This is a genomic window from Glycomyces halotolerans, assembly GCF_054779575.1.
Genome location: NZ_BAAGXZ010000029.1, coordinates 1 through 44,712, shown reverse-complemented (window position 1 = coordinate 44,712; position 44,712 = coordinate 1). Strand labels below are relative to the sequence as shown.

At 67.1% G+C, this 44,712-nt stretch carries 44 protein-coding genes and 2 pseudogenes; 22 read left to right on the top strand and 24 right to left on the bottom strand.

Going from position 1 to position 44,712, the window contains the following annotated elements:
- Positions 1-335: 335 nt before the first annotated feature.
- The 3 genes from ACYVL2_RS18485 (at position 336) to ACYVL2_RS18475 (ending at position 3,349) form a co-directional block, all read left to right on the top strand.
- A complete protein-coding gene (locus ACYVL2_RS18485) occupies positions 336-1,499 on the top strand; it encodes an alkaline phosphatase family protein (RefSeq protein WP_460546080.1) in 1,164 nt (387 codons plus the stop codon).
- Positions 1,500-1,595: 96 nt separating this feature from the next.
- Complete coding sequence (dinB, locus tag ACYVL2_RS18480) at positions 1,596-2,744, top strand: DNA polymerase IV (RefSeq protein ID WP_460546086.1); 1,149 nt, start codon at positions 1,596-1,598, stop codon at positions 2,742-2,744.
- A gap of 194 nt (positions 2,745-2,938) precedes the next feature.
- Complete coding sequence (locus ACYVL2_RS18475; RefSeq protein WP_460546078.1) at positions 2,939-3,349, top strand: DUF3040 domain-containing protein; 411 nt, start codon at positions 2,939-2,941, stop codon at positions 3,347-3,349.
- Between the two features lie 76 nt (positions 3,350-3,425).
- Here ACYVL2_RS18475 and ACYVL2_RS18470 read toward each other — a convergent pair whose 3' ends face one another.
- Positions 3,426-4,121 carry a DUF4191 family protein gene (locus tag ACYVL2_RS18470; protein ID WP_460546076.1) on the bottom strand — a complete coding sequence of 232 codons (696 nt, stop codon included), beginning with the start codon at positions 4,119-4,121 and terminating at the stop codon, positions 3,426-3,428.
- Between the two features lie 43 nt (positions 4,122-4,164).
- Positions 4,165-5,094, bottom strand: a complete 930-nt coding sequence (gene lipA, locus ACYVL2_RS18465; protein WP_460546084.1) for a lipoyl synthase — start codon at positions 5,092-5,094, stop codon at positions 4,165-4,167.
- A gap of 157 nt (positions 5,095-5,251) precedes the next feature.
- On the opposite strand from lipA, the gene ACYVL2_RS18460 reads away from it, so the two are divergent.
- On the top strand, positions 5,252-6,085 hold the full coding sequence (locus ACYVL2_RS18460; RefSeq protein ID WP_460546074.1) for a phosphoribosylaminoimidazolesuccinocarboxamide synthase: 834 nt from the start codon (positions 5,252-5,254) through the stop codon (positions 6,083-6,085).
- Here ACYVL2_RS18460 and ACYVL2_RS18455 read toward each other — a convergent pair.
- Together ACYVL2_RS18455 and ACYVL2_RS18450 are read right to left on the bottom strand one after the other, a co-directional pair.
- Entirely contained in the window at positions 6,066-7,232 is a 1,167-nt protein-coding gene (locus tag ACYVL2_RS18455) for a sensor histidine kinase (RefSeq protein WP_460546072.1), read from the bottom strand. The two genes, ACYVL2_RS18460 and ACYVL2_RS18455, sit on opposite strands and share 20 nt — an antisense overlap.
- A complete protein-coding gene (locus ACYVL2_RS18450; RefSeq protein WP_460546071.1) occupies positions 7,229-7,885 on the bottom strand; it encodes a transcriptional regulator in 657 nt (218 codons plus the stop codon). The genes ACYVL2_RS18455 and ACYVL2_RS18450 overlap by 4 nt, the downstream gene beginning before the upstream one ends.
- A gap of 296 nt (positions 7,886-8,181) precedes the next feature.
- Between ACYVL2_RS18450 and asnB the strand changes: the two genes are divergently transcribed.
- Positions 8,182-10,038 (top strand): asparagine synthetase B family protein, encoded by a 1,857-nt coding sequence (gene asnB, locus ACYVL2_RS18445; RefSeq protein ID WP_460546069.1) that lies wholly within the window; start codon positions 8,182-8,184, stop codon positions 10,036-10,038.
- Here asnB and ACYVL2_RS18440 read toward each other — a convergent pair whose 3' ends face one another.
- The 9 genes and pseudogenes from ACYVL2_RS18440 to ACYVL2_RS18400 form a co-directional block, all read right to left on the bottom strand.
- On the bottom strand, positions 10,039-11,235 hold the full coding sequence (locus ACYVL2_RS18440; RefSeq protein WP_460546067.1) for a DUF418 domain-containing protein: 1,197 nt from the start codon (positions 11,233-11,235) through the stop codon (positions 10,039-10,041).
- 120 nt (positions 11,236-11,355) lie between these two features.
- Positions 11,356-11,889, bottom strand: coding sequence for a hypothetical protein (locus ACYVL2_RS18435; RefSeq protein ID WP_460546065.1), 534 nt, complete (start codon positions 11,887-11,889; stop codon positions 11,356-11,358).
- 8 nt (positions 11,890-11,897) lie between these two features.
- Positions 11,898-13,463, bottom strand: a complete 1,566-nt coding sequence (locus tag ACYVL2_RS18430) for an alpha/beta hydrolase family protein (RefSeq protein WP_460546063.1) — start codon at positions 13,461-13,463, stop codon at positions 11,898-11,900.
- Positions 13,447-13,761 (bottom strand): hypothetical protein, encoded by a 315-nt coding sequence (locus ACYVL2_RS18425; protein WP_460546060.1) that lies wholly within the window; start codon positions 13,759-13,761, stop codon positions 13,447-13,449. Before ACYVL2_RS18425 ends, ACYVL2_RS18430 begins: the two co-directional genes overlap by 17 nt.
- Positions 13,762-13,962: 201 nt before the next feature.
- Positions 13,963-15,180 (bottom strand): beta-ketoacyl-[acyl-carrier-protein] synthase family protein, encoded by a 1,218-nt coding sequence (gene fabF / locus ACYVL2_RS18420; RefSeq protein WP_460546058.1) that lies wholly within the window; start codon positions 15,178-15,180, stop codon positions 13,963-13,965.
- 1 nt (position 15,181) lies between these two features.
- Positions 15,182-15,418 carry an acyl carrier protein gene (locus ACYVL2_RS18415; protein WP_026929647.1) on the bottom strand — a complete coding sequence of 79 codons (237 nt, stop codon included), beginning with the start codon at positions 15,416-15,418 and terminating at the stop codon, positions 15,182-15,184.
- Positions 15,419-15,437: 19 nt separating this feature from the next.
- Positions 15,438-16,391 carry a beta-ketoacyl-ACP synthase III gene (locus tag ACYVL2_RS18410; RefSeq protein WP_460546056.1) on the bottom strand — a complete coding sequence of 318 codons (954 nt, stop codon included), beginning with the start codon at positions 16,389-16,391 and terminating at the stop codon, positions 15,438-15,440.
- Between the two features lie 14 nt (positions 16,392-16,405).
- Positions 16,406-17,305: pseudogene (locus ACYVL2_RS18405) on the bottom strand (ACP S-malonyltransferase); the annotation flags it as partial.
- A 93-nt stretch (positions 17,306-17,398) separates the two neighbouring features.
- Positions 17,399-18,568: a PucR family transcriptional regulator gene (locus ACYVL2_RS18400; RefSeq protein WP_460546054.1), complete on the bottom strand. Its 1,170-nt coding sequence runs from the start codon at positions 18,566-18,568 to the stop codon at positions 17,399-17,401.
- Positions 18,569-18,686: 118 nt separating this feature from the next.
- Here ACYVL2_RS18400 and trxA point away from each other — a divergent pair, with 118 nt between their 5' ends.
- Positions 18,687-19,070, top strand: a complete 384-nt coding sequence (gene trxA / locus ACYVL2_RS18395; RefSeq protein ID WP_460546052.1) for a thioredoxin family protein — start codon at positions 18,687-18,689, stop codon at positions 19,068-19,070.
- 153 nt (positions 19,071-19,223) lie between these two features.
- On the opposite strand, the gene aceE is transcribed toward trxA, so the two are convergent.
- Positions 19,224-21,956, bottom strand: coding sequence for a pyruvate dehydrogenase (acetyl-transferring), homodimeric type (gene aceE, locus ACYVL2_RS18390; RefSeq protein ID WP_460546050.1), 2,733 nt, complete (start codon positions 21,954-21,956; stop codon positions 19,224-19,226).
- Positions 21,957-22,361: 405 nt separating this feature from the next.
- Here aceE and ACYVL2_RS18385 point away from each other — a divergent pair, with 405 nt between their 5' ends.
- The 4 genes from ACYVL2_RS18385 to ACYVL2_RS18370 all read left to right on the top strand — a co-directional run bounded on the left by ACYVL2_RS18385 (position 22,362) and on the right by ACYVL2_RS18370 (position 25,289).
- Positions 22,362-22,778 (top strand): DUF3052 family protein, encoded by a 417-nt coding sequence (locus ACYVL2_RS18385; protein ID WP_460546048.1) that lies wholly within the window; start codon positions 22,362-22,364, stop codon positions 22,776-22,778.
- A 65-nt stretch (positions 22,779-22,843) separates the two neighbouring features.
- Positions 22,844-23,308, top strand: coding sequence for a peroxiredoxin (locus tag ACYVL2_RS18380; protein WP_460546046.1), 465 nt, complete (start codon positions 22,844-22,846; stop codon positions 23,306-23,308).
- 152 nt (positions 23,309-23,460) lie between these two features.
- On the top strand, positions 23,461-24,771 hold the full coding sequence (locus tag ACYVL2_RS18375) for a pectate lyase family protein (protein ID WP_460546044.1): 1,311 nt from the start codon (positions 23,461-23,463) through the stop codon (positions 24,769-24,771).
- A gap of 95 nt (positions 24,772-24,866) precedes the next feature.
- A complete protein-coding gene (locus tag ACYVL2_RS18370; protein ID WP_460546042.1) occupies positions 24,867-25,289 on the top strand; it encodes a VOC family protein in 423 nt (140 codons plus the stop codon).
- Between the two features lie 4 nt (positions 25,290-25,293).
- Here ACYVL2_RS18370 and ACYVL2_RS18365 read toward each other — a convergent pair whose 3' ends face one another.
- Positions 25,294-25,650 (bottom strand): ArsR/SmtB family transcription factor, encoded by a 357-nt coding sequence (locus ACYVL2_RS18365; RefSeq protein WP_460546040.1) that lies wholly within the window; start codon positions 25,648-25,650, stop codon positions 25,294-25,296.
- Positions 25,651-25,754: 104 nt separating this feature from the next.
- Between ACYVL2_RS18365 and ACYVL2_RS18360 the strand changes: the two genes are divergently transcribed.
- Together ACYVL2_RS18360 and ACYVL2_RS18355 are read left to right on the top strand one after the other, a co-directional pair.
- Complete coding sequence (locus ACYVL2_RS18360) at positions 25,755-27,125, top strand: NAD(P)/FAD-dependent oxidoreductase (protein ID WP_460546037.1); 1,371 nt, start codon at positions 25,755-25,757, stop codon at positions 27,123-27,125.
- 122 nt (positions 27,126-27,247) lie between these two features.
- Complete coding sequence (locus ACYVL2_RS18355) at positions 27,248-27,775, top strand: GIY-YIG nuclease family protein (RefSeq protein WP_460546035.1); 528 nt, start codon at positions 27,248-27,250, stop codon at positions 27,773-27,775.
- A gap of 40 nt (positions 27,776-27,815) precedes the next feature.
- Here ACYVL2_RS18355 and ACYVL2_RS18350 read toward each other — a convergent pair whose 3' ends face one another.
- From ACYVL2_RS18350 to ACYVL2_RS18340, 3 genes and pseudogenes are all read right to left on the bottom strand, one after another.
- Entirely contained in the window at positions 27,816-29,132 is a 1,317-nt protein-coding gene (locus ACYVL2_RS18350; RefSeq protein WP_460546033.1) for a BNR-4 repeat-containing protein, read from the bottom strand.
- A gap of 234 nt (positions 29,133-29,366) precedes the next feature.
- Positions 29,367-29,531 (bottom strand): hypothetical protein, encoded by a 165-nt coding sequence (locus ACYVL2_RS18345; RefSeq protein WP_460546031.1) that lies wholly within the window; start codon positions 29,529-29,531, stop codon positions 29,367-29,369.
- 187 nt (positions 29,532-29,718) lie between these two features.
- Positions 29,719-29,820, bottom strand: a pseudogene (locus ACYVL2_RS18340) (ABC transporter permease); the annotation flags it as partial.
- Positions 29,821-29,983: 163 nt separating this feature from the next.
- Between ACYVL2_RS18340 and ACYVL2_RS18335 the strand changes: the two are divergent.
- From ACYVL2_RS18335 to ACYVL2_RS18315, 5 genes are all read left to right on the top strand, one after another.
- Complete coding sequence (locus ACYVL2_RS18335) at positions 29,984-30,286, top strand: PadR family transcriptional regulator (protein ID WP_460546029.1); 303 nt, start codon at positions 29,984-29,986, stop codon at positions 30,284-30,286.
- Positions 30,287-30,288: 2 nt separating this feature from the next.
- Positions 30,289-30,645 (top strand): DUF1048 domain-containing protein, encoded by a 357-nt coding sequence (locus ACYVL2_RS18330; RefSeq protein ID WP_460546082.1) that lies wholly within the window; start codon positions 30,289-30,291, stop codon positions 30,643-30,645.
- A gap of 1 nt (position 30,646) precedes the next feature.
- On the top strand, positions 30,647-30,958 hold the full coding sequence (locus ACYVL2_RS18325; RefSeq protein WP_460546027.1) for a DUF1048 domain-containing protein: 312 nt from the start codon (positions 30,647-30,649) through the stop codon (positions 30,956-30,958).
- 136 nt (positions 30,959-31,094) lie between these two features.
- Entirely contained in the window at positions 31,095-31,394 is a 300-nt protein-coding gene (locus tag ACYVL2_RS18320) for a helix-turn-helix domain-containing protein (protein WP_460546025.1), read from the top strand.
- A gap of 154 nt (positions 31,395-31,548) precedes the next feature.
- A complete protein-coding gene (locus tag ACYVL2_RS18315; RefSeq protein ID WP_460546023.1) occupies positions 31,549-33,222 on the top strand; it encodes a recombinase family protein in 1,674 nt (557 codons plus the stop codon).
- A 102-nt stretch (positions 33,223-33,324) separates the two neighbouring features.
- Here the strand turns inward: ACYVL2_RS18315 and ACYVL2_RS18310 are convergent, their stop codons facing one another.
- Entirely contained in the window at positions 33,325-34,368 is a 1,044-nt protein-coding gene (locus ACYVL2_RS18310) for a helix-turn-helix transcriptional regulator (RefSeq protein WP_460546021.1), read from the bottom strand.
- A 44-nt stretch (positions 34,369-34,412) separates the two neighbouring features.
- On the bottom strand, positions 34,413-34,724 hold the full coding sequence (locus tag ACYVL2_RS18305; RefSeq protein WP_460546088.1) for a hypothetical protein: 312 nt from the start codon (positions 34,722-34,724) through the stop codon (positions 34,413-34,415).
- Between ACYVL2_RS18305 and ACYVL2_RS18300 the strand changes: the two genes are divergently transcribed.
- Entirely contained in the window at positions 34,635-35,672 is a 1,038-nt protein-coding gene (locus ACYVL2_RS18300) for an IS1096 element passenger TnpR family protein (RefSeq protein WP_460546019.1), read from the top strand. The genes ACYVL2_RS18305 and ACYVL2_RS18300 overlap by 90 nt on opposite strands.
- 23 nt (positions 35,673-35,695) lie before the next feature.
- Here ACYVL2_RS18300 and ACYVL2_RS18295 read toward each other — a convergent pair whose 3' ends face one another.
- Positions 35,696-36,004, bottom strand: a complete 309-nt coding sequence (locus ACYVL2_RS18295) for a hypothetical protein (RefSeq protein WP_460546017.1) — start codon at positions 36,002-36,004, stop codon at positions 35,696-35,698.
- A 141-nt stretch (positions 36,005-36,145) separates the two neighbouring features.
- Between ACYVL2_RS18295 and ACYVL2_RS18290 the strand changes: the two genes are divergently transcribed.
- The 3 genes from ACYVL2_RS18290 to ACYVL2_RS18280 all read left to right on the top strand — a co-directional run bounded on the left by ACYVL2_RS18290 (position 36,146) and on the right by ACYVL2_RS18280 (position 38,033).
- A complete protein-coding gene (locus tag ACYVL2_RS18290; protein WP_460546015.1) occupies positions 36,146-36,445 on the top strand; it encodes a hypothetical protein in 300 nt (99 codons plus the stop codon).
- 11 nt (positions 36,446-36,456) lie between these two features.
- Entirely contained in the window at positions 36,457-36,696 is a 240-nt protein-coding gene (locus ACYVL2_RS18285) for a hypothetical protein (protein ID WP_460546014.1), read from the top strand.
- Positions 36,697-36,764: 68 nt separating this feature from the next.
- Positions 36,765-38,033: a hypothetical protein gene (locus tag ACYVL2_RS18280; RefSeq protein WP_460546012.1), complete on the top strand. Its 1,269-nt coding sequence runs from the start codon at positions 36,765-36,767 to the stop codon at positions 38,031-38,033.
- 272 nt (positions 38,034-38,305) lie between these two features.
- Here the strand turns inward: ACYVL2_RS18280 and ACYVL2_RS18275 are convergent, their stop codons facing one another.
- Together ACYVL2_RS18275 and ACYVL2_RS18270 are read right to left on the bottom strand one after the other, a co-directional pair.
- Entirely contained in the window at positions 38,306-39,400 is a 1,095-nt protein-coding gene (locus ACYVL2_RS18275) for an AlbA family DNA-binding domain-containing protein (RefSeq protein ID WP_460546010.1), read from the bottom strand.
- A gap of 16 nt (positions 39,401-39,416) precedes the next feature.
- The gene (locus ACYVL2_RS18270; protein WP_460546007.1) at positions 39,417-39,824 is read right to left on the bottom strand and encodes a hypothetical protein; all 408 of its coding nucleotides are present in this window, start codon (positions 39,822-39,824) and stop codon (positions 39,417-39,419) included.
- Between the two features lie 570 nt (positions 39,825-40,394).
- Here ACYVL2_RS18270 and ACYVL2_RS18265 point away from each other — a divergent pair.
- Positions 40,395-43,697: a tetratricopeptide repeat protein gene (locus ACYVL2_RS18265; protein WP_460546005.1), complete on the top strand. Its 3,303-nt coding sequence runs from the start codon at positions 40,395-40,397 to the stop codon at positions 43,695-43,697.
- Between the two features lie 281 nt (positions 43,698-43,978).
- On the opposite strand, the gene ACYVL2_RS18260 is transcribed toward ACYVL2_RS18265, so the two are convergent.
- A partial coding sequence (locus tag ACYVL2_RS18260) for a transposase (protein ID WP_460546003.1) occupies positions 43,979-44,712 on the bottom strand: 734 nt, incomplete at its 5' end.

Genomic DNA, 44,712 nt, shown 5'->3' with positions numbered 1-44,712 from the left:
TCACTCTTAGGGTGCGAATGCTTTCACGTTCCGGACCCGAACCGCCTGCGGCCCAAACGGAAAGCCGAGCGACACTCCAAACAGGCCCCGCCCATGCTCCAGCCCCGGCCACGACGACACGACCCCAACGACCCCGCTACCTCTTTGTCGCCGCCAAACCACCCGGGCCATCCACCATCCGACAGCCGAAGAACCGACCGCGCCTCTCCACCTACCTCGTCATCGCAGCCGGACACCCCAACCGGCCACACTCAGAAAGCGCCCAGAATCGGCCTCCACCAGGGGCGATCCGATGCGGGCTTCCAACGCCGGCGGCGAGCGGTTAGCCTCGGGCCATGCGCTTCAGCCCGCACTTGGAACCACTCCAGCCTGCTTACGGGACCGGGACACTCGCCGACGTCATGCCCACCGCCCTCGCAGCACTGGGGGTTCGGGGCGACGGCCGTCCGCTGCCGCTGCGCGGCGCCGAACTCGACGGCGCGCGGCGCATCGCGGTCCTCCTGCTCGACGGTTTCGGCTACCACCTGCTCAGGCAGGCCGCCCAGGCGAGCGCGACCGTCGAAGCGGTCCACAACGGGGAACTGGGCACCCTGATCCCCATCACCGCCACCGTGCCCTCCTCCACACCGATCAGCCTCGCCTCGCTGGCCACCGGGAGCCCGCCCGGCCACCACGGGATCATCGGCTTCACCGTCCGAGTCCCCGACACCGGTGACCTGGTCACGCACATCCGCTGGGAGGACAATCCCGACCCCGAGACCTGGCAGCCCTCGCCGTCCTGCTTCGAACTGGCCTCGGCCGACGGCGTCGCCTGCACCATCGTCTCCAACGGCGTCTTCCGCGACACCGGCCTGACCAGGGCCATCTACCGCGGCGCGGACTGGGCGCCCGCCGCCACGCCGCCCGAGGTCGCCGCCGAGACGATCAACGCGCTCGCGCGCGGCGACCGGAGCCTCGTCTACGCCTACCTGCCGAACGTCGACACCGCCGGGCACCTGTACGGGATCGGCTCGTCCGAGTGGCTCGACGCCGTCGCCGCCGTCGCCAAGACCATCGACGACCTGCTGACCTACCTGCCACGCGACGCGGCCCTGCTGGTGACCGCCGACCACGGCATGGTCAATCTGACCGAGCGCCTCCACGTCGACGAGCACCCCGAACTGCTCGGCGGCGTCGAAGCGATCGCCGGGGACGGCCGGATGCGGTACCTGCACACCGAGGACGGCGCCGCCGCCGACGTCGCCGCGGCCTGGCGCGAGGCGGTCGACGGTCGCGCCGAGATCGTCTCCCGCGACGATGCCATCGATCGCGGCTGGTTCGGCCCCGAGGTCACCGCGACGAGCCGCGACCGGATCGGCGACCTCGTCGTGGCCTGCGGCGACACCTTCGCCGTCGTCGGCGTCGCAGGCGAGCCGCCGCACGTGGCCCACCTCATCGGCCAGCACGGCGGCCTCACCGCCGCCGAGATGGCCGTCCCCCTGTGGTCCTACCGAACGTGAGCGCGCGCTGTCGGACCCGCCGGTTACGCTTCGGGCGTGGCCAGTGTTCAGTCGGAGTACATCGGTCCCGATCTGTCCGATGACGGGGTCGAGATCATGCACGTCGACATGGACGCGTTCTTCGCGTCCGTGGAGATCGCGCGCGATCCGAGCCTGCGCGGCAAACCCGTGATCGTCGCCGGCCTCGGTCCCCGCGGCGTGGTCTCGGCGGCCTCCTACGAGGCCCGCGAGTACGGCGTCCACTCGGCGCTGCCGACCGCGGTCGCCCGCCGCCGCTGCCCGAACGGCGTGTTCATGAAGCCGACGGTCTCCTACGGCGAGGTCTCCCGCGCGGTCATGGCGATCTTCCGCGAGTACACCCCGCACGTCCAGCCCGTCTCGGTCGACGAGGCCTTCCTCGACGTCGGCGGCGCGCGCCGCCTCATCGGCCCGCCGGCCCCCATCGCCCGCGAGATCCGCCGCCGCGTCCGCGACGAACACGGCATCACCTGCACCGTCGGCATCGCCTCCACCAAATTCCTCGCCAAGCTCGCCAGCGAGTACTCCAAGCCCGACGGCCTCGGCGTCGTCCCCCGCGAGACCGAGCTGCGCTTCCTGCATCCGCTGCCCATCAGAGCGGTCTGGGGCATCGGGGAGAAGACCGCGCAGAAACTGGGCCGGCTCGGCATGCGCACCGTCGGCGACATCGCGCAGCTGAGTGTCGACCGCCTCGCCGCCTCCGTCGGCACCGCGAACGCCGAGCACCTGTACGCCCTGTCGCGGAACCTCGACCCCCGCCCGGTCCGCCCCGAGCGGGTCGAGAAGTCGATCAGCAACGAGACCACGTTCGGCCGCGACGCCCCCGACGCCCACGCCTGGGGGCCCACCCTGCTGGAACTGTCCCGCAAGGTCGCCTCCCGTGCCAGGGCCGCCGGGTGGATGGGCCGCGGCGTCACCGTCAAGATCCGCTTCGGCGACTTCCGCACCATCACCCGCTCCCGCATGCTCGCCGCCCCGACCGACGTCGGCCACGAGATCCACGCCGCCGCCCGCGACCTGGCGGACGCGGCCGCCACCGCACCGGTCCGGCTCATCGGCGTACGTCTCGATCACCTGGTCGAGGCCGCTTCGGTCGGCCGCCAGGTGGCCCTCGACGAGCCCGACCACGGCTGGCGCGACATCGAGACCGCCATCGACCACGCCACGGCCAAGTACGGCAAGGGCGCCATCCGCTCGGCCGGTCGGCTTCGGAAGGCCGAATCATGAAGAGGCGGCGGGGAAGCGGCCCGAAGGCGCATAGGACCGAGGTGCCGCGGGTATCCCCGCTCAGTAGGGTGGGAACGGACAGATTCAAGGACGAACTGCCTTCCGCCTCGGGCGAAAGGCTCGTAGACTTGAAGCACAAGCACCAAGGCCCGTCGATGCGGCGGACCTGCCGAGACTAGCGCAGGAGGAGTGTCGTGCCGCTCTCCGACCACGAACAACGCCTGTTCGAGGAAATCGAGCAGTCCTTGTCCGAAGATCCGCAGTTCGCCTCTGCTGTGCGCGCCAGTGACCCGGCGCATGTGACTCGCCGCAGGCTCATCCTCGCCGGCATCGTCACCGTCCTTGGCATCGGCGTCGTCGTCGGCACTGTGATCGCCGGTGCCGCGAATTGGGGTGCGCCCATCGGCGCGGTGCTCATGTTCGGCGGTCTCATCATCGGGCTCTGGGCCCAGCGTCGCGGCACCACCGGCAAGTTGCAGGCCGTCGACGGCAAGGCGAGCCGGCCCACCGGGGGCGGTTCGAAGCCCCCGCCCAAGGCCGGCGGCTTCACCTCCCGCATGGAAGAGCGCTGGCGGCGTCGCCGCGACGGCGGAGACTTGTTCTAAGGACCATTCCGAGACACACAGCGAAGGCGGGCCGAGCTTGACGCTCGGCCCGCCTTGCTCTGTCCGTATATCGCCTTTACCGGCCGCGGAGCATCGCGCGGCGCGCGGCGCGCCCCTGGTTGGCGCTGGTCGGGACCGGGCCCTTCGGGATCGACAGACCCATGCCGAGTGCGTCGAGGCGCTTGGACACGTGGTTGGCCTCCTTGGCGCCGATGTTGCGAGGCAGCCGCGTCAGGCGCTTGCGCACCTCCGTGACCGAGAAGTCGTCGTTCGGCGTCTCGCCGACCATGAACGTGTAGACCGGCGTCGAGCCGACCACCCGGGAGATCCGCTTCTTCTCCTGCCCGAGGAGCTTGCGGACTTTGCCGCCGCCCTCGCCCAGGAGCACCACGCCCGCCTTGCCGACCGCGCGGTGCACCATCTGGCTCTCCGAGAGAGCCGCCACACCGGGCGTCACATGCCAGCCGCGCATCCCGTCGATGAGGGCGTAAGCGGCGCCGGGCCGCCCCACGGCCTCCTTGTTCACCACCTTGCTGGTGCGCATGTTCAGCACGATCATGCCCGCCAGCAGCGCGACGAACACCGCGCTGACGAACCAGAACAGCGAGATCCGAGCGAAGAGCACCAGGGCGGTGACGACGATGAACGGCAGCAGGATCGCGACGGCCTCGAGCGGCAGGAACCATTTGTCCCGCTGCGTCGTGAACTTGACCGCCTGGCCGATGACCTTCAGCCGCGACCCGAATGACTCTTTCTCCTGCTGCTTTGCCATGGCTCCAAGTCTACGGTGCGATCGGGGCCTCTACGGGAGGGGCTTATTCACTGCCGGCGAGCTCAGCCGAGGGGGTCTCGGCGCGCGCGTCGACCGCCTGCCGGTACAGCCGGCCGGCCCGATACGAGGACCGCACCAGCGGACCGCTCATGACGCCGGCGAAACCGATCTGTTCGGCCTCGGACGCCAGCTCCACGAACTCCTCGGGCTTGACCCACCGGTCGACCGGGTGGTGGCGCTTGGTCGGGCGCAAGTACTGGGTGATGGTGATCAGCTCGCAGCCGGCCGCGTGGAGGTCCCTGAGCGCCTGCGAGACCTCTTCGCGGGTCTCACCCATGCCGAGGATCAGGTTCGACTTGGTGACCAGGCCCTCCTTGCGGGCGGCGGTCAAGACCTCGAGCGACCGGTCGTACTCGAAGGCCGGCCGGATGCGCTTGAAGATCCGCGGGACGGTCTCCACGTTGTGCGCCAGGACCTCCGGGCGCGACGAGAAGACCTCGGCGAGCTGGTCGGGCTCGGCGTTGAAGTCGGGGATGAGCAGCTCGACCCCGCAGCCGGGCACGGCCGCGTGGATCTGCCGGACGGTCTCGGCGTAGAGCCACGCGCCGCCGTCGTCGAGGTCGTCGCGGGCGACGCCGGTGACCGTGGCGTACCGCAGCCCCATCTTCTCGACCGACTCGGCGACGCGCCGCGGCTCGTCGCGGTCCAGCGGCGAGGGCCTGCCGGTGTCGATCTGGCAGAAGTCGCACCGCCTGGTGCACTGCGAACCGCCGATGAGGAACGTCGCCTCCCGGTCCTCCCAGCACTCGTAGATGTTGGGACAGCCCGCCTCCTGGCAGACCGTGTGCAGACCTTCGTCCTTGACCAGCCGGTGGAGTTCGGTGTACTCCGGCCCGGTCTTCGCCTTCACCTTGATCCAGGAGGGTTTCTTCTCGATCGGGGTCTGGGCGTTGCGCACTTCGAGACGCAGCATCCGGCGTCCCTTGGGCTGTTCGGAAGTCACGGTCCCCACCCTACGCCGGGACCGCGGCGCGCGGCAGGTGTCGCTCGGCACAGCCGCGATGCGAAGCACGGCCCGCATCGCGGCCGCTGCTCTAATAAGGCGGAGCCGACTCGACAGGGGAGCATCTGTGGAACTCATTCACCAGGGCAAGGTCCGCGACCTCTACGCCGACGGCGAGGACCTCATCCTCGTCGCCTCCGACCGCATCAGCGTCTACGACGTCGTCCTGCCCACCGCGATCCCCGACAAGGGACGGCTGCTGACCTCGTTGAGCCTGTGGTGGTTCGAGGCGCTGGCCGATCTGGTGCCGGGCCAGATCGTCTCCGTGGAGGACATCCCCGCCGAGTTCGCCGGCCGGGCGCTGCGGGTGCGCCGCCTCGACATGGTGCCGGTCGAGGCCATCGCCCGCGGCTACCTCACCGGCTCGGGACTGGCCGACTACAACGCCACCGGGGCGGTCTGCGGCATCGCCCTGCCGCCCGGCCTGGTCGACGGGTCGGCGCTGCCCGAGCCGATCTTCACCCCGACCACCAAGGCCGCCGTCGGCGACCACGACGAGCCGATCTCCTTCGAGCAGATGGCCGCCGACATCGGCGCCGAACCGGCCGAGCAGATCCGCGACCTGACCATGTCCGTCTACCGGCGCGGCGCCGAGATCGCCCTCGAACGAGGCATCATCATCGCCGACACCAAGCTCGAGTTCGGCTACGACCGCGACGGCACGCTCCGGCTGGCCGACGAGGTCCTCACCTCCGACTCATCGCGGTTCTGGGACGCCGAGGCGTGGAGCCCCGGACGGGCGCAGCCGTCGTTCGACAAGCAGTACGTCCGCGACTGGGCGCGGTCGACGGGCTGGAAGCCCGACGCCGGACCGGCCCCCGAGATCCCCGAAGACGTAGTCGAGGCCACCCGCCTGCGCTACATCGAGGCCTACGAGCGGCTCACCGGGCGGCGCTGGTGACCCGCAGCGGCACGCGCAGCGTCAGCCGCCAGCCGCCGTCGCCGGCCGCCCCGTAGTCGAGGCTCCCGCCCAGCAGCTCGGCGCGTTGCCGCAACCCCATCAGCCCGTGCTGCGAACTGGGAAGCTCGACCACCGGACGCGTGGGAGCGGCGTTGACCACCTCGACCTCGACGCCCTCGGCCCGGCTGCGGATGCGCACCCGCGCGGTCGCGCCCGGGGCGTGCTTGCGAACGTTCGTGAGCGCCTCCTGCACGGTCCGGTACACCGCCCGCTGCACCGGGGGATCGAGCTCGGGCAGCGCGTCGATCTCCAGACTCGCGTCGATGCCGCTGCCGCCGACCAGCTCCTCGATCTGTGCGATCGTCGGCTGCGGCGTCAGCTCGGTCGCACGGATGCCCGACGCCCGAAGCACCCGCACCATGTGCCGCAGCTCTTCGAGCGTCCGGACGCTCAAGCGCCGGATCGTCGAGGCCGCCTCCCTGGTCTCGCCGTCCTTCGCCTGCATTTGCAGCGCCCCCGCCTGCACCGCGATGAGGCTCACCTGATGGGACACCACGTCGTGCATCTCCCGGGCCAGCTGGGCCCGGTCGGCCGCCAGCGCCTGCTGCGTCAGCAGCCGCTGCTCGTGCTCTCGGGCCTCGGAGATCTCGTCGAGCCGCTCGTAGAGCATGCTGCGGGTCCGCATCAGATACCCGAGCGTCGCCGGGACGGTCGAGATGGCCCCGTAGTAGAGGATCTGCCGCAGGCCGCGGACCTCGTCGCGGGTCATCCACAGGAAGTACTCCGGCTCCCCGGTCGCCTCGCGGGACTCGAACAGGTACCACCACAGGTTCGGATCGGAGTAGCAGAACGCGGCGCTGAGCACGGCGATCGCGGCGATCGGCAGCCACCGGCCGCGGGCCAGCTCGGCGAGCGTGTAGATGGCGAACAGCGAGGCGACCTTCTCGGTGACCATCGCGGCGGCCGGGATCGTCGCGAGGAACACCGCCAGCGGGTACCGACGGCGCAGTACCAGGGCCGCCACCCCGGCGATCGCGAACGACGCCGCCGGCTGGTTGTCCATCCGGACCACCACCAGGAGGTGGGCCGCGGCCGCCGCCAGGACGAACGCGTCGAAGGCCCACTGCGGCGGCCGCCGGGCTTTCACGACCCGGGCCCGTCGACCAGCAGTCCGGACCGCTCGGCGATCAGCGCCGCCTGCACGCGGTTGGAGACCTCGAGTTTGGCGAGGATCGAACTCACGTGGTCCTTGACGGTGCCCACGCCCAGGAACACCTCCGCGGAGATCTCGGCGTTCGACCTGCCCTGCGCCAGCAGCACCAGGATGTCGCGCTCCCGGTCGGTCAGCCGCTCCACGAGCGGATCGGCGTCCGGGGAGGACGCCCCCGAGAGGTAGCCGGCGATGATCGTCTTGGTGACCTTCGCCGACAGCGCCGAACCCTCCGTCATCAGCGAGCGCACCTGGTACACCAGATGCTCGGGGTCGGTGTCCTTGAGCAGGAACCCGGCGGCGCCGAGCCGGAGCGCGGCGTCGACGTACTCGTCGGTGTCGAAGGTGGTGAGCACCGCGGTGACCGGCGGGCGCGAGAGGTCCCGCAGCCGCTTGAGGATGGTGAGGCCGTCGACGTCGGGCATGCGGATGTCGAGCAGCACCACGTCCGGGCGGAGGGCGATGATCTTGTCGATCGCCTCGCCGCCGGTGACGGCGTCGACGACCTCGACGTCCTCGGCGGTGTTGAGGATGTGGGTGAAGCCCGAGCGGATGAGGGCTTCGTCGTCGACGATGAGGACGCGGATCACGGCTGGGGTGCTCCTCTCAGGCTGGGGTGCTCCGCTTCGATTGGGAGTGCAAGAAGCATAGTCATGATCCGCCGCCCGTTCCATCCGTAGCCTGTCGGTCACCGCATCCGAACGGCTCCGGCGATTCCAGCCGATCGGATGGGGCGTCCAGCCGACCGGCGGGGGACGGTCCACCACGACCGATGCCACCCCTGGAGGCGGACGGTAGGTCGACTCTGGACTTTCGAGGGGCGCGATCGGCACGGGCGCGGACGAACATGGGGACTCCACCCGAACCGAGTTCATAGGAGCCCTCCATGTGCGGATTCGTCGTACGAGCGGGTACCGACGCCGGCCTCGCCGGGCCGGACCTCGCCGACCTGCTCGAACTGCTCCACCACCGCGGTCCCGACGAGACGTCGGTCGACCCGGCCGGCCGGCGGGTCCGGATGGGCTTCAAGCGGCTGTCCATCATCGACGTGGCCGGCTCGCACCAGCCGATGCGCCGCGACGACGGCCGCCTCGGCATCGTCTTCAACGGCGAGATCTACAACTACCGCGAGCTGCGCGCCGAACTCGTCCGCGAGTTCGGCGCCGTCTTCGAGACCCGCGGCGACACCGAGGTCATCCTGGCCGGCTACCGTCACTGGGGACCCGACGTCGTCCACCGCCTGCGCGGGATGTTCGCGTTCGTGCTCTACGACCACGACGCCGACCTGGTCTTCGCCGCCCGCGACCCCTTCGGTGTCAAACCGCTGTACTGGACTCGGCACGGCGGGGCGGTGTGGCTGGCCAGCGAGAAGAAGGCCCTCCCCGGCATCGGCGCCCCCGACCTGGTCGACACCGACGTCCTGGGGCACTACGCGACCTTCCAGTACCCGCCCGAACCCGACACCCTCCACCGAGGAGTGATGCGGTTCGAGGCCGGGCACTTCGCGCTGTTCCGCCCCGGCGCCGAACCCAGGCCCCAACGCTACTTCCAGCCGATGTTCCACCCCAGGAAGGTCGACGACCCCGAGCGCCTCTACCACGAGATCGCCGAGGCCCTGCGCGAGTCCGTGCGGCTTCACCTGCGCTCCGACGTACCGGTCGGCGCACTGCTGTCCAGCGGCATCGACTCCACCGCCGTCGTCGCCCTCGCCCGCGAGGTCAACCCCGACATCCTCACCTTCACCGCCCAGTTCACCGACCCCGGCCTGTACGACGAACTCGAAGTCGCCGCCGGATCCGCCGCCGAACTCGGCGTCGCCAACATCCCGGCCCCGGTATCCGTCCACGACGTCGTCGCCGAACTGCCCAAGATCGTCTGGCACCTCGACGACCCGGTCGCCGACCCCGCCCTCGTCCCGCTGTACTTCGTCGCCAAGAAGGCCGCCGAGCACGTCACCGTCGCCCTCGGCGGCGAAGGCGCCGACGAACTGTTCGGCGGCTACACCATCTACCGCGAACCCCGCTCGCTGCGCCCGGTCACCGCACTGCCCGACTCGGCCAAGCACCTCCTGCGCCGCGCCTCGCGCGCCCTGCCCGAAGGGGTCAAAGGCAAGAGCTTCCTCGAACGCGGCACCGCCGAGATCGAAGAGCGCTTCGTCGGCAACGCCAAGATCTTCACCGACGAGGCCAAGGCCGCCCTCCTGCGGCACCCCGCCCCCGACCACCGCCAGGTCACCGCGCGGTACTGGGAGGAGACCGCCCACCTCGACCCCGCCACCCGCATGCAGTACCTCGACCTGCACACCTGGATGCGCGGCGACATCCTCGTCAAGGCCGACCGCATGTCCATGGCCCACAGCCTGGAGGTCCGGGTCCCCTTCCTCGACCGCGGCGTCTGGGAGGTCGCCTCCCGCATCCCGACCGACCACCGGCTCGTCGGAGCCCAGACCAAGGTCGCGCTCCGGCGTGCCGTCGAGAAGATCGTGCCGCCCGCGATCGTCGAACGCCCCAAACTCGGCTTTCCCACGCCGCACCGACAGTGGCTCGCCGGACCCATGTTCGAGTGGACCGACCAGATACTCGCGCAGAGCGGCGCCGGCCACCTCATCGACCTCGACTACGCCAGGCGACTCCTGCGCGAACACCGCGACGGCCACGACAACGCGCGCAAGATCTGGGCGGTCATGGTCTTCTGCGTCTGGTACTCCCAGATCGGCGCGGCGACACCGACCGCACCGGTCTGATCACCGGCGGCCGTACGTCAGCCGGCGCAGCAGCACCTCGAACGGCCCCCGCGCGCCCGCTCGCGCCATGAGCACCGCCAGCAGCACCGTGACCGCCCACGTGGCGACGGCGACGCCGTACGCCGCCAGATAGCCCATGCCGTCGCCGAGACCGAGACCCCAGACCGACAGCAACGGGGCCATGATGACCGACTGGCACAGGTACGACGTCAGCGAACGCTCGCCGACCGCCGCCAACGCCCCCGGCACGCCCCGCCGCCCGCGCGACCGCCACCGGTGCGCCAGCAGCGCGAAACCGCAGATGTACCCGAGCCCGGCGTACATGCCGCCCAGCAGCGTCGCACCCAGCGCGGCCACGTGAACCCCGCTCGAGGGCTCCCACGCGCCCAAGGCGATCAGCGAGATGGGGAGCGCGCTGGCGACGCCCACGCCCATGCCGGAGGAGAAGACCCGGCGCAGTTGCGGCAGGTGCTCGTGCGGGCGGTCGATCCAACCGGCGCGCTGCAGCATGAGTCCCGCGATCACCAGGGGGACGAACATCGCGAGCACCCAGGCGGCGACCACGACGGTCACCGAGGCGATGACGCCGGTGAGCAGCTGCTCGGCGTAGGGCGGCAGGCCCGCCCCCGGCGGTTCGGTGCTCTCGCTGCCGAGCAGGGCGAGCACCGGGACGGTCACGACCGCCACGTAGACCGAGCTGCCCCACATCCAGCGCCGCAGCGCCCGGTCGGAGAGGTGGACGAAGAACAGCGCGATCAGGCCGGTGGCGCCGTAGGGGGCGAGGATGTCGCCGTAGAACAGCAGCGAGGCGTGCGCGAGCCCGAGGACGATGAGCCACCAGTTGCGGCGGCGCAGCACTCCGCGGACGCCCTTGACGTCGATGCCGCGGGCGGACATGCGGGAGGCCATGACGGCCATGCCGAACCCGTAGAGGATCGCGAACATCGGCCGCGACCGCTCGGCGATGAACAGCTGCTCGGCGAACAGCGCGCCGCGGTCGACCGCCGATGAGTCGGCGATGTGGTTGTACGCGTCGAGCGGGTTCCCGTGCAGGTAGACGGCGACGTTGGCGACGGCGATGAACAGCAGCATCGCGCCTCTGGCGATGTCGGGCGCGAGCGAGCGCTCCGCGCGGGGCAGCGGCGTGATCGGCGGCGGTCCGGGTGGAACGAGCGCCTGATGGGGCGGGGCGGCCATGGACGGCTCCAAAGTGGTGTGCTCTGCGGTCTCCTCGGCTCTCAGTCTATGGACTCCGGCGCCCCGACGCGGTCAGGCGCACACCCCTCTCGCCGCTCCGGTCGTCCTTACCTCCGCGCCTCAGAGCTCGTACGGGTCGATCCTCGCGATCGGGTCGGGATCGGGCTCGTCGTCGGTGTAGCCGCGTTTGGCGTAGTCGAGTGCGGCGTCGCGGTCGCGGACGACCCCGCCGAGCGGTCTGGGGCAGTACGGTTCGAAGCCGTCGACGCGGCGCACGCAGCCCGACTGGGCTTTGATGCTGACCAGGCCGAGGATGCGGTACCAGACGTTGATCCCGTCGGCGACGCGGAGCGCCTCGAGTCCTCGCGGCTGCCCGTCCTCGCCGTAGCGCTCGTCGTGGACGTCGTAGCCGATGGTCGGGAAGTGCTGTTTGAGGATGGTGACGTAGTCCCGGCGGACCGCGCCGGACTCCGAGTCGGCCAGGGAGAATCCGTACGACAGCTCGTACTTGACGTGCGTCGGGTCCTCGCAGCCGAGCTCGTGGAGCGCGCGGGTCTCGAAGCCGGGGAAGTCCGGCAGCGCCGCGATGGTCTCGTGGACGGCCGCTTCCAGCCGCGGCCATGCCTCGCTCTGATCGAGCACGGGTTCGGTCATGGCTCCCCCTATCGGACTCGCCCGGTCTGACCGGTGAGGATGAACGCCATGTTGTCGCGCGCCGCGTTGCCCTCGTCCCAGTAGTTGCCGTGGATGTCGAGCGGATTCCAGCTCATCGGGTCACTCCCGAAAGTATGACCCCCGAAATCGGGGTCCGCAGGGCTGGGGCCCAATCCGAGGTGATCGCCGTTCGGCAGCGGCACGTCGACGGCCGCCGGGAGGCGGATGACGTCGCCGGGCGCGGTGGAGGCCCAGACATGGTCGGGGTCGATGCCCAGCTCGGCGGCGTCGGCGACGTTCATGCCCGGGCTGGCGACGGCGATGATCTGGTCGGTGGCCAGGCCGTGCTCCTTGGCCGACTGCCCGATCACCGTGGTGCCGTACGAGTGCCCGACGACGGTGGTGGTCGCGTGCGCGGGGTCGCGGTTCGCCGCGTCGAGTCCGGCCATGAACGCCGAGAGGTCCCCGGAGGCGTTCTTGGCGTACGAGAGCGACGGCGAGTCCAGGACCGGGTGGTCGGGCGCGTCGTAGCCGAGCCACATCACCACGGACGTGTCCTCCCTGGGGGCCGCCTCGTGGGCGTCGTGCGCCATGGTCGCGGCCCGGCCCAGGTCGCCGGCCTTGCCGAGCCCGGCCCCGGTCCCCGGCACCAGCACGGCGGTGTTGTCGGCCGTGTCCGGGTTGCCGAGGGCGACGATCAGCTCGCCGTCCTCGGCGGCGTCGTAGCCGAGCAGGTAGTGGTCCTGTCCGGTGATGCGGTCGGACCGGTCGATGCGATCCTCGAGGGTCGCCAGGTCCTCGCGGGTCTCGCGCAGCCGCCGCAGCCGCTCGAGCAGCGATGCGGCGGCCTCGTCCCGCCCGTACCGCTCCGCGGATGAGACTTGCTCACCTATTCGTGATATCTCGGCATCGAGGTTTCGCAACTGGGCGCTCAGCCGCCGCCGATTCGCCTCGTCCCTGGCCTCCGACGGAATGCCGTCGGTGCACCCGATCAAGTCCGGGCGCCCTTCGATGAGGAGGTCCTGCTCGGTGCCGCTCAGCGACTCCCACCACGCGTTGACGGCCCTGGGAGAGGCCCCTGAGGCGAGCATCTCCGTGAGATCCCCGGCCGGATCCGCCTCGGCCGGCATCAGGCGGGCCTCGATCGCGGTCTCGGCCACCAGCGCGATCCTGCCCGCCAGCTCGTCGTCGATCTCGGCGGCCCGCTCCAGGATCGGCGCGAGGCGCACCTCGACCGCTTCGGAGGGCTCCTCGAGATCGAGCCCTTCGTCGACCAGTTCGGCCAGCTCCGCCTGGCATCGCTTGAAGGCGGTCGCGGCGTCGGCGATGGCCGCCGCGGCCCGCTCCGCGGGGTCGACTCGCGCCTCCAGTTCGGCGATGGCCGCCTTGATCCTCGCTCGCGCGTCCTCGGGGGCGCCCCCGTCCCAATGCTCGTCGCTCAGGCGGCGGTGCAGCGTGGCTTCGAGGGTCTCGACCTGGTCGGTCAGGTGCGCGGCGAGCCGGGACCAACGGTCGGCGACCGAGGCGAGCGCGTCGAAGTCGGCGTCCCGCAGGGACCTAAAGCCGATGCTCATCGAAGGTCCCGGCGGTGCTCTCGTCGGCCTCGACCATGCCGTCGGTGTGCTCGGCGAGGAACCCGGCGATCTCGTCGACGGTCTCGCGGTGGCCCGGCAGCCTGAGGCCGGTCCATTCGCTCGTCAGCCCGGCCACCGCGCCGATCCCGACGAACTCCGCGGTGTCCACCGCGCCCTCGAGGCGGCTCGCCTCGCCCGCCACGGTGTCGATCTGAGCCGAGAGCGCCTCGGCGACCTCGGCCATCTCACCGGCGGCCGTGCGGACTTCGTCGGGGTCGATCTGGAATTCGGGGGGCACGTCGCGTTCCTTACTCGGGGGGAGGAGGCGATGACCTGCTCAGCGTAGTCAATCTCCGCAACTCGGGCAATATGAAGGGCCCCACCGCTCAGCGGTGGGGCCCTACATGCGGCTCTCGCCTACTCGCCCTTACGGCTTCGTGCTGCACCTCACGGTCACTCAGCCTTACGGCTTCGTGCTCCACCTCATGGTCACTCAGCCTTACGGCTTCGTGAACAGGATCGCGGCATTGTGGCCGCCGAAGCCGAAGCCGGTGTTCATCGCGGCCACGAGGTCGATCTTGCGCGCCTCGTTCGCGGCCACGTCCAGGTCGAGCGCGGGATCGGGGTTCTCCAGGTTGATCGTCGGCGGGACGACGCCGTCGTGGATCGCCATGATCGTCGCGATCGACTCGACCGCGCCCGCGCCGCCGAGCAGGTGCCCGGTCATCGACTTCGTCCCGGTGAGCACCACGTGCTCGCCGATCTCGCGCTTGACGCCCTTGACCTCCGCCATGTCGCCCACGGGCGTGGAGGTCGCGTGGGCGTTGACGTGCCCGACGTCCTTGGGGTCGATCCCCGCCTGCCGGATCGCCGCCCGCATCGCACGCCCGCCGCCGTTGCATTCGGGGTCGGGCTGCACGATGTCGAAGCCGTCCGAGGTCAAACCCGAGCCGGCGACGACCGCGTAGATCCGCGCGCCGCGCGCTTCGGCGTGTTCGCGGCGCTCCAGCACCAGCGCCCCGGCGCCCTCGCCCATGACGAAGCCGTCGCGGTCGCGGTCCCAGGGCCGCGAGGCGCGCTCGGGCTCCTCGTTGCGGGTCGACATGGCCTTCATCGAAGCGAAGCCCGCCATCGGCAGGCCGCCGATGACCGCCTCCGCGCCGCCCGCGATGGCCACGTCGGCGCGGCCCGCTCGGATCATGTCGGCCGCCCAGGAGATCGCCTCCGCCGAGGTGGCGCAGGCGCTGGTCGGCGCGTGGACCCCGGCCTTGGCGCCGAACTCCAGGCCGACCACGGCCGCCGGGCCGTTGGGCATGAGCATGGGCACGGTGTACGGCGACACCCGGCGAGGACCCTTCTCCTCGAGGATGTCGTCCTGTTCGAGCAGCGTCAGGGCACCGCCGATGCCCGAGCCGAACACCACGCCGAACCGTTCGCTGTCGAGGTCGTCGCTCAGCCCCGCGTCGTCCCACGCCTGCTGGGACGCGATGAGCGCGATCTGCTCGGAGCGGTCGAGGCGGCGCAGCCGGACCCGGGGCAGCACCTCGGACGGTTCGACGACGAGCTGCGCGGCGATGCGCACCGGCAGCTCCTGCGCCCACTCCTCCGTGAGCGAGCCGACGCCCGATCTCCCGGCCACGAGTGCTTCCCAGGTCGAGGCGACGTCCCCGCCGAGCGGGGTGGTCGCGCCGAGCCCGGTGACGACTACCTCAGTCACATTAGCCCTTCTCGATGTAGGAGACGGCGTCGCCGACGGTCTTCAGGTTGGCGACCTCGTCGTCGGGGATCTTCACGCCGAACTTCTCCTCGGCGGCCACCACGACCTCGACCATGGCCAGCGAGTCGACGTCCAGGTCGTCGGTGAAGGACTTCTCATCGGCGACGTCGTCGGGGTTGACACCCGCGACCTCTTCGAGAATGTCGGACAGCCCTTCGCGGATCTCGTCACGAGACATGATTCATTCCTCTCGATAATTACGGGCAGCGGATGACTTGCCCGGCATAGGTGAGCCCGCCGCCGAACCCGAACAGGAGAATCGGGGCACCGGAGGCGACCTTGCCACTTTGTACCAACTTTGACAACGCCAGCGGCACCGATGCCGCCGAGGTGTTGCCGGAGTAGACGATGTCATCGGCGACGACGCAGTCGTCGCCGAAGTCGAGGCGTTTGGCGATGCCCTGGATGATGCGCAGGTTCGCCTGGTGCGGCACGAAGGCCGCGAGGTCGGACAGCTTCACGTCGGCCCGTTCGGCCACCCGCTCCACCAGCGGCGCGAGCTGGGTCGTGGCCCAGCGGAAGACGGTCTGGCCGGCCTGCTTGATGTACGGGACGTCCTCTTCGATGCGGATGACGTCGCTCATCGACGGCTCGGATCCCCACACGACGGGGCTGACGGCCAGCTCGAGGTCGTCAGTGCCTTCGATCACGACCGCGCCGGCGCCGTCGCCGAACAGCACGCAGGAGGTGCGGTCCTCCCAGTCGGTGACCGCGGAGAGCTTCTCGGCGCCGATGACCAGCGCGCGCGTCGCCGAGCCGGCCTTGACCGCCATGTCGGCCTGCGCGAGGGCGTACTCGAAGCCCGAGCAGGCGGTGTTGACGTCGATCGCGGCGGGGTTCGCGATGCCGAGCTCGTCGGCGACGCGGCAGGCGGTGTTGGGGCAGATGTCCTTGGCCGAGACGGTGGCGACGACGACCATGTCGATGTCGGTCGGAGCGAGGCCGGCGTTGTCGAGCGCCTGCCTGGCGGCGTGCACGGACATGTCGGCGACGGTCTCGCCGTCGGCGGCGATGCGGCGTTCCTTGATGCCGACCCGGCTGACGATCCAGTCGTCGCTGGTGTCGACCATCTTCGCGAGGTCGTCGTTGGTGAGGACCTTCTCCGGCTGGTAGTGGCCGACGCTGATCACACGGGAACCGTTGGCGCTCACTGGACTCCTTCACTGGCGGCGAGTTCGGCGGCGGCCGGGAGGTCGTCGGGGGTGTTGACGTTGAGTCGCTCCACGCCCTTGAGCGCCCGTTTGGCCAGCCCGGTGAGCGTCCCTGCCGGCGGCAGTTCGATGACCGCTGTGACGCCCAGTTCTCCAAGCGTACTCATACAGGCGTCCCAACGGACCGGTGAGGTGACCTGCTCCACCAGTTGCCGCAAGGCGCGAGCGCCGGTGTCGACCGCCGCGCCGTCGCGGTTGGACAGGAACGTCCGCCGCGGGTCGGCGGTCTCGATGTCGCCGGCGACCGCTTCGAGGGCGGCCCGGGCCGGAGCCATGTGCGGGGTGTGGAACGCGCCGGCGACTTTGAGCGGGATGATGCGGGCGCGCTCGGGGGCGTTCTCGGTCAGCTTCTCGATCGCGGCCACGGGGCCGGCGGCGACGATCTGCCCGGCGCCGTTGCGGTTGGCCGGCCAGGCGCCGGACGATTCGATGGCGGCGAGCACGTCGTCCTCGGCCCCGCCGAGGACGGCGGCCATGGTCGTCGGCTCGATGTCGCATGCCGCGGCCATCTCACGGCCCCGGACGGCCGCGAGCGATACGGCGGCCTCCGGCGTGAGGATGCCCGCCAGCGCGGCGGCGGTGAGTTCGCCGACCGAGTGGCCGGCCACGACGCTCGCGGCGCCGACCGGGAGCTTCTCGGCGGCGAGGAGCCCGGCGGCGACCAGGAGCGGCTGGGTGTTGGCGGTGTCGGTGATCTCGGCCTGGTCGGCCTCGGTGCCGAGGCGCACGAGGTCGAGACCGGTCAGTTCGGACCATTCGCGCAGCTTGGCGGCCGCTGCGGGGTCGGCGTCGATCCATGGCGTGAGGAACCCGGGCTTCTGCGAACCTTGCCCGGGAGCGAGAATGGCAAGCACATCTAGACTTTCGCTCAGTGAACACCCGAAAGGGGAGCAGGTCGCGGACTGAAACCCCGTTCGGTTCTTGTGGGAACTCTACAACGGTAGTTGTTAACTGCGGGAACGCCGTGCCGTCGGGGTGCTCTCCAGGCGCCCTATGGTCAACCCCACACGCAGTACGAAGGCCTCATGGGGATCGGTGGGGGAGAAACCGGTCACCTCTTGGATGCGCCGGAGGCGGTAGCGCACGGTGTTGGGGTGGACGTACAGCTCCCTGGCGGTGCCTTCGAGGACGCCGCCGGAGGCGATGAACGCGTCCATGGTCTCCAGCAGTTCGCCGCCGGCCCGGCGGAGGGTCACGTAGACCCCTTCGCGCAGTTGGCGGCGCGCGGCCTCGTCGCCGGCTATGGCCCGCTCGGGCAGCAGCTGCGTGGCGGTGACGGGCCGTGGGGCGTCGGTCCAGGCGGGGGCGGCGCGGTGGCCGGCCACGGCCGCGATCGCGGAGCTGGAGGCCTCGGCGAGGCCGGTGACGGTGGGGCCGACGACGATGGGGCCCTCCCCGAACTGGCCGGTGAGCTTCTCGACGATCTCCATCGGGTCGTTGATGCCGCCCAGGAGGATCACCAGGCGCGCGCCGTGGACGCCGGCGAGGACGTCGAGGCCCAGGCGCCGGGCGGCGCGCTGGACGCTGTGGAGCACCAGGGTGGCCTCGCCGCCGGGGGTGTTGCCGCATACGACGGTGATGGACTGGGTCTCGGACCAGCCGAGGGCGGCGGCGCGGCCGACGAGCTCGTCGGAGGATTCGCCGCGCAGCAGCGAGTCGACCAGCATGGCCTGGAGGCGGGCGTCCCAGGCGCCGCGGGTCTCGGCGGCGCGGGCGTAGACCCGGGCGGCGGCGAAGGCGATCTCGCGGGAGAACCTGAGGACCGATTCGCGCAGGGCCTCTTCTTCGCCTTCGGCGGCGAGCGCGGGCACCTGCTCTTCGACGACGTCGATGACGACCTGGATCAGGGCCACGGTGTGCTGGAGGCTGATGGCGCGGGCCAGTTCGACCGGGGCGGCCTCGAAGACCATGTCGGAGGAGCCGAGGTCGTCGCCGGAGGAGCGGAGCCACTCGAGGAACTGCCGGACCCCGGCCTGGGCCACCAGCGTCACCATCGAGCGCTGCTCTGCCGGCAGGTCGCGGAACCAGGGGAGCCGTTCGTCCATGCGGGTGAGCGACTGGGTCGTCAGCGCCGACGACGAGCGTTCGATGTTCTGAATGGTGGTGGCCAGATCCATGCCCTATAGCGTGCCAGACGTGGCACGCGCCTCGCGCCGACGTCTGCGGGAATAGCTGAGAGGCCACTATCGTTGCCCCTGAAGCACCTGAACAGCCACGACAGAGAGGCGGCCATTCATGGCCACGGTTGCACTTACCAAGGACACCTTCGAGGAGACCGTCACCGGCAACGACATCGTGCTGGTCGACTGGTGGGCGGAGTGGTGCGGTCCCTGCAAGCAGTTCGCCCCGACTTACGAGGCGTCGAGCGAGCAGCACGACGACGTCGTGTTCGGGAAGATCGACACCGAGGACCAGCAGGAGCTGTCGGCGGCCGCGGGGATCCAGTCGATTCCGACGCTCATGGCCTTCCGCGACGGGATCCTGCTGTTCAACCAGCCGGGCGCGCTGCCGGGCGAGGCTCTCGAAGAGGTCATCCGCCAGGTCAAGGAGCTCGACATGGAAGAGGTCCGCTCGCAGATCGCGAAGGAAGAGGGCGCTGACGCTTCCACCGAGGGCTAGCGTCTCCGCGTGAAGGCCCTGTGGCGGCACCGGGGGACAACCGCATAAAGCGTTATCGGGCGGGCGCGTGTTCCACGCGCCCGCCCGGTTGTTTCGTCCTGTTGTGACGTGAACGGGCCCCGCGGCGACGCTGCGGGGCCCGTTCACGTGTCGCTAGGAGTCGCCGCCCGCTTCTCCGGCTTCGGCGGCGGTGGGGTCGGTGATCTGGTACTTGGCCGCGGCCTGGGCGGCCAGTTCCGGCTTGACCTCGCCGCGGGCGGCGAGCTGCTGGAGGGCGGCGACCGCGACCGACTCGCCGTCCACGTTGAAGTGGCGGCGCAGGGCCCCGCGGGTGTCGGAGTGGCCGAAGCCGTCGGTGCCCAGCGAGGTGTAGTCGCCCGGCACCCAGCGGCTGATGAGGTCGGGCACCGACCGCATGTAGTCGCTGACGGCCACGAACGGGCCCTCGGATCCGGAGAGCTTCTCGGTCACGTACGGGACGCGCTTCTCGGCCTCGGGATGGCGCAGGTTGTGCTTCTCGGCCTCGACCGCGTCGCGGTTGAGCTCGGACCACGAGGTGACCGACCACAGGTCGGCGGCCACGCCCCAGTCGGAGGCGAGCAGCTCGGCGGCCTTCTGCGCCCACGGCATCCCCGAACCGGAGGCCAGCAGCTGGACGCGCGGGCCGCCGCCTTCCCCGGAGGCGACCTTGTGGAGGCCCTTGAGGATGCCTTCGACGTCGACGCCTTCGGGTTCGGCCGGCTGGATGATCGGCTCGTTGTAGACCGTCAGGTAGTAGAAGACGTGCTCGCCGTCGCCGTACATGCGGCGCAGGCCGTCCTTGACGATGTGGCCGATCTCGTAGCCGAACGCCGGGTCGTAGGACAGCACCGCGGGGTTGGTGTGGGCCATGAGGATCGAGTGGCCGTCCTCGTGCTGGAGCCCCTCGCCGTTGAGCGTGGTGCGTCCGGCGGTGGCGCCGATGAGGAAGCCGTTGCTGAGCTGGTCGGCGGCCGCCCAGATCGCGTCGGCGGTCCGCTGGAACCCGAACATCGAGTAGAAGATGTAGAACGGGATCATCGGCTCGCCGAGCGTGTCGTACGAGGTGCCGGCGGCGGTGAACGCGGCCATCGAACCGGCCTCGTTGATGCCCAGGTGCAGCAGCTGCCCCTGCTCGGACTCCTTGTACGACAGGAACAGGTCGCGGTCGACCGACAGGTACTGCTGCCCCTGCGGGGAGTAGATCTTGGCGGTCGGGAACATCGCGTCCATGCCGAAGGTGCGGGCCTCGTCGGGGATGATCGGCACCCAGCGCTTGCCGATCTCCTTGTCCTTCATGAGGTCCTTGAGCAGCCGCACCAGCGCCATGGTGGTGGCGACCTTCTGCTTGCCCGAGCCGCGCTTGACCGACTTGTAGGCGTCCTCGGCCGGCAGGTTCATCGGGACGACCTTGTTGTTGCGCGAGGGGATCGATCCGCCGAGCGCCGAGAGGCGCTCGCGGAGGTACTCGGCCTCGTCGCTGCCCTCCTCGGGCGTGAGGTACGGCGGCAGGTACGGGTCCTGTTCGAGCTGCGAGTCGGGGATGGGCAGTTCGAGGGAGTCGCGGAAGCCCTTGAGGTCGTCGAGCGTCAGCTTCTTCATCTGGTGGGTCGCATTGCGGCCCTCGAACGCCGAACCGAGCCGGTAGCCCTTGATGGTGTGCGCGAGGATGACCGTCGGCTGGCCCTCGTGCTCCATGGCGGCCTTATAGGCGGCGAAGATCTTGCGGTCGTCGTGGCCGCCGCGGCGCAGGTCCCAGATCTGGTCGTCCGAGAGGTTCTGGACCATCGCCTTGGTGCGCGTGTCGCGGCCGAAGAAGTGCTCGCGCACGAACGCGCCGTTCTCGGCCTTGAAGGTCTGGAAGTCGCCGTCGGGCGTGGTGTTCATGAGGTTCACCAGCGCGCCGTCGGAGTCGGCCGCCAGGAGCGGGTCCCATTCGCGACCCCAGATGACCTTGACGACGTTCCAGCCGGCGCCGCGGAAGTAGGCCTCCAGCTCCTGGACGATCTTGCCGTTGCCGCGGACCGGGCCGTCGAGGCGCTGCAGGTTGCAGTTGATGACGAAGGTCAGGTTGTCGAGCTCGGCGCCGGCGGCGAACTGGAGCGCGCCTCGCGATTCGACCTCGTCCATCTCGCCGTCGCCGAGGAACGCCCACACGTGCTGCTGCGAGGTGTCCTTGATGCCGCGGTCGAGCATGTAGCGGTTGAACATCGCCTGGTAGATCGCGTTGATCGGGCCCAGGCCCATCGACACGGTCGGGAACTGCCAGTAGTCCGGCATCAGCCGCGGGTGCGGGTAGGACGGCAGGCCGCCCTGCGGCCGCGAGACCTCCTGGCGGAAGCCGTCGAGCTGGTCGGCGGTGAGGCGTCCCTCGATGAAGGATCGCGCGTACATGCCGGGGGAGGCATGGCCCTGGAAGAACACCTGGTCGCCGCCGCCGGGGTGGTTCCGTCCCCGGAAGAAGTGGTTGTAGCCGACCTCGTAGAGGTTCGCCGCCGAGGCGTAGGTGGAGATGTGGCCGCCGACGCCGATCCCCGGACGCTGGGCCCGGTGCACCGTCATCGCCGCGTTCCAGCGCACGAACGCGCGGATGCGGTGCTCGATCTCCTCGTCGCCGGGATAGTGCGGCTCGTCCTCGACCGGAATGGTGTTGACGTAGTCGGTGCTCGTGGACGCCGGCACGGCGATCTGCCGTTTGCGCGCGTGCTCGAGCAGCCGCTGCACGACGAAACGGGCACGGGTCCGTCCGCCGCTGTCAAGGAGGCCGTCGAGAGACTCGAGCCATTCGCTGGTCTCATCGGGGTCAGTGTCCGGTACTTGGGTCGGCAATCCGTCACTGATGGGCGGCCGGTTCTGTTCCGTGGTCACGGGCGATCCCTCGTTCTTAGACTGCTCGTCGCCGGCGTCGCCAGGTCTGGCTGGCCGACTTCGCCATGTGGGCAGAGTGTTATCGATTTCTACCATCCTCCCCCGAATCTACCGCGCCCCTCAACCGGACACCCGCCCTGAAGCGACCGCGCACACACTCCGTGCCACCTCGCACGCCGTTCACCAGCGCCATCGCTCGGCGGGCCCGGGCAGTCCAGATCACAACCCTGTGAACGTATGCTCACCTCGCCGCAAGGCGGCGTTGCGCTCGGGGCCATCCGGGCCCGGCACTATTCCGAGCCGCCCTCATAGGCGCGCAAGCGACCCATATGCTGCACCTCATATGCTCTACTTCATATGCTGTGCACAAGCTCAGATAGGAGGCACACAGATGGAGGCGACGACGTGAACGCTCCGGGCAGCCCGGTGGACGCCGGCAGCGTGGCTCAACGACTCGGACTCGACGGTGTCGACGCCGTCATGGAGATCGGCTTCGACACCGATGTCGACGCGACCTTTCGCGCCGCGGTGGTGGAGGCGAAAGGCGAACTGCTCGGCGAGGACTCCGACGAGATCGTCGACGCCGTCCTGCTGTGGTGCCGCGAGGAGGACGGCGACCTGGTCGATCTTCTGCTGGACGCGCGCGACCCGCTCGCCGACGGCGGAACGGTGTGGCTGCTGACCCCCAAGGCGGGCCGTGACGGGCACATCGATCCGGTCACCATCCAGGAGTCGGCGGCGCTGGCGGGACTGCAGTCCACCAAGACGCTCAACATCTCCCCCGACTGGGTCGCCTCGCGGATGGTCGTCGCACGGCGCTAACGTCGTGCCGGCAGCGATCACCCAGGGCACCCGCCCCCCGGGGCCCGTGTCAGCAAGGAGCGCCGATGCCGATCCAGCCGGGAACCGCGGCTCCCGATTTCACGCTGAAGGACCAGAACATGCAGGAGGTCTCCCTGGCGGACTTCCGCGGCGAGAAGCACGTCCTGCTCGTGTTCTACCCGTTCGCGTTCTCCGGCGTGTGCGAGGGCGAGCTGTGCGGGATCCGCGACAACCTCGAGTCCTACCAGACCGAGGACGTCCAGGTCCTCGGCGTCTCGATCGACTCGCCCTTCGCCCAGAAGGTCTGGGCCCGGCGCGAGGGCTTCGAGTTCCCCCTGCTGAGCGACTTCTGGCCGCACGGCGCCGTGGCGCAGGCCTACGGCGTGTTCAACGATGAGAAGGGCATGGCCGACCGCGGCACCTTCGTCATCGACTCCGGCGGCGTGGTGCGCTTCAGCGAGATGAACCCGCCCGGCGAGGCCCGCGACCAGTCCGCCTGGCGGAAGGCGCTGGCCGATCTGACCGGATAAGCCGGACATACCACCTGTGAAAAGCCGCCGGGAGACTCCCGGCGGCTTTTTCATGCGCTGAGACATTGACATCTCCAGATGGATCGGCGAAGCTGATGCAATCGGTTGCACAACCGTTTGCCAAGTCAACCCCCGAAAGGACGCATTCGACGATGAACGCTCCTGCACGACGACTCCTCGCGGCCGGCGCGGCGGTCACCGCCGCGGCGGTGACCGCGACCGCCTTGGCGGTCACGGCCGAGGCCAAGACCCCGCATCACGACGACGGTGACGACCTCGGGCGGCAGACGCTTGCCGCGAACGACGGCTGGGCCGCCGCGGAGGGCGGCACCACCGGCGGCGCCGCGGCCACCGACGAGAACGTCTTCACGGTCGACACCTGGGCCGAGCTCCAGGAGGCCGTCAAGGGCGACCAGCCCAAGATCGTCCAGGTGGAAGGCCACCTCGACGCCCGCACCGACGCCGACGGCAACGAGCTCACCTGCGAGGACTTCAACGACCCCGAGTACAGCTGGGAGCTGTACCTCGAGACGTACGACCCGGCCGTCTGGGGCTGGAACGAGGCCTCCGGCCCGGTCGAGGACGCGCGCAAACGCTCCTACGACGCCTACAAGAACCACATCCGGATCGCGCCCGGCGACAACACCACGATCGTCGGCCTCGGCGACGCCTCGACCACCCACGGGTACTTCTACCTCAACGGTGTTGACAACGTCATCGTCCGCAACCTCGGAGTCCACGACGCCTACGACTGCTTCCCCAGCTGGGAAGGCGACTCCTGGGACGCCCAGTTCGACAACTTCGAGGTCACCGGCTCCACGCACGTGTGGCTCGACCACCTCACCATCACCGACGGCCGGACCCGGGACTACGAGCAGCCGGTGATCTGGGGCGCCCGAGTGGAGGTCCACGACGGCGCCCTCGACGTGGTGCGCGGCTCGGACCTGGTCACCCTGTCCTGGAACCACATCCAGAACCACGACAAGACGATGCTCATCGGCAACACCAACTCGGACCGCTACGACGAGTGGGACAAGCTGCGGGTCACCATCCACCACAACTGGTTCGAGAACGTCGGCCAGCGCGCCCCGCGGACCCGGTACGGGCAGAACCACGTCTACAACAACTACTACACCTACGACGAGGCCTCGTCGTACCCGTACTACTACTCGATCGGCTCGGGCGTCCACTCGGACGTCTACGCCGAGAACAACGCCTTCGACATGCCGTCGGTGGCCCCCGAGGACGCGCTGCGCAACTGGGGCGGCGACGCCGTCCACATCGAGGGCACCATGTTCAACGGCCAGTGGGTCGACCTGCTGGAGGCCTTCAACGAGGCCTACCCCGAGGACGCCATGACCGACGAGCTCGACGAGTTCCCCGAGCTGCACGGCAAGATCCACCCGACCCAGGCGGTGCCCGGCCTGGTGAAGGCCAGGGCCGGGGCCGGCAACCTCGACTAGATTCCACTCCCTGCGTGGCCGGGCGAGGCACTCGCCCGGCCACGTCTCCGCCGCAAGCGGCCCGCCGACGCCGCACCGGCGATATCCTCATGAGAATGAACGGGCCGCGCCTGCGAACGACCTCGGTGACCCTCACCGCGCCCGACCCGCGCGGTCTGGCCGCGTTCTATTCGCATCTTTTGGACCGGCCGGTGACGGTCGAGGAGAAGGCCGGCCCGGGCGAGCCGGGCAACGCCGGCTGGGCTCAGATCCGCGCCCCCGAAGGCAGCGGCGAGCCGACCCTCAACTTCGAGTACGAGCGGGAATGGCGCCCGCCGGTCTGGCCGGCCGAGGCCGGTTCGCAGAACGCCACGCAGCACCTCGACATCGAGGTCGAGGACATGGAGACCGCGCTCGAGCACGCCATCAAAGGCGGGGCGGCCCTGGCGTGCGTGCAGCCTCAGGAGTCGGTGCGGGTCCTGTTCGACCCGGCCGGGCACCCCTTCTGCCTGTTCACCGCGGCTCCGGCCGATCAGTGAGCGTTCAGCACTCGCAGCCGTCGTCGACGGGGTTGGAGAGCCCGGCGAGGGTGCGCATCGGTTCGGAGAAGGCCTCGCAGCACAGCGAATAGACGTTGCTGCGGCCTTTGGGCGTGACGGTGACCAGACCGAGCTCGCGCAGCGGCGCCAAGTGGTGGCTCACCAGCGTCTGGGCCAGGCCGGTGGCGTCGGTCAGCTCCCGGACGGTGCGCGGGCGCTCGGAGAGCAGCAGCACGATCGCGAGGCGGTTCTCGTCGGCGAGGGCTTTGAACTGGGGCGCGAGGCCGCGGGCACGGGTGACGACCGACGCGTCGGATTCGTCGGCGACATCGGAGGGCGCGGCCTCGATCAAGCGGTTCATGCATCAAGTAAACCACGGCACTTGCTATCAACAGCATTCGCTGGTAATAATTGGCTCCGTTGATGCGATCGCGTTCGCAGCGATCCCGAGACCAGGAGCAGACCATGACCGAATCCGCACAGCGCAACGCCGAGACCGTCGCCGTCATCGGAGCCGGACCGGTAGGCCTCGCCGCCGCCGCCCACCTCCTCGAACGCGGCCTCACCCCGATCGTCCTCGAAGCCGGACCCGCGCCCGGCGCCGCGATCGCCGAATGGGGCCACGTCCAGCTGTTCTCCCCATGGCGATACGACATCGACCCCGCCGCGAGGCGCCTGCTCGAGACGACCGAGTGGACCGAACCCGACCCCGACTCGCTGCCGACCGGCCGCGAACTGGTGGACGACTACCTCGCGCCGCTCGCCGACGCCCCGCCGCTGAAACCGCACCTGCGCTTCGACACCCGCGTGGTCGCCGTGACCCGCGCCGGAGCCGACAAGACCCGCACCATCGACCGCGACGACCGGCCCTACCTGCTGCGGACCCGCACCGCCGGCGGCGAATACGCCGACGTGACCGCCGACGCGGTCATCGACGCCTCGGGCACCTGGGGCCACCCGAACCCCCTGGGAGCCCACGGCCTCGCCGCCCCCGGCGAAGCACCAGCCGCCGACTGGGCCGCCGGGCCGCTGCCGGACGTGCTCGGCGCCGACCGCGACCGCTTCGCCGGCCGCCGCGCACTCGTCGTCGGCATGGGCCACTCCGCGGCGAACACCCTGCTCGCCCTCGCCGAACTGGCCGAGACCGAACCCCGAACACGCATCACCTGGGCCGTCCGCGGCGCCTCGCCCGCACGCCTCTACGGCGGCGGCGAATCCGACGCCCTGCCCGCCCGCGGCGCGCTGGGCGTCCGCCTGAAAGCACTGGTCGAGTCCGAATCGATCGAACTGATCACCGAATTCGCCATCGACCAGTTCGTCCCAGCCGAGGACGGCTCGGTCACCGTAGTGGGACGCGCGGGAGACGAGTCGATCAAGCTCGACGTCGACCAGATCGCCGGCGCCACCGGATTCCGCCCCGACCTGTCCATGCTCCGCGAAGTCCGACTGGCCCTGGACCCGGTCGTCGAGGCCCCCTCCAACCTGGCGCCGCTGATCGACCCGAACTTCCACTCCTGCGGCACCGTCCCGCCGCACGGCGAGAAGGACCTGGCGCACCCGGACGACGGCTTCTACATCGCCGGCGGCAAGAGCTACGGCCGAGCGCCGACGTTCCTGCTGGCCACCGGATACGAGCAGGTCCGCTCGATCGCCGCCGCGCTGGCCGGCGACCGCGAGGCCGCCGACAGCGTCGAGCTCGAGCTGCCGGAGACCGGGGTGTGCTCGACCGACGCCGCGGTCGCGAGCACCGCCACGCGCGGCCTCGCCACCGGAGTCCTGCACGGGCGCGCCGGCGAACGCGTCGAGCCGCCGCAGTCCGGCGGCTGCTGCGGCTAGACCGCCGGCACCGCGACGACGACCGCGGGCCCCGGTGCCGTCCGCGCCGGGGCCCGCGGACGTTCTCGCCGCACGGCGGAGCGACCGATGCCGGAGACCGAGAGCGTTGGTATGGTTCCGAGATGGACAGTGACGGCCCTCTCGCGGCGAGGCCCGTGCCGGTCGACGCGGCCGCCGCCTCGCTGCCCGCGGCCTCCGGCCTCTACGCCTGGTGGGCCCCCATGGAGGTCTTCGACGACCTGCCCGGACCGTCCCACCCGGCCGACCCGTCGGTGCGGCTGCTCTACATCGGCATCGCCGGGAATCTGCGCGGGAGGATCACCGGCGACCACCTCCGACGCTCGGGGAGCTCCACGTTCCGCCGGACGCTCGCGGGACTGCTGCTGGAATCCGAGCGCTTCACGACGAAGTGGACCGACCGGGTCGTGCTGGAGTCGGCCGACGAGATCCGCCTGACCGCGTGGATCCGCCGGAACCTGCTGCTGAACTGGATCGAGCACGCTGAGCCAGGGAGGCTGGAGACGCGACTGATCACCCGGTTGCATCCGCCGCTCAATCTCGCCGAGGCCGAACCCGGGCCCGCCTATGACCGCGTCGCGCGGGCCCGCGCCGCCTATCGCGCAAGCGCGGGTCCGCGCCCCACCGCTTAGGAGCCGACGTCGGCCGCGGCGCCTCGAGGACCGGGGCCGGTCACGAACGCGGCATGTCCTTGAGGACGACTTCGCAGTCGTAGTGCTGGGAGGCGGTCATCGAGCCGCGGAACCACAGCAGCGGAACGCGCCCGGGGTCGCCGGGGGCGACGATGGGCCGCAGGTTGTCGACTTCGGAGTCTTCGGTGACCGGGTCCCACCGCCAGGTCGATCCGCCGTCGCCGGTGCGGGCGTGGAAGATCTCCCAGCGCTCCAGCCAGGTCCCGTCGCGAGGGTCGATGGGCGTGGAGGCGTAGACCGAGTCCAGGTCGTAGGGGTCGATCGCGACCAGTCCCGTGTAGTCCTGCTCGTGGGGGAGCAGTCCGGGACCGGCCTCGGCGAGCTGGTGCACGCTCCACCGGCCGCCGGGGGCCAGACGGGCGTAGAAGAACCGGAGGTCCGGCACCGGCCGCTCGCCGTCGACCGGCTCCTCTGCCGCGGCCGGGGCGTCGACGGCGCGAGCGGTGAGGACCGCGGCGACGGTGCCGTCGGCGGCGCGGCGGATGTCGGTGGTCCAGCAGTGCGTCATCCACGCGCCGCCCCACTCGGAGCTGCCGGCCAGGACGGTGGTGAGGTCGGCCTGCGACGGCGCCTCGCCGTCCAGGGCGGCGGGATCGAGGACGGTGCCATCGCTGCGGTGAAGCGTGCCGGCCTCCAGGTAGCCGTGGTAGATCGAGTTGTCGAAGTCGCGGGGGTGGTGGTCGGTGGTGACCAGGTCGATCCGGCCGCCGCCGGAGACGTAGCGGGTGTAGCCGTTGACGTAGCCGACCTTGGGGCGGGTGAACAGCTTGCCGGCGTAGGCCCAGGTGTCGCCGTCGTCGTCCGAGACCAGCGCGCACTGGTCGTCGTTGACGGCCCGGGCGAAGCAGTACAGCCGGCCGTCCATGGCGTGGAGGTTGGAGTAGGTGACCCCGCGGCCGCCGGTCAGATCGCTCCAGTCGAAGGTGCGCTCGGGGCCCCACCGGGTGGGGTCGCCGGGCTCGCTGATCCGCCACCGTGTGAGGTTGTCGGTCTTGTGCTTGGTGTAGACGGCCAGCCACCGGCCGTCGGAGCGGCGCCACAGCGCCGGAGCGTCGTGGTCGTCGGCCTCGAGGCGCTCGTGCAGGACCACGACCTCGCTCGTGCCCGAGCGCAGGTCGACGACCGTCAGCTCGACGTTGCCCGAGCGCGAGGCCCCGCCGGGGCCTTCGGGGGCCGCGATCGAACCGACCACCAGCGTCTGCGAGTCGGGGTCGACCAGCGCGCGCTCGTCCTGAAACCAGCACCACGCGCCGTTGTCGTTGACCACGCGCGGCATTCCGGCGGTGTTCCCGTACATGGGGCAGATCCCTTCGTCATCGGCGCGTTCTCGCGGCGCCGGTCGTCAGGCGTGAGGTATGCGCTTGCAGAGGCGCGCCTGAGGGTCGACGGTACCGGAACGCCGCCGAGAGTTCCGACGGGCCACCGCGTCGGAGCGCCGCCGCGAACCCGGCGTTCTCGGCCGGGGCCTGGGGGCGCGGCCGGCCGCGTGCGAGGCGTCCGAGCCATCGCACGAACGCTCGCGGTCGGAAGGTCAAGCCGAGTTGCGGCCCGCCCGGCGCCTGATGAATCCGAAGACGATGGTGCCGATGAAAAGCACGATGCCGATGACGGCCAACCAGAGGAGCCCCTCAATGGCGAAGCCGATGACCGCAAGCACCACCCAGGCGATGATCAGAATCCAGAGAACTGTCCACATACCGCGATTGTAGGCAGCCGTTCGAGCAAAAGGTCGAAATCAGACCGATTTTCCCGTGGTGGCCTTTCGGTCGCTTATTCCAATACTGGTGCGCGTACAGGCATCAGTCTCCGCAGTCGGCCCCGCCGGTGTCGCGCACCCGCATGAGGCGCGCGCCGGCAGATCGTGAGCTCGGTCCCGTATCGCTTCAGGCGATCTTTCGGCGGTAGAGGACTATCGCGAACGTGTACGCCACGACGAGGATGCCGACGCACCAGGCGAGGGCGAAACAGATATCGCCGAGCGGCTGAGGGCCTTGGCTTGTCGTCGAGGTCGCTGGTCGCCGTCTTGATCAACGTCGTCATCGTTCGTCTCCTTCGTTCAGTACTCTGTGATACGATCTAGTAGTACCTCGTGAGAGGAGGTAGCGCAACCATGAAGCGGGAGGCAAGATCACGGACGGACTGACCGAGATGCTGAAGGGCACACTGGAGGGCTGTGTCCTCAGGCTCATCGACGCCGAAGAGACCTACGGCTACGCCATCACCCGTCGGCTGAACGAACTCGGCTTCGCCGACGTCACCGAGGGGACGGTCTACACCATCCTGCTGCGGCTGGAGAAGCGCGGGCTCGTGGACGTCTCGAAACGACCCTCCGAGCAGGGCCCGCCGCGCAAGTTCTACGCGCTCAACGACGCAGGGCTTCGCGAGCTCGCGGCGTTCTGGGCCAGATGGGACTACCTGTCGTCACGCATCAACGAACTCAAGGAGGGATGAGCATGAACTTCTGGGAGCGGATCACCGGGAGCGACCTGACCAGAGACTGGCAGGCGTTCGAGGCCCGCGCCGCGGCCTTGCCCGACGACTACCGTCCGGCATGGGAGCAGATCAAGATCCACCTGATGCCGCGCAGTGACTTCACCGGGCGCAACCTGACCCCGATCGTCGATGGAGTCCTCGGACTGCTGGAGACGACGGCAGCCGACGGCCAGAGCGCAGAGGAGGCACTGGGGGAGGACATCCCCGCCTTCTGCGCGGCGCTGGCCGGCGACCACGGTGCCAGGGACTACCGCGACCGGTGGCGCGAGCAGCTGAACAGGAACGTCGCACGCAAGCTGAACCGGCTGGGAGGCTGACATGAGCATCCGGGACATCATCGAAGGCAAGCGGCAGTGGCGGGCGCACATGGCCCGAGTCAAGGCGCTGCCGCCCGACTACCGAATCGTCTACGAGGAGATGCAGAAGTATCTGTTCAAGGTCGGACCGGTGTCGTTGATCGACGGCGACCTGCTGTCCGAGATCGTCGACTTTTTCGAGAGCGGAGCCGCCTCGGGCAAGGGCGTCACGGAATTGATCGGCCCCGATGTCGCCGCCTTCTGCGACGGCCTGATCGGCGACTCGCCGACGTATGCCGACCTCTACCAGGAATCGATCCGCAAGAAGGCCTGACGATACGGGCGAGATCCCGACCAGCCCCACGTTCCAGCTGGCTCCGGCGACGTTACGTCCTGGTCATAACCAGTCATGACCAAGACTGGACCGGACATGGACTACAACTGCCTGACTGCCCCAGGCTTATTCGGTAGTGGACCTTTCGGTCGCTTACTACAACTCAAAACCCCAGGTAAAAGGGCGATTGGCACGCCTGCGGTGGCTTGTGACGGCGATCGACGCCCGAGACTGGCACGAACCAGTACCTCAATTGTCCCAACTCGCGCAGGGGTGCCGCAACGGCAGGCCCCGAGCAATCCGCGACCGCCTCGCTCCCGACGAGTACGAGCGCCTCCTCGAAGCGGTCCGCGCCGGCGTCTCGAAGCGGCAGCTTGCGGAGCAACACGGGATCAGTCTCCGGAGCGTATACCGGCTCCTGACTGATCAGCAGTAGGACACGCTTTCGGGGGGTTGTGCTTCGGAGGTCGGTCCTCCGGATGCGGCTGGGTCGTTACTGAGGTGTATGCACGTCCGGCGGCGTGGACTCGAGGCGCCGGGGCTCGGCCGCATGCGGTCGTCGTCAGATCAGACTTGGAGGGATGCTCGCTATGTCTGAGCGCGGTCGGCGTCGCGCGGTCGCCTACTACCGTGTCTCCACTACGCGGCAGGCCCAGACCGGGACCAGTGCAGAGGAGCACGGTGACTCGATCGCGGCTCAGCAGGCGGCCTGCCACCGCTACGCGGCCGAGCATGGCCTCGAAATCGTCGCCGAGTATCCCGAGCCCGGCGGCTCGGGGACCGCCATTGATCGCCGCCCGATGTTCCGGGAGCTATTGGAGCGGGTCTTGCACCGCCAGGACGTCGAGGCGGTGTTGGTGTACGCACGCTCGCGGGCCTTCCGCAACGCCTTCGAGGCCATGGTCACCCGGGAGGAGTTCCGCAAGCTCGGCGTGGAGCTGCTCTCAACCCAGGAGCCGTCCGAGGTCGGTCCGGAGGGCGACCTGGTCACGCTCATTCTCGACGGGGTCAATGAGTACCAGTCTCGCAAGCTCGGCGCGGACGTGTCGTTCAAGATGGGCGCCAAGGCGGCCCGCGGCGGCACGCCGGGCCGGGCGAAGCTCGGCTATCGCAATGTCCGCGAGCGCATTGACGGCCGTGTCACGGCCACGATCGAGGTCGACCCGGATCGGGCGCCGTTCATTGAGACCGCGTTCCGGCTGTTCGCGGCCGGACAGTACTCCCTGAACCGGCTGCGGGACGCGCTCACCGAGGCTGGGTTGCGGACCCGCCCGACCCAGGCCCGCCCAGCCGGAACCGCGGTCTCGCTATCGCAATTGTCCAGTCTGCTACGGGACCGCACCTATCTGGGTTATGTCCTGTGGTGTGGCCAGGAGCATCCGGGCAGGCACCCGGCGCTGGTCGAGGTCGACTTGTTCGACCGGGTCCAGCGTGTGCTCGCCGAACGACGTCGCGGTACTCGGGACCGCAAATGGGATCACTTCCTCAAAGGGCTGCTGTGGTGTGGTCGCTGTCGGAGACGGATGATCTTCGAGTGCTCCCGCAGCCACAGCGGTCGCCTCTACTTCTACTACCGTTGCGCCGGCCTGCAGCATCGCTCCTGCGACCTGCCTCGAATCCCGATCGCCGCGGTCGAGGACGCCGCCGAGGCTTACTTCGCGGCCCTCAACATCGATCCGACCGAACGGGCCGCGATCTCGCAGCTCGTAGCCGGAGCTTTGGCCGACCATCGAACCGCCGGTGCGACGCTTCGCAAGCGACTGGAGTCCGAGTTGACCCGCCTCGACCGGCTCGAAGATCAGTGCCTCGAACTGCTCGGCAGCCCCGGGTGGCCCACCGAGAAACTCACCGAACGCCTCCAACATCTCAACGTCGAACGTGACAAGGTCAAACAGCGGCTCGCTGCCGCGCAGGACCGCACATCCGATGACCAGCTCTTTCGCAAACGTATCGATAAGCTCCTCGGCCTGTTCGCTGAGCCGCGCGAGCTGTGCAAACAGCTTTCTGAGGATCTGCGCAAGACGTTCGCGACCGTGTGTTTCGACAAGCTCGCCATCGACGCCGCCGACCGCGCACCGTACCAGCCAGTCGAGACCTGGCAGGTCCGCGCACGCGGCTCACGCCGTGAACAACTCGATCTGCACGCGCTCGCCGATCTCCTCGTAGTCGCAGCGGAAGCGTCGCCGTGGGAACCGAGTGATAATCGCGGTCGGTGCCGGTCAGGACGCGACCTGACCGGAACAGTGTGCAAGCTGAAGTGCTGACCGTTCCTGTTGATGTTGTCACCTCCTCGATCGGGAGTCCTCCACCAAGAAGGGAGACCTGAACATGCCCGAGGCTATGGACCTGCTGGATCCCATTGGGTGTCATTGGTCGCCTTCGTCTGAGGGCCCGGGAGCGATGAGTTTGGACATTCGTTCCAGTGCCTTGCGGGTTCGGGCGTCTTGTTCCTCCTCCGAGAGCCTGACGAACTCCAGCTCCGACTGGCATCGGTCCCGAAGGTCGTCGCGGTCGAACCAGCGGAGCGGATGGCGCGGGTCGGAGGGGTCGTAGACGCCCTGCCCGAAGGTTTCCAAGATCATGAGGTCGTAGCGGCGGAAGTCGTGGCTTGAATCGGGCGGCAGCAGGCCGCCGATCATTCGGTCCATCCACTCGATTCGGCCCTCACCCTCATCCTCCTCAAGATCGTCGAAGTCAGGGTCGTAGCCGAACACCGCCTCGGCATCGAGCAGCCCCGGATACATGTCGTGGACGTCGCCGATCTGCGGTGGCTCGGTATTGCGGATGACGAGCAGCAACGCATACTCGTCGGCGAGGCAGACCGGCTGTGGTGTCCGTCCTTGGTGCAGCTCGCTGCCCACACGCATGATGCGCTCACCCATGCGTACCAGCCAGTGGTCGCTGACCTGCGTCAAGGCAAGTTCAGGCAGGTCGCAGAGCAATTCGACGTCGCGGATGGTCGCCTCACCCTTCAGGTACGAAGCGAGACCGTAGGGGATGCCGCTTTCGAGGTGGATCCGGCCGTCGACGGTCGGGGCGAAGTCCGAGAAGACGACGGTGTCGGACAGCGCCATCGCATCTGCAGGGGTGAGCGGGTCGCCGGTGAACGACTTGTTGAACAGCCGCACGGTGTCGCTCAGGCCGAACGGGTCGCTGCCGCCGGTTGCAGCACCGTCGTCGCCTGCCACCAGTCGGCGCAGTTCTTCGACGGTGAGCTTCAACGCTCGTGCGAAGCCCTTGATGTTCTCGGGACGGAAGCCTTCGAGCCCGGTGGCATCGGTGACGGTGTTCTCGAGTCGCCGCCAGGTAGCCAGCGAGACGTCCGCCCGCCGGGCGGCTTCTTGCTGCGTGAGCCGCAGCTCGGCGCGGCGTGACTTGACCGAGACGGCTGAAACCATGAGCACCTCCATTTGAATGCTTATTGAGTGCTCGCAAGCATAGCATTCAATAAGCGCTAGATCTGGCTGGTGCGGGTGGTTGTTCGCGGCAGCGGACAGGAGTCGATGGCGGCGATGGCGGCCCTCCAGCTGCGCCAGGGGATGCCGACGGTGCATGCGGGTTTGAGACGATTCCGTCTATGCCTGCGAATGCCGAAGCCGTCAGCCAGACTCAAGTTCGAACGGAACCGAGGCAAATTGTCCGGTTGGCCATCGAGCTGCACCGTGTCCGCCCCGCCGTGAAACGGATTGTCGAGGTCCCCGCCGACGCCTCGCTTCACTTGCTGCACCGGGTTGTCCAGATCGTATTCGACTGGGATGGCGACCATCTGTACTTCTTCGAGAACCGCAGAGGCCGATGGGGTGACCCGATGCTCGACGACGTCGCCAACGACGAGACCGCGCCGATCACGGCGCTCGCTTCGCGTCCGGGCGCGAGATTCGCCTACGTCTACGACATGGGCACCTGGTGGGACCACCGCATCAGTGTCGACGGGATCGGTAAGGGGACCGGACCGGTGTGCCTGTCCGCGACCGGCCCCAACCTCCCCGAATACGACGGCTCCGAAGCGAGACCGTTCGACCTCGACGAAGTCAACAAGCACCTGGCCGGACTGGACCTGGCCGAGTTCGTCCCGACCGCCCAACCCGAGCTCGAGGGCGAATGGCCGCTCACGCAGGACGAGACCGCCCGCTTGGCTGCCGCCGTCCGGTTGACTCCCGTGATCAAGGCGTTCGCGGCGCTGGCGCAGTGGGCCGCCCCGGGTCGGGCCGCGACACCCGCCGGTTACCTCAAACGGTACGAGGTGCCCGGAGCCCATGAGGCGCTCGGTCTGCCCGCGCCCCGGCCGGACTTCCACTCGGCCCGCAACCTCGCCCGCTTCGACGGCTGGTGGCAGATCGCGCTCAAGACCGGCTTCATCGATGTCGGCACCACCGCCGCCACCGGACCCGCGATCGAGGCGCTCGACGACGACCGGGAGACGGTCGAACTGTGGTGGGACGTAGCCGAGCACTCGATCTTCGGCTGGAGGATCGAACGCAGCCTGTTCCACCACGACGAGCTCGACAACCACGGATCGAAACTGCTCGCGAGGACCTTGATCGACAAACTTCGCACCAGCCACAGCCCGCTGCGACCCGAAGACCTCGGCGACCGGCACGACATCTCGCGAGCACTGCTCGACCAGATCTGCGACCTCGGCATCGCCGAACACGTTGGCCAGGGCCGCTACCAAGTCTCCGAACTCGGAGCGTCCGCTCTCGCGCAACTGTGAGACCGCGACCCTCCACTTGGCGCCTACACACGGCTGCTCCACAGACGGTAGGCGGCGATCCAGTTGTCCCCGGTCGGAGGCGGATCAGGTAGCGGCAGATCGGTCAACGGCACCCGCTGGCGGTACCGTCCCCGCTTGCACACGGCCACGATGCAGCCGGGCCCGCCCAGGCCGAGACCGGTCACCGCTATCTCGACGCCCAGAATGCTCGTGGAGAAGGGGAGGCCGACCTCGTCCTCCAGCACGGCAAGCCATGCGCTCAACTCTTCGTCCTGGTTCCAGGTGTCGACAAGCGCGGACTCGATCATTGACTCCAGGTCGGCTTCGGCCACCCTGGGATTGTAGAGAGCCGCGCCGCAGGCACCGCAAGCTCACCTGGAACGGTCGCCTCCGAGCCCGGAACTTTGGCCATAACCAGTGATTATCAAGCTCGGACCATCTGTGATGAGATGTTACTGCCTGAATGTCCGGTTGTGGACCTTTCAGTCGCTTACTACAACTCAAAACCCCAGGTCAAAGGCCTATTGGCACGCCTGCGGCGGCTTGTTGCGGCGATCGACGCTCGAGACTGGCACGAACCAGTACCTCAATTGTCCCAACTCGCACGCGACTGCCGCAACGGCAAGCCCCGAGCAATCCGCGACCGCCTCGGCCCGGAAGAGTACGAGCGTCTGCTCGATGCGGTTCGCGCCGGTGTCTCGAAGCGGCAGCTCGCGAAGCAGTACGGCATGAGCCTGCGGACCGTTTATCGGCTGGCCGGCGCATCGAGATGAGGGAATTTCCCGTGGCAGGCGTGTCGGCCGAGCCTGACTTTGATGCGCGTCTACGTTCGGGGATGGTGCAGAAGGACCGGAACATTAAGGTCACCGGTGAGCGGCGCGAGCAGATCCACATCCACCGGATCGCCGATCTGCTCGTCCGCTTGGCACGCAAACGAGCACTCGAACGCGGTTTGGACACCTCCGACTTGGAAACCGCAGAGGAATTACCTGGGGAGGATCACCGGGCGAGTAACCCTGAGTAATCCGCCAGATGGCAAACATGGTTCACGTTGTCTACCGAGAGGTGCGGGGTCGGCGTTTACCATGGGGCATGACTGACGACGCATCAGGCACGGATCCTGCTCCTTCCGGATACGGGTCGGTGAAGGATCTGCCTTCCATCCAGGAACTGGAGCGGGGACTGGCGGCGGCAGTGACGCTGGGCATGCCCCTCGATCCCGCCGTCGCGGCAGAAGCCCGCGAGGCCCGGCGCGAGATGGAGGAGTTGACGGCCACGGTCGATGCGTTCTACGCACGCCTCGGTCCGAGGAACTGGGTATTTCACGACCTTTTCAACCCCGCCATGATCCGCACCTTGCTGGACGAGACCGTCGATGATGAGGCTGCCGAAGCGCGATTGATCGAACTCTACTGCGACCGGGAGACGCTGAACTGGTGGACCAACACGCTGCGGCGACACGAGGCACTTAAAGCCCGGTTCGGGCAGATCGAGCGGGCCCGGAAGCATTACGCCGATGGGGTCTTCGACAGCTGCACCCTGCATCTGATCGCGGTCATGGACGGGTTCGTCAACGACTTCCAACCGGCCGAGCGCAAGGGCCTGCACGCCCGCGAGCCTGATGAGATGGCGGCATGGGACAGCGTGGTCTGCCACCACCAAGGGCTCACGCACGTCATGGCGACCTTCAAAGCCTCCAAGAAGAAACGCGTCGACACGGAAGTCCGTGAGGTCTTCCGCCATGGAATCGTCCACGGCATGGTAGTCAATTTCAACAATGTCGTCGTCGCCACCAAAGCCTGGAATCTGCTGTTCGCCGTCGCGGACCGGGCCACCGCCACCCAAAACGCCGCACAACCACCGGACCCGGAACCGACCTGGGACCAGATCCAGTCACAACTGCGCAACCTCGCGCATCAGCGGCAGTACGAGGCCCAATTCGAGCCCTCTCATCTCGCGGCCGGCGACCCCGACATCGAAACCGACGCCGCCGCCCAGCGCGCGAGCGCGTTCCTGGATGCCTGGCAACGTCAACGCTGGGGACTGATCCCCCACTTCATGCCCCCAGCCACTGTTGGGACCGGCACCAGGACGGCGGACATCCAGCACGTCAAGGACTGCCTCGAACCGCTCGAACTGACTGCATGGCACCTGGAGAGCGTCGCCTTCGAGCAGGCCCACGCCTGCCGGGTCACCGCAACTGCGACGATCAACGGCAGCGAGCAACGCCTCCAGTTCCGCCTCGGCAGTTTTGACGCCGACAGTGGGGATTTTGCCGTCCCCGGCGAGCCCGGCAGCGTGTGGCGCTTGCTCATCTGGGCACCACGGACTTATCTCCTCCCCAAAGAAGCAGGTGTGTGAACGCCGCCTGAGCCGCTTGCTGCACAGCGCAATTAGTCCGCGACAACTTCGACATTGATGACCTTGAGCGGAGGATGGTTACGGCACGGGCCGAGATCGAGCGTGCGGCTCATGGCCGAGTTCAGTGTCCTGGCGCCTGACCTGGCACCGACACCTCCACTTCCGGCGACGAGCCTTGAGGCGTTCTCGATCTGGTAAACAGTAATAACCAACCTGAATCATCTGTCATGAGACGTTAACGCCTGTATGTCCGGCTGTGTTCACGTGTCGGTTCAAACTGCTCTCTTCAGCGCCACAAGATGTTCCACTCCACCCTGGTTGAAGCAGTCGGTAGCGAGGTCACGAACCTGCTGCAGCACGTCGTCAGGTCCTGTATCCAAGGCGATCAGGGCTTCAACCGGCTCGAAACGCTCGATCCTGGGGACGTTCGTGAGGTCTAGGAGATCAGAGTCTTCTCCGAGCGGAATGAACGTCAATGGATAGTTCTGAGGCCAGGCAAGACCGATCCGAACCTCGTACTCCATCGCGCCAACCCGCGGTCCAACCTGCCCAATCAACGAGACAAGATTCGCCACGAGCGTTTCCATCTGGCCCGTTGGCACCTGGGATCGTTCCAGTTGGTACACGTTACTCGCGGCAGGGCTGGGATTCCCGTGAAGCGCGGCAGATAACGTGACCGACCCGTCCTGGTGCACACTCGTCCAAGTGTAGCGGGAAGGATCCCGCGCCAACCGCGCCCTTGCCGTCCAACGCCGAAAGCCAGGCCGGAGATTGAGATGGTCCACCCCATGGAGAGGTTGTGCTCCAGGACGCCACAGCATCGACTCGGTCGACGCCTTGGCGTTGTTGATCATCGCCTGGACCTCGTCCTTGCTCAGCTCGGCCGGCGCCGCGATCGGCAGCCTGGGTCTGGCAGCGGCGAACGCCCAAGCACGCTGATTCGACGCAATGTCGACCTGTGCGCCCTCGAAGAGCCAGTCAAGCGCGGCAGCGGCGTCACGCTGTTCAGAGAATCGCCTGCGATACGCCTCGGCGATTTCCCGTTCGGTCATCCATCGGCTTCCAGCGCCAACCCGGAGCCGGGCCGCGTAGCGCTCATCCTTATGGATGAAGTGCGGACGGCCCAGGCTCGGCGGGACCACGATGATGACGGCACGCTTAGCAGTGTCCAGAAGCCTATGGATGCGCAAGTTGAGGACAGAGGGTTGGAGTCGGTTGGCGGCGATGGTCCGCAACGTGCGCAGGTCGCCATCAGTCAAGGTGCAAGCATCGCTGCGATCCTGGGCAGCACTGTCCTTTTCATTGACGCCCCAGACGAGGGTGCCCCGCCGGCGTTCGCGAACGCTGACACGTCCTCCGGGAAGCATTCGTACTTGAACTTCTTCAGCTTTTCGTGATCAGTCGGGACGACTTTCCAGTCGAGGTCATCGGTCTCCTCGATGTGAGCGTCAACTGCGGCGTCCAGGAGGTCGTCGTTGACAGGGCCTCGCGGCAGGCCGAGGTGGCGATGCAGAGCTGTGTAGTCGTCCATGCGCGACAGTCTTTCAGGCTGGCGAACAGGATCTCGCAGGCGAGCTGGCTCCGCTTGAGATCGCCGATATCGATGCGTCCGTCGCAACGAACCTGGTCTGCTATGTCGTTGCAGCGTTTGACCATATGGGCGGCCTCCGTGAACCCCACAAACACGGCCAACGCATCGGTGACGTGGGCGGGTCCGCCGCTCTCCTCGAGCGCTCGAGCGAAGAACTCGCGCTCGCCCGCATCGAACCCGAGCGAGAGCAGTTGCCCCATGTCACTTCACCGACTCCAATCGGCATCGAGTATCGCAGAGGCTCGAACGCACCGTCACTATGCCGGGGAAGCACTCAGCGGTTAAGGCAAACGGGCTGGCCCTCGCCGTGAGTCGGCAGTACCTGTTCGGCGCTCCGTTGTCGGTGGGGTCGAGTACGGTTTCAGCGTTCTGCGCCGGTCGGAGATCGCAGGGACTCGTGGCAATGGAGGGCGGGTAAAGAAGGCTCCCTGAACGACGGGTGACCGCATAGTTCCGAGGAAGAGCACTTTCAAGTATTGTTAGATTCTCACGAATCAACTATTTCAATTCCGACAATTATGACATCCTGGGCATATCTGCAGTAATTCGTCAATTTGTTAATTAAGCCCAAATATCGAGCGATGTCAAGTGGTGAGGAGGAACTCGCGATGGCGCGACAGGCAATACGAAGAGTGGCTCTTCTCGTTGGTGCTGGATCTGCCTTCCTTGCGACGATCGGAATCGGACTTGCAATAAATTCGATCAGCTCGATGTCTAGGTGGCCTGGGTATCTGGACTGGTTTCGAGTCAACATAATCTGGTTGATTTGCGTGTCAGTAGCTCTCTCCATCGTCGCGTGGATCATCCGAAAAAAGATTCAAGAGGAAGACCGAACATCCGATACAGAAACTCTTACGCACGAAATCGTGCAGGAATCTTTTCGTCTGTCGAGTCGTACGTCGGCATATGAGGATGCGCTAGTCCGTCTTCCGGTATATGTGCAAAAGATCTCGGCTCATTATGACTCTGAGATCATGGAATATGGGTGGGTACTCACCTCTTTTGGCGACGCGACTGTTAGCCCTCAGAACCTGGCATCTGAATGGGCAATTGCAATGCCGGCGAGGAAATCTGAGTTGACTCCAGCTGGGAAGCTGATCCTAGCCGAGCTTCTTGTAGTGTACGGTCAGGTACAAAAGGGGATAGAGATTCTTATTGAATCGATAGCAGATGGACTTCCAGGCCAGACCTATTGGATGACTCGCGTTGCCATGCTGGCGGGTGAAGAATTTGGTGTAGAAGATGAAACGTCCAAAACGGCACGCGATGAAGTACGAAAACTGAATCCTTCCTACCCTCTTCTAATCGCATATGAAAATTTGATCGGAGAGCGGTGGCAAGATGCTATCAATGCCGTTATCGACTGGCATAATCCATCCGTATGGGAATCTGACGCCATCGCAAACATTCACCATAATGCTTTGGCTGGGATGGAAAAGTATGATGAGGCAATAGATGTGCTTGAATCGAGAGGTTCCGCGGAGGAAAGCTCTGGAATTCTGATACTAAGTGCCGAATTGAGGCTTTTCAGAGCTGCAATTGGTCAGAGCGATAGCCATTGGCAGGATGTGTTTACTGCCAGTCGTCATGCATTGAGGGCACGTAATATCCGAAGGAGTTGGAGAGGAGATAGTGTAGAGGCGGTTGTCGTGGCAATGGAAGCGTCTATTGCAGCAAAAGACCCTGACACCGCATGGAGATTGTCCCAACCTGCTCCTGAAGGTGAGGCGACTATTGTTGAGGCCGTAGATGATCGGGTGATTGCCCTAGCTGGCACGGCTGCAGCAATGACAGGTCGACTTCAGGAGGCTGCACGAATCAAAGATCAGGCTTCGAGCGAAATCACGCGAAAGCGGCTAGATGCTGAAATCATACGTGCATCGCAGGGTGCCAACTATGAAGAGCGTGCGCTACAGGCATGGCGTGACTACTTCGATTGCGCCACGTCTGTTGCAGACCGAATCTACGCGATGCGTGCAATGGCGTTCCTAGGAGTGACCATTCCTAGTGTGCTAGATGAGCTGCGATCAAAGTATCCTTATGCAATTAAAGATGTTGAAGACGTGCACCGTATCATGTCTCTAACGGAACCGAACCTCGATCGAAAGCTCCGCAAGTATCAGAACGTCCATATTATCGCTGCGGTCCGGCGAGCCGAGGTAGCTGCCGAGAGCGACCGGTCTAGAGGCGTGGAGATATATAAGGAGGCGTACGGTTTCTGGAAAGATCCGCAGCTCCTACTTGAAGCGGTCGACCTACTCGTAAAGGAAGAACAGTGGGTGGAAGCTTGCAAGCTGATCGACACCGCTCTTGCAGAGAATGGCACCTTGTGGCCTGGGCGTCAGACGTTTCATCAGCGAAGTGTGGTAGTGGGATTTCTGGCAGAGGACTGGGCTCGAGTTGAAAAGTCATGCAAGGTATTGCTCGAAGATGATCCGAAGGACTCAGAGTCGCGTTGGACGATCGCTAGGGTCCAGCTTTATAGGGGGCAACCCGAACTAGCGTGGGGCACTTTGTCCCGAGGCGATTCGATGGATCCGAAAGATGTCTCGGAACGTGCTCATCTGGTGTTGGAACTAGGAAGAAGGTACGCCAGCAGTCTTGAAATTGCGCAAATCGCTTTGGGCATAATTGACTCATTTGTGAACGACGAGGCTGTATTCGCACATGCGCTCTTGGCTGTAACTATGAAGCAAGACGAGACGGCCCTTCCCGAGGAAATCGGAATGAAACTAACCAGGGCCTGGTCTGATTTCTTTGTAAGATACCCAAATAGTGATATTGTTTCCCGGGTTTCGATCGTCGAAGAAGAAGGACTTCCTGAGCAGCTTACGGATTCTCTGAGGGCTCGATATGAGATCTTGCAGAAGGTAGTGCAGGAGATTACTGAAAAAGAGTTTCCTTGGGGACTACTTCAGAAATTCACTGGAGATCCTTACTCTACGCTGCTCTTGAACAACGATCAGCGGTATTTCTTGCTGGGCTCGTATGAGATGCCGGATGTGGAATCTGATCGTTCTGCAGTAGATCAGCTTGCCCAGAAGAGTTGCCTTATTGATATTAGTGCTATTCATACTCTTGCGGTTATTCACGAAATTTCAAATGATCTCATCGCCGAAGTCGAGAGCGTTTCTATAATTGAGTCCGCTCTCCGGGACCTTCAAGCTGGTCGAGATCTGCTGCAGGCTCCCTCCGACGGTTATCTTGTGCATGAGCCTGTTTCTGGCGAACCGATGTATGTCGAGACTGACCCAGATTCGAAGGTTCAGAAATTGCAGCGATGCTCGACGATGATCGAGATAGCAAACCAGTTGAGTAGGCTTCCGTACGAGCAAATCAGACATTTTCAGGGTGAAATCTACGACGCTAGGCATCCTTGGTTTATTACGATGGATGCAGCTATTGATCAGGACTGCATAGTCTGGTGCGATGATCTTGGACTGCGTCGTGAGCTGCGCAGGCGGGGGGTCGCGAGCTTTAGTAGTGTCACACTCATGGACTTTGCCAGAGATGCCAACCGGATTGATGCGGAACGAGTATTTTCTGCGAAAGAGTCACTAATCAAACAAAGGTTCGTTGACGTGCTAGTCGAGCATGATCGATTGATCAAGATCGCCCAGGAGGCAATTTGGCGGCCCGGCGTGATTGCGCTGATGCTGAGTAGGTCTGCAATATGGAAGAGTTCTGAGAATGCCGTTGAAATTTTCCGCACAGCATTCTTTCGTTCCACAGTCCAAGATCTTTCCATATGGGCTGCAGCCGCGGTAGAGGGCATTAAGACCACGTTTGTTGTTCCCGGCCAAGTTAAATGGCTCGCAGGTATCGCGGAGATGGTCTTCGTAGAACAAGAAGCCAAGCCCTATCACTGCAAAGCCGTTATCGAAGAAATCGTGACCGCAGTCCCAGATCTCGCTGATTCTGTGGTCGAAGCAACATTCAAATTTGTCTGGTCGAAATTGACTGAGAATTATGCATTGCCTGATGCTGCCATGATATTCAGATACCTGGTTTCTGATCTCGATCAGTTGTACAGGCAATTGGCCTTTGAGATTGTTGCTAGGCATCAAAACTAACTCTGAGTATCTTCTGGAGATTTCAGTCAGCGGCACCATCAGTTACCGCTATTCCATTGGCTGTGCTGCGCGATGATGGGCGCGAGGCCATTCCTTTAGCCTCGATTCGTCTGTGTCCTGTGTGGTTTGAGTGCTGGTCTGGGTTCTCCCGGTTTGTCCTCGACCGTTTGAGGCGGTGTCGGGCCGGGATGTCGTGCCGGCGGCGCCAGGCGGTCTCGTTCGCCTGGTAGCGGCCGCTGGTGCTCCTCTCGTGCGGCGGGTTGGCGGTATAGAGGCTTTGGTCAGGTCGGTATGGGTGCGATAGCGCCGATACGCCTCCAGCACAAGGCGAAGGCTGCTGCCCAGGGCCAGTGGGCAGCGAGGCGGAGGGTGCGTTTTCGCGCGTGGTGGGCGAGCCTGGCGGGGAGGGCGTAGAGGCGGTGGCGCATGGTGGTGATCTCGGCGTCGGCGAGGCCGGCTTGGTCGCGCAGGCCCAGGAGCTTCAGCCAGGTGTCGAGGTCGGCGGCCATGTTCGCGGCCAGCAGCCAGGACTCGTTCACCTCCCAGGACTGGGAGGGCAGCAGCCGCAGGCCGCAGGCTTTGTCGGTGCGCACTCGGTCTTCGACGACCGCGTGGTGGCGGTGGAGGACGTCGAGGAACTGGATAGTGCCGGTTCCGGCCAGGCGGCCGATGCCGGTGTGGCCGATGTTGGTGGCCTGAACCGAGTAGACCCAGCCGGTGGCCCGCTCGAAGTCGGTCATGTTCTTGATCTGGCGTCGCGAAGGGCGGACTCGGCGGGCGATCAGCCGCATACCTGCGGGCCAGCCGGTTCTGGTGGCCAGGGCGGTGAGTTCGGCGACGGCGTAGCCGTGCTGAAGGTCGCCATCGGTGTGGACCGCTTCGGTCCAGGCGGTCTCGGGCAGCGAAGCGATTGCGGCTTCCTCAGTGGCCCGCATCGCCCAGCCGACCGTGTAATACACCCGTCGCCATCTGGTGTTCAGTGAGCTGAAGTGCTCCAGCAGTGCATGGCTGGCTC

Coding starts and splice junctions, on each gene's coding strand:
- ACYVL2_RS18335 (WP_460546029.1), top strand. CDS start 29,984: ATGCTGAAGGGCACACTGGAGGGCTGTGTCCTCAGGCTCATCGACGCC.
- ACYVL2_RS18275 (WP_460546010.1), bottom strand. CDS start 39,400: ATGCTTCCCGGAGGACGTGTCAGCGTTCGCGAACGCCGGCGGGGCACC.
- dinB (WP_460546086.1), top strand. CDS start 1,596: ATGCACGTCGACATGGACGCGTTCTTCGCGTCCGTGGAGATCGCGCGC.
- ACYVL2_RS18435 (WP_460546065.1), bottom strand. CDS start 11,889: ATGACCGAACCCGTGCTCGATCAGAGCGAGGCATGGCCGCGGCTGGAA.
- ACYVL2_RS18355 (WP_460546035.1), top strand. CDS start 27,248: ATGGACAGTGACGGCCCTCTCGCGGCGAGGCCCGTGCCGGTCGACGCG.
- ACYVL2_RS18360 (WP_460546037.1), top strand. CDS start 25,755: ATGACCGAATCCGCACAGCGCAACGCCGAGACCGTCGCCGTCATCGGA.
- ACYVL2_RS18345 (WP_460546031.1), bottom strand. CDS start 29,531: ATGTGGACAGTTCTCTGGATTCTGATCATCGCCTGGGTGGTGCTTGCG.
- ACYVL2_RS18485 (WP_460546080.1), top strand. CDS start 336: ATGCGCTTCAGCCCGCACTTGGAACCACTCCAGCCTGCTTACGGGACC.
- ACYVL2_RS18315 (WP_460546023.1), top strand. CDS start 31,549: ATGTCTGAGCGCGGTCGGCGTCGCGCGGTCGCCTACTACCGTGTCTCC.
- ACYVL2_RS18380 (WP_460546046.1), top strand. CDS start 22,844: ATGCCGATCCAGCCGGGAACCGCGGCTCCCGATTTCACGCTGAAGGAC.
- ACYVL2_RS18310 (WP_460546021.1), bottom strand. CDS start 34,368: ATGGAGGTGCTCATGGTTTCAGCCGTCTCGGTCAAGTCACGCCGCGCC.
- ACYVL2_RS18305 (WP_460546088.1), bottom strand. CDS start 34,724: ATGGTCGCCATCCCAGTCGAATACGATCTGGACAACCCGGTGCAGCAA.
- lipA (WP_460546084.1), bottom strand. CDS start 5,094: ATGCTGCGTCTCGAAGTGCGCAACGCCCAGACCCCGATCGAGAAGAAA.
- ACYVL2_RS18330 (WP_460546082.1), top strand. CDS start 30,289: ATGAACTTCTGGGAGCGGATCACCGGGAGCGACCTGACCAGAGACTGG.
- asnB (WP_460546069.1), top strand. CDS start 8,182: ATGTGCGGATTCGTCGTACGAGCGGGTACCGACGCCGGCCTCGCCGGG.
- ACYVL2_RS18430 (WP_460546063.1), bottom strand. CDS start 13,463: ATGAGCATCGGCTTTAGGTCCCTGCGGGACGCCGACTTCGACGCGCTC.
- ACYVL2_RS18470 (WP_460546076.1), bottom strand. CDS start 4,121: ATGGCAAAGCAGCAGGAGAAAGAGTCATTCGGGTCGCGGCTGAAGGTC.
- ACYVL2_RS18270 (WP_460546007.1), bottom strand. CDS start 39,824: ATGGGGCAACTGCTCTCGCTCGGGTTCGATGCGGGCGAGCGCGAGTTC.
- ACYVL2_RS18365 (WP_460546040.1), bottom strand. CDS start 25,650: ATGAACCGCTTGATCGAGGCCGCGCCCTCCGATGTCGCCGACGAATCC.
- ACYVL2_RS18325 (WP_460546027.1), top strand. CDS start 30,647: ATGAGCATCCGGGACATCATCGAAGGCAAGCGGCAGTGGCGGGCGCAC.
- ACYVL2_RS18400 (WP_460546054.1), bottom strand. CDS start 18,568: ATGGATCTGGCCACCACCATTCAGAACATCGAACGCTCGTCGTCGGCG.
- ACYVL2_RS18280 (WP_460546012.1), top strand. CDS start 36,765: ATGACTGACGACGCATCAGGCACGGATCCTGCTCCTTCCGGATACGGG.
- ACYVL2_RS18375 (WP_460546044.1), top strand. CDS start 23,461: ATGAACGCTCCTGCACGACGACTCCTCGCGGCCGGCGCGGCGGTCACC.
- ACYVL2_RS18370 (WP_460546042.1), top strand. CDS start 24,867: ATGAACGGGCCGCGCCTGCGAACGACCTCGGTGACCCTCACCGCGCCC.
- ACYVL2_RS18350 (WP_460546033.1), bottom strand. CDS start 29,132: ATGTACGGGAACACCGCCGGAATGCCGCGCGTGGTCAACGACAACGGC.
- ACYVL2_RS18415 (WP_026929647.1), bottom strand. CDS start 15,418: ATGTCTCGTGACGAGATCCGCGAAGGGCTGTCCGACATTCTCGAAGAG.
- ACYVL2_RS18440 (WP_460546067.1), bottom strand. CDS start 11,235: ATGGCCGCCCCGCCCCATCAGGCGCTCGTTCCACCCGGACCGCCGCCG.
- trxA (WP_460546052.1), top strand. CDS start 18,687: ATGGCCACGGTTGCACTTACCAAGGACACCTTCGAGGAGACCGTCACC.